This window comes from Ruegeria sp. BB9 (assembly GCF_056539345.1).
The window spans coordinates 57672-114638 of sequence record NZ_JBQFUU010000002.1; the positions used below are offsets into that span (position 1 = coordinate 57672).

At 59.6% G+C, this 56967-nt stretch carries 54 protein-coding genes and 2 pseudogenes (2 of these 56 running past the window's edge); 34 read left to right on the top strand and 22 right to left on the bottom strand.

Annotated features, from left to right (window positions below):
* Nucleotides 1-1276, top strand: the 3' portion of a protein-coding gene (xylA, locus tag ACR0FC_RS07700) for a xylose isomerase (RefSeq protein ID WP_170339580.1). The gene continues 32 nt to the left of window position 1, outside the view; 1276 of the gene's 1308 nt are visible here — the last part of the coding sequence; the start codon falls outside the window, past its left edge; the stop codon is at nt 1274-1276.
* Nucleotides 1277-1448: 172 nt separating this feature from the next.
* Here xylA and ACR0FC_RS07705 read toward each other — a convergent pair whose 3' ends face one another.
* A complete protein-coding gene (locus ACR0FC_RS07705; protein WP_170339582.1) occupies nt 1449-2258 on the bottom strand; it encodes a glutathione S-transferase family protein in 810 nt (269 codons plus the stop codon).
* A 5-nt stretch (nt 2259-2263) separates the two neighbouring features.
* The gene (locus tag ACR0FC_RS07710) at nt 2264-2707 is read right to left on the bottom strand and encodes a cupin domain-containing protein (protein ID WP_170339584.1); all 444 of its coding nucleotides are present in this window, start codon (nt 2705-2707) and stop codon (nt 2264-2266) included.
* 111 nt (nt 2708-2818) lie between these two features.
* On the opposite strand from ACR0FC_RS07710, the gene ACR0FC_RS07715 reads away from it, so the two are divergent.
* Nucleotides 2819-3748: a LysR family transcriptional regulator gene (locus tag ACR0FC_RS07715; protein WP_170339587.1), complete on the top strand. Its 930-nt coding sequence runs from the start codon at nt 2819-2821 to the stop codon at nt 3746-3748.
* A gap of 23 nt (nt 3749-3771) precedes the next feature.
* Here ACR0FC_RS07715 and ACR0FC_RS07720 read toward each other — a convergent pair whose 3' ends face one another.
* Genes ACR0FC_RS07720 through ACR0FC_RS07745 form a run of 6 tightly spaced genes read right to left on the bottom strand, consistent with a single transcriptional unit; the run spans nt 3772 to nt 8348 of the window.
* Complete coding sequence (locus ACR0FC_RS07720) at nt 3772-4512, bottom strand: TonB family protein (protein ID WP_170339589.1); 741 nt, start codon at nt 4510-4512, stop codon at nt 3772-3774.
* Nucleotides 4509-4904, bottom strand: a complete 396-nt coding sequence (locus tag ACR0FC_RS07725) for an ExbD/TolR family protein (protein WP_170339591.1) — start codon at nt 4902-4904, stop codon at nt 4509-4511. Before ACR0FC_RS07725 ends, ACR0FC_RS07720 begins: the two co-directional genes overlap by 4 nt.
* The gene (locus ACR0FC_RS07730) at nt 4901-5230 is read right to left on the bottom strand and encodes a biopolymer transporter ExbD (protein ID WP_170339593.1); all 330 of its coding nucleotides are present in this window, start codon (nt 5228-5230) and stop codon (nt 4901-4903) included. The genes ACR0FC_RS07725 and ACR0FC_RS07730 overlap by 4 nt, the downstream gene beginning before the upstream one ends.
* A gap of 31 nt (nt 5231-5261) precedes the next feature.
* Nucleotides 5262-5927: a MotA/TolQ/ExbB proton channel family protein gene (locus ACR0FC_RS07735; protein ID WP_170339595.1), complete on the bottom strand. Its 666-nt coding sequence runs from the start codon at nt 5925-5927 to the stop codon at nt 5262-5264.
* Nucleotides 5928-5931: 4 nt separating this feature from the next.
* Entirely contained in the window at nt 5932-6378 is a 447-nt protein-coding gene (locus tag ACR0FC_RS07740) for a hypothetical protein (protein ID WP_170339597.1), read from the bottom strand.
* Nucleotides 6379-6401: 23 nt separating this feature from the next.
* A complete protein-coding gene (locus ACR0FC_RS07745; protein ID WP_480656805.1) occupies nt 6402-8348 on the bottom strand; it encodes a TonB-dependent receptor domain-containing protein in 1947 nt (648 codons plus the stop codon).
* Between the two features lie 308 nt (nt 8349-8656).
* Between ACR0FC_RS07745 and ACR0FC_RS07750 the strand changes: the two genes are divergently transcribed.
* The 8 genes from ACR0FC_RS07750 to ACR0FC_RS07785 all read left to right on the top strand — a co-directional run bounded on the left by ACR0FC_RS07750 (nt 8657) and on the right by ACR0FC_RS07785 (nt 17447).
* Complete coding sequence (locus ACR0FC_RS07750; RefSeq protein ID WP_170339601.1) at nt 8657-9709, top strand: hemin-degrading factor; 1053 nt, start codon at nt 8657-8659, stop codon at nt 9707-9709.
* Nucleotides 9709-10557 (top strand): heme/hemin ABC transporter substrate-binding protein, encoded by an 849-nt coding sequence (locus tag ACR0FC_RS07755; RefSeq protein ID WP_254437787.1) that lies wholly within the window; start codon nt 9709-9711, stop codon nt 10555-10557. The genes ACR0FC_RS07750 and ACR0FC_RS07755 overlap by 1 nt, the downstream gene beginning before the upstream one ends.
* A complete protein-coding gene (locus ACR0FC_RS07760) occupies nt 10554-11627 on the top strand; it encodes a FecCD family ABC transporter permease (protein WP_170339605.1) in 1074 nt (357 codons plus the stop codon). Before ACR0FC_RS07755 ends, ACR0FC_RS07760 begins: the two co-directional genes overlap by 4 nt.
* Nucleotides 11628-12404, top strand: coding sequence for a heme ABC transporter ATP-binding protein (locus ACR0FC_RS07765; RefSeq protein ID WP_170339607.1), 777 nt, complete (start codon nt 11628-11630; stop codon nt 12402-12404).
* Between the two features lie 347 nt (nt 12405-12751).
* Complete coding sequence (locus tag ACR0FC_RS07770) at nt 12752-13702, top strand: ABC transporter substrate-binding protein (RefSeq protein WP_170339609.1); 951 nt, start codon at nt 12752-12754, stop codon at nt 13700-13702.
* 84 nt (nt 13703-13786) lie between these two features.
* Nucleotides 13787-14824 (top strand): quaternary amine ABC transporter ATP-binding protein, encoded by a 1038-nt coding sequence (locus tag ACR0FC_RS07775; protein ID WP_170339611.1) that lies wholly within the window; start codon nt 13787-13789, stop codon nt 14822-14824.
* Entirely contained in the window at nt 14817-16406 is a 1590-nt protein-coding gene (locus tag ACR0FC_RS07780; protein WP_170339613.1) for an ABC transporter permease, read from the top strand. The genes ACR0FC_RS07775 and ACR0FC_RS07780 overlap by 8 nt, the downstream gene beginning before the upstream one ends.
* A 60-nt stretch (nt 16407-16466) precedes the next feature.
* Nucleotides 16467-17447 (top strand): arginase family protein, encoded by a 981-nt coding sequence (locus tag ACR0FC_RS07785; RefSeq protein ID WP_170339615.1) that lies wholly within the window; start codon nt 16467-16469, stop codon nt 17445-17447.
* Here the strand turns inward: ACR0FC_RS07785 and ACR0FC_RS07790 are convergent.
* Both ACR0FC_RS07790 and ACR0FC_RS07795 read right to left on the bottom strand, forming a co-directional pair.
* Nucleotides 17444-18412, bottom strand: coding sequence for an agmatinase (locus ACR0FC_RS07790; RefSeq protein WP_170339617.1), 969 nt, complete (start codon nt 18410-18412; stop codon nt 17444-17446). The genes ACR0FC_RS07785 and ACR0FC_RS07790 overlap by 4 nt on opposite strands.
* Nucleotides 18413-18495: 83 nt before the next feature.
* On the bottom strand, nt 18496-20013 hold the full coding sequence (locus ACR0FC_RS07795) for a trimethylamine methyltransferase family protein (protein ID WP_170339619.1): 1518 nt from the start codon (nt 20011-20013) through the stop codon (nt 18496-18498).
* Between the two features lie 185 nt (nt 20014-20198).
* On the opposite strand from ACR0FC_RS07795, the gene ACR0FC_RS07800 reads away from it, so the two are divergent.
* Both ACR0FC_RS07800 and ACR0FC_RS07805 read left to right on the top strand, forming a co-directional pair.
* Nucleotides 20199-22634, top strand: a complete 2436-nt coding sequence (locus tag ACR0FC_RS07800) for a GcvT family protein (RefSeq protein WP_170339621.1) — start codon at nt 20199-20201, stop codon at nt 22632-22634.
* A 90-nt stretch (nt 22635-22724) separates the two neighbouring features.
* On the top strand, nt 22725-23696 hold the full coding sequence (locus ACR0FC_RS07805; RefSeq protein WP_170339623.1) for a LysR family transcriptional regulator: 972 nt from the start codon (nt 22725-22727) through the stop codon (nt 23694-23696).
* Nucleotides 23697-23710: 14 nt separating this feature from the next.
* Here ACR0FC_RS07805 and ACR0FC_RS07810 read toward each other — a convergent pair whose 3' ends face one another.
* A complete protein-coding gene (locus tag ACR0FC_RS07810; protein ID WP_170339625.1) occupies nt 23711-24736 on the bottom strand; it encodes a LacI family DNA-binding transcriptional regulator in 1026 nt (341 codons plus the stop codon).
* A gap of 135 nt (nt 24737-24871) precedes the next feature.
* Between ACR0FC_RS07810 and ACR0FC_RS07815 the strand changes: the two genes are divergently transcribed.
* The 11 genes from ACR0FC_RS07815 to ACR0FC_RS07865 all read left to right on the top strand — a co-directional run bounded on the left by ACR0FC_RS07815 (nt 24872) and on the right by ACR0FC_RS07865 (nt 33876).
* Nucleotides 24872-25054 carry a hypothetical protein gene (locus tag ACR0FC_RS07815; protein ID WP_170339627.1) on the top strand — a complete coding sequence of 61 codons (183 nt, stop codon included), beginning with the start codon at nt 24872-24874 and terminating at the stop codon, nt 25052-25054.
* A 24-nt stretch (nt 25055-25078) separates the two neighbouring features.
* Entirely contained in the window at nt 25079-26224 is a 1146-nt protein-coding gene (locus ACR0FC_RS07820) for a TRAP transporter substrate-binding protein (protein ID WP_170339629.1), read from the top strand.
* Nucleotides 26225-26320: 96 nt separating this feature from the next.
* Entirely contained in the window at nt 26321-26833 is a 513-nt protein-coding gene (locus tag ACR0FC_RS07825; protein WP_093964490.1) for a TRAP transporter small permease, read from the top strand.
* Nucleotides 26834-26844: 11 nt separating this feature from the next.
* Nucleotides 26845-28173, top strand: a complete 1329-nt coding sequence (locus ACR0FC_RS07830) for a TRAP transporter large permease (protein ID WP_170339631.1) — start codon at nt 26845-26847, stop codon at nt 28171-28173.
* Nucleotides 28174-28185: 12 nt separating this feature from the next.
* Nucleotides 28186-29493 (top strand): histidinol dehydrogenase, encoded by a 1308-nt coding sequence (gene hisD, locus ACR0FC_RS07835; RefSeq protein ID WP_170339633.1) that lies wholly within the window; start codon nt 28186-28188, stop codon nt 29491-29493.
* Nucleotides 29486-30247 carry an SDR family NAD(P)-dependent oxidoreductase gene (locus ACR0FC_RS07840; RefSeq protein WP_170339635.1) on the top strand — a complete coding sequence of 254 codons (762 nt, stop codon included), beginning with the start codon at nt 29486-29488 and terminating at the stop codon, nt 30245-30247. Before hisD ends, ACR0FC_RS07840 begins: the two co-directional genes overlap by 8 nt.
* Nucleotides 30244-31224 carry a zinc-dependent alcohol dehydrogenase gene (locus tag ACR0FC_RS07845; RefSeq protein WP_170339637.1) on the top strand — a complete coding sequence of 327 codons (981 nt, stop codon included), beginning with the start codon at nt 30244-30246 and terminating at the stop codon, nt 31222-31224. The genes ACR0FC_RS07840 and ACR0FC_RS07845 overlap by 4 nt, the downstream gene beginning before the upstream one ends.
* Before the next feature lie 22 nt (nt 31225-31246).
* Nucleotides 31247-31657 (top strand): universal stress protein, encoded by a 411-nt coding sequence (locus ACR0FC_RS07850; protein ID WP_093964495.1) that lies wholly within the window; start codon nt 31247-31249, stop codon nt 31655-31657.
* A 49-nt stretch (nt 31658-31706) separates the two neighbouring features.
* Nucleotides 31707-32213 carry a sulfopyruvate decarboxylase subunit alpha gene (gene comD, locus ACR0FC_RS07855; protein ID WP_170339639.1) on the top strand — a complete coding sequence of 169 codons (507 nt, stop codon included), beginning with the start codon at nt 31707-31709 and terminating at the stop codon, nt 32211-32213.
* Complete coding sequence (comE, locus tag ACR0FC_RS07860; protein WP_170339641.1) at nt 32210-32764, top strand: sulfopyruvate decarboxylase subunit beta; 555 nt, start codon at nt 32210-32212, stop codon at nt 32762-32764. The genes comD and comE overlap by 4 nt, the downstream gene beginning before the upstream one ends.
* Nucleotides 32764-33876: an alpha-hydroxy acid oxidase gene (locus ACR0FC_RS07865; protein WP_170339643.1), complete on the top strand. Its 1113-nt coding sequence runs from the start codon at nt 32764-32766 to the stop codon at nt 33874-33876. Before comE ends, ACR0FC_RS07865 begins: the two co-directional genes overlap by 1 nt.
* Here ACR0FC_RS07865 and ACR0FC_RS07870 read toward each other — a convergent pair.
* The 4 genes from ACR0FC_RS07870 to ACR0FC_RS07885 form a co-directional block, all read right to left on the bottom strand.
* Nucleotides 33873-35102, bottom strand: coding sequence for a dipeptidase (locus ACR0FC_RS07870; protein WP_170339644.1), 1230 nt, complete (start codon nt 35100-35102; stop codon nt 33873-33875). The genes ACR0FC_RS07865 and ACR0FC_RS07870 overlap by 4 nt on opposite strands.
* Before the next feature lie 64 nt (nt 35103-35166).
* Nucleotides 35167-36348 carry a carbohydrate porin gene (locus tag ACR0FC_RS07875; protein ID WP_170339645.1) on the bottom strand — a complete coding sequence of 394 codons (1182 nt, stop codon included), beginning with the start codon at nt 36346-36348 and terminating at the stop codon, nt 35167-35169.
* Nucleotides 36345-37148, bottom strand: coding sequence for a DUF3299 domain-containing protein (locus ACR0FC_RS07880; protein WP_170339648.1), 804 nt, complete (start codon nt 37146-37148; stop codon nt 36345-36347). Before ACR0FC_RS07880 ends, ACR0FC_RS07875 begins: the two co-directional genes overlap by 4 nt.
* Nucleotides 37149-37155: 7 nt before the next feature.
* On the bottom strand, nt 37156-38535 hold the full coding sequence (locus ACR0FC_RS07885; protein WP_170339651.1) for an amidohydrolase family protein: 1380 nt from the start codon (nt 38533-38535) through the stop codon (nt 37156-37158).
* 490 nt (nt 38536-39025) lie between these two features.
* On the opposite strand from ACR0FC_RS07885, the gene ACR0FC_RS07890 reads away from it, so the two are divergent.
* Nucleotides 39026-40564 carry an integrase family protein gene (locus tag ACR0FC_RS07890; protein ID WP_170339653.1) on the top strand — a complete coding sequence of 513 codons (1539 nt, stop codon included), beginning with the start codon at nt 39026-39028 and terminating at the stop codon, nt 40562-40564.
* Between the two features lie 358 nt (nt 40565-40922).
* Nucleotides 40923-41243 (top strand): annotated as a pseudogene (locus ACR0FC_RS07895) (transposase domain-containing protein); the annotation flags it as partial.
* Between the two features lie 165 nt (nt 41244-41408).
* Here ACR0FC_RS07895 and ACR0FC_RS07900 read toward each other — a convergent pair.
* From ACR0FC_RS07900 to ACR0FC_RS07925, 6 genes are all read right to left on the bottom strand, one after another.
* The gene (locus tag ACR0FC_RS07900; RefSeq protein WP_170339655.1) at nt 41409-42167 is read right to left on the bottom strand and encodes a hypothetical protein; all 759 of its coding nucleotides are present in this window, start codon (nt 42165-42167) and stop codon (nt 41409-41411) included.
* Nucleotides 42168-42284: 117 nt separating this feature from the next.
* Nucleotides 42285-43115 carry a hypothetical protein gene (locus ACR0FC_RS07905; protein WP_170339657.1) on the bottom strand — a complete coding sequence of 277 codons (831 nt, stop codon included), beginning with the start codon at nt 43113-43115 and terminating at the stop codon, nt 42285-42287.
* 4 nt (nt 43116-43119) lie between these two features.
* Nucleotides 43120-43413 (bottom strand): hypothetical protein, encoded by a 294-nt coding sequence (locus tag ACR0FC_RS07910; protein ID WP_170339659.1) that lies wholly within the window; start codon nt 43411-43413, stop codon nt 43120-43122.
* A 3-nt stretch (nt 43414-43416) separates the two neighbouring features.
* Nucleotides 43417-43869 carry a hypothetical protein gene (locus ACR0FC_RS07915; protein ID WP_170339661.1) on the bottom strand — a complete coding sequence of 151 codons (453 nt, stop codon included), beginning with the start codon at nt 43867-43869 and terminating at the stop codon, nt 43417-43419.
* Nucleotides 43870-43880: 11 nt separating this feature from the next.
* The gene (locus ACR0FC_RS07920; protein WP_170339663.1) at nt 43881-44489 is read right to left on the bottom strand and encodes a thermonuclease family protein; all 609 of its coding nucleotides are present in this window, start codon (nt 44487-44489) and stop codon (nt 43881-43883) included.
* 851 nt (nt 44490-45340) lie between these two features.
* Nucleotides 45341-45649 (bottom strand): transposase, encoded by a 309-nt coding sequence (locus ACR0FC_RS07925; protein ID WP_217358605.1) that lies wholly within the window; start codon nt 45647-45649, stop codon nt 45341-45343.
* On the opposite strand from ACR0FC_RS07925, the pseudogene ACR0FC_RS07930 reads away from it, so the two are divergent.
* Nucleotides 45632-45967, top strand: a pseudogene (locus ACR0FC_RS07930) (transposase); the annotation flags it as partial. The gene ACR0FC_RS07925 and the pseudogene ACR0FC_RS07930 overlap by 18 nt on opposite strands.
* A 176-nt stretch (nt 45968-46143) precedes the next feature.
* Here the strand turns inward: ACR0FC_RS07930 and ACR0FC_RS07935 are convergent.
* Nucleotides 46144-49488, bottom strand: a complete 3345-nt coding sequence (locus ACR0FC_RS07935; protein ID WP_170339664.1) for a hypothetical protein — start codon at nt 49486-49488, stop codon at nt 46144-46146.
* Nucleotides 49489-50362: 874 nt separating this feature from the next.
* Between ACR0FC_RS07935 and ACR0FC_RS07940 the strand changes: the two genes are divergently transcribed.
* The 8 genes from ACR0FC_RS07940 to ACR0FC_RS07975 form a co-directional block, all read left to right on the top strand.
* A complete protein-coding gene (locus ACR0FC_RS07940; RefSeq protein ID WP_170339666.1) occupies nt 50363-50629 on the top strand; it encodes a hypothetical protein in 267 nt (88 codons plus the stop codon).
* The gene (locus tag ACR0FC_RS07945) at nt 50626-50862 is read left to right on the top strand and encodes a hypothetical protein (RefSeq protein WP_170339668.1); all 237 of its coding nucleotides are present in this window, start codon (nt 50626-50628) and stop codon (nt 50860-50862) included. Before ACR0FC_RS07940 ends, ACR0FC_RS07945 begins: the two co-directional genes overlap by 4 nt.
* Complete coding sequence (locus tag ACR0FC_RS07950) at nt 50840-51202, top strand: hypothetical protein (protein ID WP_170339670.1); 363 nt, start codon at nt 50840-50842, stop codon at nt 51200-51202. Before ACR0FC_RS07945 ends, ACR0FC_RS07950 begins: the two co-directional genes overlap by 23 nt.
* Before the next feature lie 206 nt (nt 51203-51408).
* Nucleotides 51409-52092: a nucleotide-binding protein gene (locus ACR0FC_RS07955; protein WP_170339672.1), complete on the top strand. Its 684-nt coding sequence runs from the start codon at nt 51409-51411 to the stop codon at nt 52090-52092.
* 10 nt (nt 52093-52102) lie between these two features.
* Entirely contained in the window at nt 52103-52396 is a 294-nt protein-coding gene (locus tag ACR0FC_RS07960; protein WP_170339674.1) for a hypothetical protein, read from the top strand.
* 597 nt (nt 52397-52993) lie between these two features.
* On the top strand, nt 52994-54061 hold the full coding sequence (locus ACR0FC_RS07965) for a hypothetical protein (protein ID WP_170339676.1): 1068 nt from the start codon (nt 52994-52996) through the stop codon (nt 54059-54061).
* 74 nt (nt 54062-54135) lie between these two features.
* Nucleotides 54136-55788: an AAA family ATPase gene (locus tag ACR0FC_RS07970; protein ID WP_217358606.1), complete on the top strand. Its 1653-nt coding sequence runs from the start codon at nt 54136-54138 to the stop codon at nt 55786-55788.
* A protein-coding gene (locus ACR0FC_RS07975) for a VWA domain-containing protein (protein ID WP_170339678.1) crosses the window boundary here: on the top strand, nt 55779-56967 show its 5' portion. It continues 293 nt past the right edge of the window; only the first 1189 of its 1482 coding nucleotides appear in the window; it begins with the start codon at nt 55779-55781; its stop codon lies off the right edge, out of view. The genes ACR0FC_RS07970 and ACR0FC_RS07975 overlap by 10 nt, the downstream gene beginning before the upstream one ends.

Consider the following 56967-nt stretch of genomic DNA (forward strand, 5'->3'; position numbering starts at 1 on the left):
GGTCCGGTACGAAGGCGTAGACAGTCGGAACCCGCTGGCGTTCCGTCACTATGACCCGGACGAAGTGGTGTTGGGCAAGCGCATGGAGGACCATCTGCGCTTTGCCGTCGCCTGGTGGCACTCTTTCGCATGGGAGGGCGGAGACCCGTTCGGCGGTCCGACCCTTGTTCGCCCGTGGCACCCGCAAGACGACATGGGACGCGCCCGGATGAAGGCCGATGTCGCCTTTGAGATGTTTGAAATACTGGGACAGCCCTATTTCTGCTGGCACGACGCGGATATTCGCCCCGAACAGGGCAACTTTGCCGAAAACTTGCGCACGCTCGAGGAAATCACCGACTATATCGGTGAAAAGATGCAGGCGTCGGGAACCAAGCTGCTTTGGGGGACCGCCAACATGTTCAGCCATCGCCGCTGGATGGGGGGTGCCAGCACGAACCCTGATCCGGACGTCTTTGCCTTTGCCGCAGCAACCGTGAAATCCTGTATGGATGCGACCCACAAGCTGGGCGGCGAGAACTATGTGTTGTGGGGCGGGCGCGAAGGCTACGAGACGTTGCTGAACACCGATCTGGGGCTGGAACTGGACCATATGGGACGGTTCCTGAACATGGTGGTCGACTACAAGCACAAGATCGGGTTCAAGGGCACCATCCTGGTCGAGCCGAAGCCACAGGAACCCTCCAAGCACCAGTACGACTACGACGCCGCAACCTGCATCGGGTTTCTCAGGAAATACGGGCTGGAAGACGAAGTGAAGCTGAACCTGGAACAGGGCCACGCGATCCTGGCTGGCCACAGCTTTGAACATGAGATCGCCGTGGCGGCGGCCGAGGGTATGCTGGGTTCGATCGACATGAACCGGAACGATTATCAATCTGGATGGGACACCGACCAGTTTCCCAACAACGTGCCCGAAGTCGCGTTGGCCTACTACTACATCCTCAAGGCCGGAGGGTTTTCGACCGGGGGCACGAATTTCGACGCCAAGATCCGCCGCCAGTCGATCGACCCCGAGGATCTTGTCGCGGCGCATGTGGGCGGCATGGACGTCTGTGCCCGCGGGTTGAAGGCCGCCGCCGCGATGATCGAGGATGGCGGGCTTGATGCCGCGTTGACCGACAGATACTCCGGATGGGGCAGCCCGGAGGCGCAATCCATGCTTGCCTCATCGCTGGATGAAATCGCGGCTCGAGTGTTGGCCGAAGGTATCAATCCCGAGCCTCGATCCGGAAGGCAGGAGCGCTTGGAGAACTACGTCAACAGGTTTGTCTGACGGCTAAAGGTTCAACGGTTCCGCGCCCGGAAGCCTAAGACTGGTTCGGTTTAATCAGCCGGTATTCATGACTTAAGACCGACTGTGCACCACCGGGCCATATTCGAATGCGTGTTGTGGGCGCCGGTCCTCCGCGGCGGGTGCCCCCGATCGACCCGCGTGCCTTCTGGCTTCAATCAGATGCCGGGACTACCAGCCCAAGTTCTTTGTCCGATGCCGTCCCGGCATATTTGTCCCGCGGTGGCATTGGCCTCGACTTCCAATGTGGCTCGAACGCAAAGCTCGACACTTTGCGGCCGCCCACCAACGCTCCGTTTCCGGCACCCAATGCATAGTCGTAGTAGAGTTTCACGATTTCGTCTTGTGTCACCTGCCCCGTGGCCTCATGGGCCATGCAGGCGGCTTTCCAGTTTCGGACTCTGTCGTACTCGCCGTTTTGCGGGAGTTCAAAGTCTTCGTAGTATTCCAGAAACCAGAAGCGCTGGAACATCGGTGTGAATACCGCCTCGGCCAACCCGAACTGATCGAACAGAAAAACACCGTTCGGGTTGTGGGTCAGAAGAAAGTCATTGAGGTCACGATAAAGCGCGAGCAGTTTTTCGTTGTGGGCATCTTTCTGCGCGGGGTCCTGGTTCATCACATAGACGTAGCCGGTCATCGTGAAGGCGCCCTCTTTGGCAATCAGCATCGACTCGACCGCATGCTCGGCCGGGTCGCTGCGCCGCAGCTTTGGCCCTTCGAGCATTTCATCGAGATAGCGCAGGATCACGAGGCTTTCCTTGATGATCTGCCCGTCCGGAGTCTCGAGAACCGGCAGAGCGGTCGTTCCGCGCGTTTTCTTCAGCAGCTCTGGATCGCGGGGTTTGGTGATGTCCACGACGCGGAACTCCACCCGGTCCCTCATCCCCCGCAACGCCAGCAGAATTTCAAGCCGCTGTGAAAAGGGACACACAGGAATATGATAGACGATGTGCTGGGTCATGACGTTCAATCCAATGGAGGGCCAGTAAATGACAGGTTGTACTTGGCGGCTACGGCCTCGATGTCCGGCATGTCTTCCGGAATTTTGTACTGGGCCGTTGCCATGGCGTGGAAAAAGCCCTCGAAACCTCCCGGTGTGAGAATGACAAGGTGACGGCTGGGCTCATCACCGATGACCTTGAACGTGTGTTCTTTTCCGCGGGGTATGAAGATACTTTCGCCCGGGCCGACACGCGTTTCGACACCTTCGACCCAGACTTTGCAGACACCGGTCAAAATCACGAAGACTTCGTCTTCTGCCTGATGGATGTGCCGTGGCGGACCGCTTCCGACCGGCGAAAGGCTGTCTACAATCGACATGGCGCCCCCGGTTTCAGCGGGGTCCAGAATTGTTTTGTAACGAACGCCCTGCCATTCGAGCGTGGCGTCATCAACCAGATGATCATGCATCGCTTCTGTCCTTTGATCCGACATGAAACGAAAGCGCTTTCGGTACCTTACTTGTAGGCGCAAAAAACGGTATCAATCTAACGAAAGTTCATAATACACGGTATTACCAACATGAATTTCGTAACGCTTGATCTGAACCTACTCCGTGTTCTTGATGCGATTCTGACGGCGGGGTCCACCACCAAGGCAGGGGAAAGACTTGGGGTCTCGCAATCCGCAGTGTCGAATGCGTTGAACCGCCTGCGGCACGCCTTGGGTGACGATCTGTTTGTGCGGCGGGGAAATCAGCTTGTCCCAACGGATTTTGCGGTTTCGATCAAGGACGGGCTGCGTGAGGAACTCAATCGACTGGAAAGTTTGCTGAGCCACAATGACGATTTCGACCCCAGGCAGGCATCCGAAACTTTCAAGATCGCGGCCAGCGACTTTTTCGCCGAGCTGCTGATGCCCGGTCTTGGGGGTGTTCTGAACCGCAAGGCTCCGAAGATGGTCGCGCAATTGGTGGATCTTGTTCCCGAGAACTATGTCGAGAGTATTGAGCGCTACAATGCTGATCTCGCGTTGATCCCGGATACAGATGCACCGGATTGGATCAGCAGAGAAGTGCTGTTCCGGTCGTCCTTCATGGTCGTCGGCCGCGTTGACAACCCATTCCTTGCACAGATCGAAGACGGCACCGAACTTCCGATGGAAACGTTCTGCGCCTTGTCGCATGTGCTGTTTTCACCCGAGGGCAAACTGGCGGCGATGGGTGATGCGGCTCTGGCGAAAGTTGGTCGGAAAAGGCACGTCGCGATGACCCTTCCGGTGTTTTCAGGGGTGTGCCGAGTGGTCAGTGCAAGCGATCTTGTGGCCTTGGTGCCTTCTCAGCTGGCCAGGAAGTTGGCGCCGGAGTTCGGCCTGAAGGTACTTGCCCCGCCGTTCGAAATCGAACCCGTCAACATCATAGCTATCTGGCACAGACGATCGGATGCAAATCCGATGGCAAAATGGATGCGGCAACAAGTGTTCGATCTGTTGAAGCCGCTGGACACCAGGTAGCCGGACAAGCGCGGGTTGAGTTTCTATTTGCTGACGATTTCCACGGTATAGGCGCGCCGGGCCGAGGCCGGCGGCGGCGGGAAGGGCGCGGCGGCCCGGACCTGCGCCAGTGCGACCTGATCCAGCCGGGCCGAACCCGAGCTGCGGGCGACGCTGACCGACGCCAGCGCACCGTTGTCGGCGATACGAAGGGCCACCAGAACCGAGCCTTGGATATTCACGCTTTTTCGACGGGCGCGCAAAATCTTGCGCTTGACCAGACCGGCATAGGTGCTGGCCTCGGCATTTCCCTGTTCCTGCGCGGCGCGGTTCGTCCGTTTCGCCGAGGCCGCCCCGGTCGCCGCCTTGCCGGTGGCGCTGCCCTTTTTGCGGCTGTCCGCGGCATTGCCTGTCGGGGTGGGTGGTTTTGGAGGCCGGGCCTGCTGCGGCTGGGGTTTTTGCAAGGTCGGTGTATGGGCGTTCTGCCGCTGGGCCGGGGCCTGCGCCCGCACCCTAGTGGCCGGCTGCGCGCGCGCACGGTCCGCCGGGGCCTCTGGCGAGGTCTGTGCTGGGGCAACGGGTGAGTGACGGGTGGTGGCGGGGGGCGGGGACACGGTTCCGGCCGCATAGTCCCGGAACGAGGACCCCAGCGCCACAGGGGCAACTGCGCCACCGCCTTCGATGAGAACTGCCTCGTCCGTGTCGAATTCGAACAGGGCGGCGGCGTGGGTCGCGGCGGCCAGCACGACCAGCACGGTGGCCATAGTGCGGGATTGCGGGATCATGGCAGGCCCCGTTCGGTCACGACGAAGACCCTATTGGCGCCCAGGGCCCGCAGGGCGTCGCTGACCTGTTTCAACCGCACCGCCGGCAAGGCCCGGTCGGGCACCAGCCGCACGGCATCCAATGGCAGGTCGATCGAGGCGCGCTCGACATAGGCCGCCACATCCGTCAGCTCGGCCCCGCGATATTCCAGCACGCCGTCGGCGCGGATGACCAGCGCATCCGGGGGCTCGCGCCCTTCAAGATCCGCCGTCCGCACCAGTTGCACCGACTGGCCCAAGGGCGGCGCCAGCGTGCCCGCGATCATGAAGAAGACCAGCATCAGAAAGACCACGTTGATCAGGGCGATCGTCGGTTCGCGGCCGGGTTTCGTTTTGGGGGTCAGCCGGATCATCCGATGACCTGCGTGCTGAGGCGGGATACGGGTTCAAGGGCGGTCAGCAAGTCGATCAACTGCTGCGAGGTCGCCCCGCCGCCGAGGCTGATCAAGGCCAGCTGGTCGGTTCGGCCGTCGAACCGTGCGGCGACCGCGTCGGGCGCGACTTCGGTGCCGTCGATCAGGATGCGGTCGCGTTCAAGCTTGATGAAGCGGATAGATCGCTGGGCCTGCGACCCGCCCGCCGCGGCGGTGGTCAGCTCGATCTCGGCGTATTTCGAGAAGGTCGAGGTGAGCATGAAGAACAGCAACAGCAGAAAGATGACATCGATCAGGGATGTCATGGACAGGCGCCGGCGCCGAATTTTGCGGGTATCAAGCGCCATGGGCCAGCGCCTCGGACGGCGGGGTGGCCGGGCGTGGCGCGGCGGCGTGGCCGGGGGCAAACACCGTGCGCAGGGCGCGGTTGGCAAAGACCCGTTCGCGGGTCATGCGCGCCTCGAACCAGGTCAGGACCAGCGCGGTGGGCATGGCCACGGCCAGCCCTGCGGCGGTCGTCATCAACGCAACCCAGATGCCGCCGGCAAGCAGCGCCGGATCCACCGCGTTGCCGGCCGCCTGAAGAGTGCGGAAGGCCTCGATCATGCCCAGCACGGTGCCGAACAGCCCCAGCAGCGGCGCAAGCTGCGAGACCATGTCCAGCACGTTCAGCCCGCGTTCCAGCCCGGCAAAGCGCGCCTCGGCCTCGGCATCGGCGCGGTCCATCAGTTCCGGCCCGTGCCCCTCCAGCGCCATGGCGACTACCGGCGCCAGATAGCTGCGGCTTCGGTCCAGATGCGCGCGCGCGGTGGCCCGATCGTTGCGGTCCCAGGCTTCGATGGCCTGCGACAGCTCGACATGCCGCCCGACTCCGGCGGCCTTGTACTGCCACAGCTTGTAGAGGATCAGCGCCATGGTCGCGACCGAAGTCGCGATCAGCACCGCCACGACCGGGCCGCCCAGGTCCAGAATCGCGGTCAATCTTTGCAGAAACGCATCCATCGGGTCATCCAATCAATTCGGTTTCAAGGCGGCTGCGCAGCGTCAGGCCGGACAGGCAGGCATCGGCCAGATCGCCGGGATAGGCGCATTCCTGCACCCCGTTGATCAGGATCCGGCTGATCTGATTGCAGGCCAGGCCGTCGAATTTGAACTGGCGCACGCGGGGCCGCCCGGCGGGCAGGTCCTGGAAATCCAGCAGCGTCAGCAGGGCCACTTCGCCTTGCGCGCCGAACAGCACCGTTTCATAGACGGCGCCGCCGATATCGGCGGGGTGGGCGTTTTCGACCACGAAGCTCAGCAGGCAGCCCTGATCCTGGTCCACGGCCGAGCTGAGCTCGATCGTGACGCCGCCCGCGCCCTGCGTGTCTTCGGCACTGGCCAACTCCGCCCCCGCGATGGGGGGCAGGGCCAGCAGGACCGCCCGAACAAGATTTTGCACAGCTTTTCTCATGACGGGTCCTTTCCCTGAGGGGTTCAGAAGGTCTTGGCCACGGTCAGCTTGAAATTCCGGCCCGGCGAATTGCGGGTCGACAGGTTCGGCTGATAGGCCTTGTCAAAGATGTTCTCGATCCCCGCGCGCAGCTCGAACCCGGCCAGCGCGGCCTCTTGCGGCAGATAGGTCGCGCGTAGGGTGTTCACCCCATATCCGGCAACCGGATCGCCCGAGGAATCGAGACCCGACTTGGCGCCGAAGATCTCCCAGCTGACATCCAGGGTTTCGCCAAACCGCTTGCCCAGGGTGATCCGCGCCGAATCCGTGGGTTCGTTGCGCCACGGCGATCCGATGCCCGCCGCGCTGAACTCGGTGGCGCTGACGATGTTGGCGTTGAAATCGACGTAGAAGCCCGTGGCATGGGCATAGGAGGCTTCAATCTCGACGCCCTCGGTTTCGACCTTGGACAGGGGCAGGGACGGAGTGCCCGACACGTACGAGGTGATGTCCCACAGATCGGTGCTGTAGACATTGATCTTGGCGCGCACAACGTCGCCGCTGTCATAGGAAATGCCGGCCTCCCAGGTGCGGGATTTCTCGGGCTGGGTCATGTAGAGCGGTGTGCCCAGATCGTCGATGATCGGCAGGCTTTCGGTATAGGCCCCGCCCGCGAACACCGCGAAGCCGCTGGCGAATTCATAACGGGCCGACAGGCCGCCCATCAGCGCGTCGTTGTCATAGCTGCCGTTGAAGGGCGCGGCCGCGTCGCCGTTGCCCTTGATGTCCTGCGTTTCGTACCGCAGCGCGGGCGTGGCGGTCAGCTGGTCGCCGAACTGGATGTCGTCAACTGCAAACAGCGCGACGCGACGGTCGGTGCCGCCCGGTGCCGATGGGGCATCCAGCCGCTCGCGCTCGATGAATTCCACCCCGAACCGCAGATCATGCGACGCCGCCCCGGTCTGGAAATACGCGCTGTTCTTGATCGTCAGCTTGGTGGTTTCGTAATTGTGCGTGGCATCGGCCAGCGCCCGGATGCCGGGGAAGAAGGGCGTTCCCTCCAGGCTGGACGAACCGGGCACATAGCTGCTGTCGATGGACTGCTCGGAATAGCTGAGATTGACGTCCAGATCGACCAGATCGTTGCCGGCCGGCCGGTACTGATAGCGCAGAACGGCGATCCGGGTTTCGATGTCGCGGTCCACGTTGCCGAAGGCGTCCGCCGTCGTGCCGAAGGAATCATAGGGCACGTCGCGCTCTTCCGAGGTGGACTGGTTCCAGGACGCGGTGATCGAATGCTCAAGGTTGTCGCCAAAGCTGTATTTCCCCTTGGCCAGCAGCGAAGGCAGGGTAAAGGCGCTGTTGCCGATCGTGTCGCCGTTCCCGTCCTTCTGATCGTCTTGGTCGCGATAGGTATAGTTGAACAGGAATTCGGTCTGCCGGTTGGGTTGCCACGCCAGGATCGACGACGAGGCAAAGCCGTTGCCGTTGGAATACCCCTCGAGCGTCTGGCGGAAGCGGAACCCCGGCTCGCCGCCGGTAAAGTCGGACGCGTCCTTGGTTTCCAGCTGAACCACGCCACCGACGACGCCCGAGCCGTATTCGAAGGACCCGACCGTGCCGCGTATGACCGAGACGCTTTTGTACAGCTGCGGATCGGTGAACAGCTGGTTGCCGATCCGGTACAGCTCTTCCGCGCCGGTGGTTGCGCCGTCGACCAGGATCAGAACCTTCTGGTCGGTGCCGAAGGTGCCGTTGGCCCCGTATCCGCGGATATTGATGCCCGATCCTTGCGGGGTCGAGCCGTTCACCAGGGTGACACCGGGAACCGAATCGATCAGCTCGGCCACCGTGTTGGCCTGACGGTCGTTGATCTCTTCCTGGTCGATATTCGTGACCGGAACCGCGGTGCCGGTCTGGATCTCGCGTTTGCTTTCGCCCAGTTCCAGGGTCCCGAGGAACCCGTCATCCTGTTCCTGCGCCCAAACCATGGACGCCATCAAACCAAGGCAAGAGGCAGTCCCAAGCAGGCCTGCAATATGAGTACGCGCACGCATTTCTGTCCCTTCGAAACAAGTGTGAGGACCGGAGATGCTTGCAGTTCGCTGGCGCTGGTCAGTTTTTTTTTCTGTTTTTTGGAATCGCCTGTTCGCGGCGACTTGTGCTCGTTAATAAAGGTGACTAAAACAGTCAACATAATTTCGTGCCTGTAATTTCGGCACTGCCAGCAGGTCTCTGATTGCGATCAGCGCCCGGGCCAGCACCCCCTTGGAACCACGAAGAAGACGGGAAACCCGCTATGGAACAGGTGCTTATGGCTCCTCAGGATATTCGTGCCGCCTATGCGCAGAAGACAGGCCAGCGAGACCGCGATTTCGCGGAATCGCTGGGGTTGAGCGAGGGCCAGCTGGTCGCGGCCTTTGCCGGGCAGGGCGTAACGCGGCTGAACCCCGGCCTTGACGGGCTGTTCGGCCAGTTGGCTGGTTTGGGCGAGGTCATGGCGCTGACGCGCAACCCGTCCTGCGTGATCGAAAAGATCGGGCGATACGACAATTACCACAGCGGCCAGCATGCCGCGATGGTGCTGACCGAAGAGGTCGACCTGCGCATGTTCCCCGCGCAATGGCACCATGTCTTTGCCGTCGAGCGGGAAACCGAGGCCGGTCTGCGCCGCTCGATCCAGGTGTTCGATGCGGCCGGGGACGCGGTTCACAAGATCATCCTGCGCGATGGCTCGGACCTGGGCCACTGGGGCAGCTTGGTTCGGACACTGGCCGCCGAGGATCAAGGCCAGACGATGGCGGTCGCGCCGCGCAAACCGGCCGAAGGACCCAAGGCCAATGCCGACAAGGCCGACGCCCTGCGCCACGAATGGGCAAAGATGACGGACACGCACCAGTTCCTGCGCCTGACCTCCAAGCTCAAAATGAACCGGCTGGGCGCCTATCGCATCGCGGGCGAACCGCTGGCCCGCGCGGTTGATCCCGCGGCGGTCACCGGCCTGTTCGAACAGGTGAGGGATCAGCAGATCGAGGTGATGATCTTCGTCGGCAACCGCGGCTGCATCGAGATCCACGGCGGGCGGGTGCGGAATCTTCAGCAGATGGGGCCGTGGTTCAACGTGCTGGATCCGGGCTTCAACCTGCATCTGCGCAGCGATCACATCGCCGAGGTCTGGGCCGTCGACAAGCCGACCCAGCGCGGCCCGGCAATCTCGGTCGAAGCCTTCGACGCGGACGGCGCCCTGATCCTGCAGATCTTCGGGCGCCGCACCGGCGAGGCCGATCATCGCCCCGCCTGGGATGCGCTGGTGGCCGCGCTGCCCGGCCCGGCCGATACCGGAGCGGCATGATGCGGGGCCTGGTGACACTCTGTGCGGCATTGCTGGTTTCGGCCGCGGCCGCGCAGGCCGAGAGCAAACGCGTGATCGCCATCGGCAGCTCGCTGACCGAGATCGTCCATGCCCTGGGCCAGCAGCACCGGCTGGTCGGCCGTGACCGCAGTTCGATCTATCCGCCCGAGGCGGCGGATCTGCCCGATGTCGGGTATCGCCGGGCCCTGTCGCCCGAGGGCGTGCTGTCGGTTGCCCCCGACCTGATCCTGGCGCTCGAAGGGTCGGGCCCGCCCGAGACCATCGCGGTGCTGCAAGAGGCCGGCGTGGATTACGTCACCATTGCCGACGAATTCTCGCGTGATGGCGTCATCGACAAGATCCGCGCCGTGGGTGTCGCGCTGGGGGTCGAGGCCGAGGCCGAAGCCCTGGCGGCCGAAACCGCACGCCGGCTGGACCGGGCGCTGGCCCAGGCGCCCGACGCGCAGGACGCGCCGGTGAACGTGCTGTTCCTGCTTTCGGCTCGGGGCAGCGAATTTGTCGTCGGCGGGGCCGAGACCCAGGCAGACACCATCATCCGGATGGCCGGAGGCAAAAACGGGGCCGCGGATGTGACGGGTTTCAAGACGATGACGCCCGAAGCCATGGCCGCCACCGCGCCGGACGTGATCCTGATGATGGAGCGCCAAGGCGAGCCGACCATCTCGGATGAAGAGCTGTTCGCGCTGCCCGCGGTCCGGCTGACTCCGGCGGGGCGGAACCGGGCGCTGATCCGGATGCCCGGCGCCTATCTGCTGGGCTTCGGCCCGCGCACCGCCGACGCGGTCATGGATCTGTCGGCCGCATTGCGGAGCGTCAGGGGCTCATGACGCTGCCACTGGACAACGGCGCGCCCCCGACCGCCGCGGCCCGCAGGTCGCGGGCTGCATGGGTGACGCTGGCCTTGATCGGCCTTCTGGCCGTGACCAGCGTGGCCAGCATCTCGGTCGGCGCGTCCGAGGCCTCGTTGAAGATGGCCGTTTCAGATCTGCTGCATGGCCGGGGCCTGTCGGATCTGAACCGGATCGTGCTGTGGGACATCCGCCTGCCGCGGCTGGCGATGGGCATCCTGGTCGGCGCGGCGCTGGCGGTGTCGGGCGTGGTGATGCAGGGGCTGTTCCGCAACCCGCTGGCGGATCCGGGCATTGTCGGCGTCAGCGCGGGGGCAGGGCTGGGCGCGATCACCGCCATCGTCTTCGGCAACCTTCTGCCCGCCGCCGTTCTGGCCTGGGTCGGCAGTGGCCTGGTCGCGGTTGCCGCCTTTCTGGGCGGCTGGGCGTCGGTCCTGATCCTCTATCGCGTTTCGACGCGTCAAGGGCAGACCTCGGTGGCCACGATGCTGCTGGCCGGAATCGCCCTGGCGGCCCTGTCGGGCGCGGTGTCGGGGGTCATGGTGTACATCGCCGACGATCAGCAGCTGCGCGATCTGACATTCTGGGGCATGGGGTCTCTGGCCGGCGCGACCTGGACCAAGGTGGCGACCGCCGCGCCTCTGATACTGGCGTCGATCCTGTGCGCGCAGCGTCTGGCCCGCGCCTTGAATGGCCTGGCCATGGGCGAAGCGGTGGCGCATCACATCGGTATTCCGGTGCAACGCAGCAAGAGCATCGCGATCCTGACTGTGGCCGCCGCCACCGGCGCGGCCGTGGCCGTGTCGGGTGGGATCGGGTTCATCGGCATCGTCGTGCCGCATCTGCTGCGGCTGGGCACCGGCCCCGATCACCACCGGTTGCTGGTGAATGCGGCCTTGCTGGGCGCCGCCCTGCTGCTGGCCGCCGACATGATCAGCCGGGTGATCGTGGCCCCGGCCGAGCTGCCGATCGGCATCGTCACGGCCATTCTGGGCGCGCCGGTGTTCTTCTGGATCCTGCTGCGCCGCCACGGATCGATGGGTATGTGAATGATGAAAGCTGAAAATGTCAGCGTCCGCATCGGGCGCAAGCAGATCCTGCGCGATGTGGATTTCCTGGCCGAACCCGGACAGGTCACCGCGATCATCGGGCCCAACGGCTCGGGCAAATCCACCTTGCTTAGGGCGCTGTCGGGCGACATCCTGTACACCGGCCGTATCACCTTGAACGGCCAGGACATCGCGGCTCTGCAGCCCTGGGAACTGGCGGCGATGCGGGGCGTTCTTCCGCAATCCTCGGCCGTCGCCTTTCCCTTCACCGCGCTGGAAGTCGTACGCCTGGGCCTGCCCGGCGGCCTGGCCAACGGCGACGACGCCCTGCCGTCGCGCGCGATGGCGCATGTCGATCTTGCGGGGTTCGAGCCGCGCTCGTACCAGAACCTGTCCGGCGGCGAGCAGCAACGCGTGCAGCTTGCGCGCGTTCTGACCCAGGTCTGGAGCTCGGTGCGGCGCGACCGGCCGCGCTGGCTGTTACTGGACGAGCCCGTCGCCAGCCTGGACATCGCGCATCAGTTCACGGTTCTGCGCATCGCGCGCGAATTCGCCGATCAGGGCGGGGGCGTCGTGGTCGTGATGCATGACCTGAACCTGACCGCGTTGTTCGCCGACAAGGTCTGCGTTCTGTCGAACGGAGAGGTCTGGCGCACCGGGGCGGTTTCGGACGTCATGACCGACGAGGTGATGCGGCAGGTCTACGGCATCGATCTGCCGGTCAGCACGCTGCCGGCAACTGACGTTCCGTTTGTCTTGCCGCAGGCTCTGGTTTGAGGCCCAATCCCCACTGAGCCAAACTGCATGGCAGCCAGATTTCATGCAGCGGGCGTACCAATCCAACGCACGGTCTCACGGGTTTCACCATGACGCGTGGGACCGCTATTCGGAATTTAGCGAAACCACTCTGCGAGAATTTCGAAACCGTGACCCCGGTTCGAAGTTGCGCTTGATGGGTCAAACGGCAGGTGCTTCACTTTTTTCAGTGCGGGGCGTGTTCACATGCGAAACGCGCTCAATACACCCGAGACGCTGACCCGATCTCGACGATCAGGCCCGTCCGCCTGATCGCTTTCGATCAACGAGAATCAGCGCCGAAGACGACCAACATGGAGAGATGCAACATGAACAAACTTGCTACGTTACTGGGGGGCGCATCGATGGCGGTCGCTGCCCCGGTTTTTGCTGCCGATATCGTGATCGGTGTCCCGAACTGGGCGTCGGTGAACGCCACCGCGCACATTCTTGAAGTCGTTATCGAAGAAAACCTGGGCCTTGATGTCGAATTGCAGAACGGGACCAACCCCATCGTGTTCGAAGCGATGGATTCCGGCGCGATGCACGTCCACCCGGAAGTCTGGATGCCGAACCAGCAGAACCTGCACGACACCTATGTCAAACAGAACGGCACAGTCGTGATGAACGAGAACCCGGTTCAGGCCGAGCAGGGTATGTGCGTTCCGACCTACATTGCCGAGGAATATGACATCAAATCCATCGACGACCTGAGCGATCCGGACAAGATGGCCATCTTCGACACTGACGGAAACGGTACCCCCGAGGTTTGGATCGGCGCACCCGGCTGGGCGTCGACCGTGGTCGAGAAGATCCGCGCCAAGTCCTATGGCTATGACCAGATCTTCGAGCTGACCGAGTACGAAGAAACCATCGCCTACGCCAATTTGGCAAACGCGACCAAGGCCGGCGATCCGTGGATCGGGTTCTGCTACAGCCCGCACTACATCTTCGTGACCCAAGAACTGACCGTGCTGGAAGAGCCGCCGCATGATCCGGCCACTTGGACGATCGTTCAGCCCACCGATGACCCGGACTGGCTGGACAAATCCGAGGCCTCGACCGCGTGGAACGGGGCAACTCTGCACCTGCACTACGCCAAAGAGCTTGAGGAAAACCATCCCGAGGTCGCGGCCCTGTTCCGCAACTACCAGATGCAGGGTGATGATCTGAGCGCGATGGGCAAGGCGCTGGCTGTGGACAACATGGAAGCAGCCGATTTCGCCCGCCAGTGGGTGGCTGAAAACGAAGACACCGTTATCGGCTGGCTGACGAACTAAATCACAAACGCATGGGGCCGTCGCGACTGATCGCGGCGGCCCTTTGCTTGTTTGCCGGGATGCAACCCCGTAGATGAGGGGCAAATGGACGAACCTGTCGTAAAACTAGAAAATGTCTGGAAAATTTTCGGTGCACGGGCCGAAGAAGCCATGGCTGCGGTCCGGAATGAAGGTATTGGAAAACCTGAAGTTCTTGAAAGATTCAATTGCGTGGTCGGCGTTCAAGGCGCCACGTTCGAAGTGCCGCGTGGCGAGATTTTTTGCATCATGGGCCTGTCGGGTTCAGGCAAGTCGACCCTTGTGCGCCATGTCAATCGCCTGATCGAGCCCACGGCCGGAAAGATCGAGATCATGGGGCAGGACGTGTCCAAGATCTCCGAGTCCGAGCTGCGCCGCATCCGCGCCCAGCAGATCGGGATGGTGTTCCAGCACATGGCGCTGATGCCGCACCGCTCGGTGCGCGACAACGTGGCCTATCCGCTTGAGATCCGCAAAGTCTCGAAATCCAAGCGCTGGGCGGTGTCCGATCACGCGCTGGGCCTGGTGGACCTGACCGGGTACGAGGACCGGTTGCCCAAGGAACTGTCGGGCGGGATGCAGCAGCGCGTGGGCATTGCGCGCGCGCTGGCTTCGGACCCGGAAATCCTGTTGATGGACGAACCGTTCTCGGCGCTGGACCCGCTGATCCGGCTGCAGTTGCAGGATCAGTTCAAGGCTCTGGTTGCGCAGCTGAAAAAGACCACGCTGTTCATCACCCATGACCTGGACGAGGCCATTCGCATCGGCCACCGCATCGCCATCATGAAAGACGGTGTGATCGTCCAGATCGGCACGCCCGAGGACATCGTGATGAACCCGGCGGACGACTATGTGCGCGAGTTCGTGCAGGGCATATCCAAACTCAAACTGGTCAAGGCACATTCGATCATGGAGCCGTTGGACAGTTATTCCGGCCCGCTGGATGGCGCGCCGCGTGCCGATGAGGGCGCAGACCTCGACCAGCTGATCGATCTGGCCGTGAACACCGAGCTTCCGGTGGTGATTACCGATGGCGGTCAGGATGTCGGCGTCGTGACCAAACCACGCCTGTTGCGCGGAATTCAGGGGGGCAAAAATGACTGATGCAACCACGGAATTGAAAGTCACGGCCGCCTCCGACATCGAGGTGGACCGCGAGGCGCTGGATCGGTCGATCCACGAATTCGCAGGCCCCAATGGTGATTATTACGTCAACGCCTTTCACAAGATCCACGATGCAACCAGTCCGATCCCGAACACGTTCAACCTGTGGGCGGCGGTTTTGGGGCCGTTCTGGTCCGCCTCGCGGGCGATCTGGGGGATGTTCTGGACCTTCCTGATCCTTGAGATCATCGCTTGGGTGCAGATCGGTCGCGGCGCCTGGGGTAACCCGGGGGCCGATCTGGCCGAACGCGCGGCCCGTCAGCAGGAACGCGCAAACGAGCTGCTGGCCCGCGCGGCGGATTCAACCGAGAAGGCAGACATTGACCGGTTCAACAAACTGGCCGCGAATATCCAGAAAGCGGCGGACAGCAGCCTTGAGAAAGCGCAGCTGGCACAGTCCGAAGCCCTTGGGATCATGGTCACCGGGCTTCTGATGCTGTTGGTTTTCAAACTGGTTCAGGGGTTCTACGCTGACCGGGTGTACGAAAAACAGTACTCGAACTGGCGGATCAACCCCGACAGCACCGAAAGCGGCCGCTCGGCGCGGAACACGGTTCTGGGGGCGGTTCTGATCGCTGCGATCGGACCGCTGATCGTTTACAAGTTCACAGTGAATGCCTCGCTTCCGCTGCTGGATGCCTTCCCCGAAAAACAAGTGTCCGAGATGATACTCGGGCCTGATCAGGGAACATTGTTCTCGGTCGTGGCCAGCTGGATGGAGGCCCGGATCGACGCCGCCGCCGCCGCGGGCGGAGACATTTTCGACGGGATCGTTGCCGGTGTACGCTCGGTCCTGGACGGGCTGACCGTGGCCCTGATCGGGTCGCCCTGGCCCGTGGTCATGCTGGTGATCTGCGTGACCGCGTGGCGCGCAGCGGGTCCGCGCGTGGCGATCTTCACCGCCGCATCGCTGGCCTATATCGCGCTGCTGGGCTATTGGGACGTTGCGATGGAAACGGTGGCACTGGTGGGCGCGGCCGTGCTGCTGTGCGTCACCTTCGGCATTCCGCTGGGCATCTGGTTCGGCAAATCCAAACGCGCCTATCGCGCGGCCGAGCCGGTGTTGGACCTGATGCAGACTCTGCCGGCCTTCGTGTATCTGATCCCGATCATCGCCTTCTTTGGCACCGGCAACCCGCCGGGCATCCTGGCCACGATCATCTTCGGCATGCCGCCGGTGATCCGCCTGACGGCGCTGGGCATGCGCGGGGTGCCTGAAAGCATCAAAGAGGCCGCCGTGGCCTTTGGTGCCTCGAAATGGCAGTTGCTGAAGGACGTGGAAATCCCGCTGGCGCTGCCGTCGATCATGACCGGCGTGAACCAGACCATCCTGATGTGCCTGTCGATGGTCGTGATCATCTCGCTGATCGGCGGCGGGGGCCTGGGCAAGGAAATCCTTGAGGCGCTGCAATACGCGGCCAAGGGGCCGGGCTTGCTGGGCGGTTTTGCGATCCTGTTCCTGGCCATGGTCATGGACCGCATCGTTCAGGGCGCCTTCCGACGCGAAGACGAAAAGATCTGACGCGACAGCCGCCCCCGGGTCACCCGTGGGGGCGGTTTCATTTCAGGGCGGGGAGACACGATGGCGGACCGCTACGAACAATCCATGATGGACAACCTTTACTGGTGGGGCGTGCCCACCCTGTTCCGGTGCCCCCATGTGGGGCCGCAGGATCAGGATATCGCCCTTGTGGGCGTGCCGCATTCCGCCGGCAACGGCACCACCGAACGCGACCAGCATCTGGGCCCGCGTGCGCTGCGTCATGTCTCGGCCGTGCAGCGCCGGGTGCATTCGCTGTTCCAGATCGACCCGTGGTCGAGCGCGCGCATCGCCGATGTGGGCGACGTGCCGTTTCCGCGCGCCAATGACAACGAAGACTGCATCGAGCGTATCACTGCCTTCTACCGTGACATCGACGCGGCCGGTGCGCGGCCCGTGTCGATCGGTGGCGATCATTCGATCACGGGCGGGATCGTGCAGGCGTTGGGCCGAGGCGAACTGGCGGGCGGGCAACCGGTCAGCTTTCTGCATCTGGACGCGCACACGGATGTGTTCACCAAGGTCGATCATTTCCTGGGGGCCAAAAAGTCGGCCGCGCATTGGGGGGCCTACCTGGCCGATCAGGGGCAGGTGGACCCGACCCGATCGATGCAGATCGGGTTGCGGGGGCATCCGCGCAGCCTGGACTGGCTGCAGCCTTCATATGACTATGGCTACAACATCGTCACCATGCGCGAGTTCCGCCAGCGTGGCTTGGCCGATGTGGTGGCCCAAACACGCGAGGTTCTGGGCGACCGGCCAGTCTACATCACCTTCGATCTCGACTGCCTTGATCCGACCATCGCGCCGGGCGTGTCGAACCTGGAACCCGGCGAAAAGGGTTTTGACATCGACGAGGCCGTGGGCATCCTGCATGCCGCGCGGGGGCTGAACATCGTCGGCGGCGATGTGGTCTGCATGATGCCGACCAAGGACAGCCCCAACAATATCACCGCGCTGACGGCGGCGGCGGTCATGTTCGAGATGATCGCGATGATCGCCGAGAACGTCGCGCGGGCCTAGCGCCGCGCGTCGATCGCCTGGGCCAGCACGCACAGCAGCTCGAACATCAGCGAAATGCCCAGCCAAGCGGTACCGCCCGATGGGTCGAAGGGAGGCGAGACCTCGACCAGATCCGCGCCCACAAGGTTCAGACCTTCCAGCTTGCGGATGACCTGCTGGGCCTGAAAGCTGTTGGGGCCGCCGATCTCGGGCGTGCCGGTGCCAGGGGCATGGGTGGGGTCCACGAAATCGATGTCATAGGTGCAATAGCAGGGCGCGTCGCCGACGATGGAGCGGACCTCGGTCATGACATCGTCGATGCCGCGGTCGAACAGCTCTTCGATGCGGATGATGCGGATGCCCTGCGCCTCGCCCCATTCGATATCCTCGGTGTTGTAGGCCGTGCCGCGAATGCCCACCTGCACGAAACGTTCGGGATCGACCAGCCCCTCCTCGACCGCGCGGCGGAACGGGGTGCCATGGGTATATTTGTGCCCGCCGAAATAGCTGTCGAACAGGTCGGTATGGCTATCGAACTGGATCAACCCAAGCGGGCCGTCGCTGGCCAGCGCCCGCAGGACGGGCAGGGTGGTCAGGTGATCGCCGCCCGCCGTCAGGGGCACTATGCCGCGCAGCATCAGGTCGGTGTAGAAGCGGGTGACGCGATCCAGCGTATCCTCGATATCCACCGGGTTGGGCGGCACGTCACCCAGGTCGGCACAGTTGACCAGTTCGAACGGGGCAACCCCGGTCACCGGGTTCATGGCGCGGATCATGGTGGACTGGTCGCGCAACTGCCGCGGCCCGTGCCGCGCGCCGGGCCGGTTGGTGGTGCCCCCGTCCCAGGGGATGCCGACCAGCCCAAGCTCGACCAGATCCATCCGGTCGTCGTCCGCGGTCAGGGCCGGCAGACGCATGAAGGTAGGGACACCGGCGAAGCGCGCCAGCTCCATCGCCGAGACGGGTTGAAAGAACGCATTTGCCATGAGGCCCCCTGTGTCGTCATTTGCCCGAGCCTAGCGCCAAGCCCGCGTCAAAAACACCCAGTCCGCGACACAGCAACGTCGGATCAGGACAGAACCCGGAAAATGGCGCGGATCTCGGCCTCCTGTTCGGGGCTGAGGTATTGCGGGTGATGCGTGCGCAGGATTTCACGCGCGCGGTCGCGGGCGGTGGACCAGGCATCGCGGGCGCCGCTGTCCTGCCAGCTGCGCGGCTCGGCCCGGTCGGCAAGGGCGGGGTAGAAATAGTCACGCTCCATCGCCGCATGGGTGTGGGCGCTGCCCAGAAAATGGCCCTCGCCCAGAACTGATTGGCAGATCGCGTCAAAACCCAGGTTTTCTTCGGTCACCTCGATCCCGCGCAGGGCGCGATAGGTGTGCGAGTGCATTTCGTCATCCAGCACGAACCCCTCGAAGCTGACCCCCAGCAGCGAGGCCGTCATGCCCGAGCTTTCATAGATCAGGTTGCCCCCGGCCAGCGCGGCGGCCAGCGAGGTGATGCCTTTTTCGGCGCCGTATTGCGCGTCGATGGCCTTGGCATCGGTCATCGAACAGGCCACGCCCGAGGGCAGCCCCAGCCAGTTGGTGATCTGGGCCGAGGCCGCGTTCAGCACGGCGGTTTCGCCACTGCCGCCCGAAAACGCGCCGGTGCGCAGATCGATGATGAAGGGCCAGTTGGAAAACACCATGGAAAAGCCCGGCCGGATCGCGTTGACCATGACCAGGCTGGCCAGAGTTTCGGCCAGAGACTGGGTCAGAAACCCGGCCATGGTGGCGGGCGCGGTCGCCCCGGCCTGGGCTGCTGTGATGCAGGACATCGGGATGTTGTGCGCGATGCATTCATAGACCACGTCCACCGCATCTTCGCCGTACCGCAAGGGCGAGATCACCGGGCTGATATGCGCCTTCAGGAACGGGCGTTCCGCAAAGGCGCCTTGGCCTCCGGCGGCGATATCCAGCATCCGCACGATGGGCGCGACATGTTCGGCCAGCGTGAACGAGGTCGCCACCGGTTTGGTGGTATTCCGGATCAGCGCATAGGCGGTATTCACGTCCAGATCGAAATTGTCCGGCACGTCGGTGGCGACGCAGCATCGGGTGAACCAGCTGACATTGGCCAGCGTGTCCTGAAGGCGGGTGAAATCATGCAGATCGGCCAGGGTCGACGGGCGATAGAGCCCGCTGTCCAGGTCCAGCGTCTGGACCGCTGCTCCGCCGGTGCCGAAATGCACGCGGTCGCCGCCCACTTCGATTGACCGGGCCGGGTCGCGCCCGTGCAGGGTAAACCGCTTGGCGGCCCGCCGGACCGCGCCTTCGACCATCGCTCGTGGAAAGACCAGCCGTCCCGGCGGGCCTGGCCGCGCACCTGCGGCGATCAGGTCTTGTGCCAGGCGGTCGGGCACCTCGCCCATGCCCAGCGTTTCCAGCAGGCGCAGGGCGGTGTCGTGGATCGCCGCGATCTCGGGCAAGGTCAGGGGTTTGTACTGCCCGCCGATCTGGCCGGGCGGGCAGGGGTCAAATGCCGGTTTGGCCGCCCGTTGCGCCAGCCTGGCCCGCCGCCCGCCGCGTTTGCCCTGTTCTGGCATCTCCGAAGGCTCCTGATCCGATCCTGCCCTGCAGGGTATGCGGCAACGCGGGGTGCAGCCAAAGCGGAAATGCCGTTTTGAGAAATCTCAATTCCCGTTTCGATTTTTCGGGACCGGCCACTGCGCCATTGCCCGCCCGCTGCGCCGTTCGGCAGGGTTCGGAGAACCTCAGAAGGAGCACACCCATGAAATCGCGCACCAAAGTCGTGGTGATCGGCGGCGGAATCGCCGGCTGTTCAACCCTGTATCACCTGACGCAGGAAGGCTGGAGCGACGTGGTTCTGGTAGAGCGCAACGAGCTGACATCCGGCACCACATGGCATTCGGCCGCGCAGGTGACGAATTTCGGAATGAACCAGACGATGGTGGGGCTCAAGTCGCATTCGATCCGCCTGTATAAGGAACTGGCCGAGGACCCGGACTATCCGATCAACTACCATCATGGCGACGGCGGCATCCGGTTGGCCAATACCGAAGCGCAGATGCAGGGCTATCGCCATTTCGCGTCGATGGCGCGAGGGATGGACGTGCATTTCGAGGTGATCGACGCGCAGGAATGCGCCCGCCGCCACCCGCTGATTTCCACCGAGAGCCTGCTGGGTGGCCTGTGGGATCCGCTGGACGGGGACATCGACCCGGCACAGCTGTGCCAGGCGCTGGCGCGGCGGGCGCGCAAGGCCGGGGCCGAGGTCTATCGCAACACGCCGGTCATTGCTCTGAGCCAGCATGGGGACGACACTTGGACCGTTCATACCGAGCACGGCGACATCGACTGCGACATCGTGGTGAATGCCTGTGGCTACCGCGTGAACGAGGTGGGCGCGATGATGGGCGTGCACCATCCGGTGGCCTCGATGGAGCACCAGTATTTCCTGACCGAGGAAATCCCCGCGATCCGCGACGCTGGCCACCGCATGCCGCTGCTGCGCTGCCCGATCAGCGATTATTACTGCCGGCAGGAAAAGAACGGCCTGCTGTTGGGCTTCTACGAACAGGACTGCAAGACCTGGGGCATGGACGGGATCGACCCGAACTTCGTCAACGCGCTGTGTCCCGACGATCTGGATCGGGTGACCGATGTGCTGGAAGGCGCGTTTGCCCGCATGCCCGCGCTGATGGAGGCAGGGATCCACACGGTCGTCAACGGCCCGATCACCTACACGATCGACGGCGCGCCTCTGGTCGGGCCGATCCCCGGCAAGCGCAACGCATTCTGCATCATCGGGCTGCGGGCCGGGCTGGGCGAGGGGGGCGGCCACGGCTGGCTGCTGGCCCAGCAGATCGTGCATGGCGAGGCCTGTTATGACACTTGGTGCCTCGACCCGCGCCGGTTCGCCGGGCACGCCAATGTCGAGCTGACCGCGCTGAAGGCGATCGAGGATTATCAGAACGAGTTCCGCTTTCATTTTCCGCACGAGCACCGCCCCGCCGGGCGGCCCGCCAAGACCACGCCGCTGACCCCGGTTCTGGCCGCCGAGGGCGCGGAGTTTACCGTGGTGAATGGGTGGGAGCGGGTCGAGTACATCAAGCCCACGCCCGATTTCACGCCGACGCTCAGTTTCGATTTTGACGAAACCTTCGACGTGATCGCCGCCGAGGTCGCCAACGTGCAGCAGAATGTCGGGCTGGCCGAGGTCAACGGGTTCAACCGGATCGAGATCACCGGCGCCGACCGGCATGCGTTCCTTGACCGGATGATCTGCGGCGCGCTGCCCCGTCGCCCGGGTCGGGTGGGGTTGGCCTATCTGCTGAACCATCAGGGCATGGTCAAGGCCGAGGCGACCATCGCCAATCTGCCCGCCAGCGACCGGGGGCCGGATCGCGTCTGGTACGGCTCGGCCGCCGCGGCCGAGCTGCACGACATGGATTGGCTGTCCCGATACATCGCTCCCGACGAGGACGTGCAATTGCGCAGCCTGACCAACGACCAGACCATCCTGGTTCTGGCCGGACCACGGGCGCGTGACGTGTTGTCGGCCTGCTCGCGCGGGGATTGGTCGCGGGACGCCTTCCCATGGCTCAGCGCACGCGAGTGCTTTGTCGGGATCGCGCCCGCTACCGTGATGGGCGTCAGTTTCTCGGGCGAGTTGGCCTATGAGATCCATGTGCCCAACGCCTCGCTCCATGCGGCCTATCTTGCGCTGCGGCAGGCCGGACAGGCCTTTGGCCTGCAACTGTTCGGCGCGCGGGCAGTCGAGTCGATGCGGATGGAGAAAACCTTCCTGCATTGGAAGGCGGACCTGATCACCGAGTTCGACCCGTTCGAAACCGGGTTGGGCCGCTTTGTTCGGCTGGACAAACCGGAGTTCATCGGGCGCGCGGCGCTGATCGAACGGCAGGCCAAGGGGCCGTCACGCAAGTTGGTTGCCCTGCAGGTGCAGGCCGCGCACGCGCCCGCGCATCCCGGTGCGTCGCTGATGGCAGGGGATCGGGTGGTGGGAACGGTGACCTCGGGCGACTGGGGGCATCGTACCGGGCTGAACCTTGCGCATGCCTTTGTCGAGCCACACCAGTCGCCCGAGGGCAGCGAGATGATGCTGGACCTGTGCGGTGACAGGGTTCCGGCGCGGGTGATTCCTGCCTGCCCCTACGATCCCGACTTCATCCACATGCGCAGCTAATTGGGGTGACCAACATTCACCATTGCCCGAAAGCCAAAACTCTGTTTCGCTAGTTTCGATGAAATCGAAATTGCGGGAGGGTTTTGCCCCGTGTCCAAAACACTGAGCTTGCGCTGGTTGGAAGTATTTCGCCTGATCGCCAAGTCCGGTTCGATTCAACAGGTGGCCTCGGAAACGGGTTTGTCGATCAGCACCGTGTCCAACCATCTTCGCAGTCTGGAAGACGCCCTTGGCATCGCATTGGTGGATCACGGCCGTCGTCCGATGAGCCTGACACCGGCTGGCGAAGTATTTTCGCGTTATGTACGGGATGGCCTGACCGTGTTGAAGCGGGGCGAGGCCGAGATCCGGTCTGGCAACTGGCGCCACGCCACCGATCTGCGGCTGGCCCTGGTGGACGATTTCGACAACCAGATCGCGCCCGAACTGATCCGGTTCCTGGCCCATGCGCTGCCGCGCTGCAATTTCCGGCATTTCACGCGGCCCAGCCACGAAATCATCGAGAAATTGCAGGAGCACAAGCTGGACGCAGGTGTGGCGACCCGACCGCCCGGCGGCACACAGGGGCTGATCGAATATCCTTTGATGCGCGATCCGTTCATCGTGATCGTGCCCGAAAAGTTCAAGGGCGAGGTGCAGGACCTGTTCTCGCCCCATTCCGACCTGCCGCTGCTGCGGTATTCGCGAGACTACACGATCGGCAAGCAGATCGAGATCCAGCTGACGCGCAACAAGTACAACCTGCCCAACCGGTTCGAGCTGGAATGCAACCAGTCGATCATGGGGTTGGTGGCCGAAGGCAGCGGATGGGCGATCACTACTGCCGGGTGTTTCCACCGGGCGCATCGCTATCATGACTCGGTTCGGGCAACGCCTTTTCCGGGGCGGAACTTTGTCAGGATCGTTTCCCTGTTCACGACCGAGGTCTATCCTGACACCACTTCTAAACTGATCCACAAGGCCCTCAGCAGCTTGATCCGGCAGTATTTCACCGAGCCGATGTGCAAACGGCATTTGTGGCTGAAGGGTGATTTCCGGACGATGGAAGATCAGGCCGCCTGACCCGGGCACGCGGATTACCGCGAGTTGGCAGGACCCAGGGACTGCCGTTCGACGATATGCGTGTACAGGTGTTCACCGGCCGCCGGGGTCCTTTTTTCAACCATTTCGATCAATGCCTTCGCGGCTTTTCCGCCCATTTCCCGATGCGGCACATGCACAGTTGTCAAAGCCGGGCGCAGGATCCGGGCCAGTTCGATGTCATCGAACCCGGTGATCGAGACATCCTGCGGCACTTTCAGCCCCATGTCCTGAGCCTTGAGCAAAGCGCCGGCGGCCAGGACATCGTTACCGCACATGACGGCCGTCGGCGGCGTGTCCTGCGACATGAGACGCGCGAAGGCTTCAGCGCCGTTTTCGATCTCGTACGGGGTCTCGATGACCTGAAGCACCTGCGGGTCAAGCCCTTGCTGCCGAACAGCGCCGCGCACCCCGTCCAATCGAAGGCGCGCGCGGTCGTTGCCGTGGGTGATGCCCGATATCACCGCAAGCCGTCTGTGCCCGAGGTCGATGACCCTTTTCGCCAACTCGTACATGGCCGCCCGGTTGTCGAAGCCGATGGAGGGCAGGCGCCCGTCCGGGGAAAATGACCACGCGACCAGCGCCGGAATTTCACGGTGTTCAAGAAATTCGTAGATGCGCGACGCCCGGTCGTGTCCGATCAGCAGCAGGCCATCGGCGCCGCGGGCGACCAGAGTCCGGATCTGCTCTTCTTCGGTTGCCGGTTTGTAGGCCGAACTGGACACCAGTAGCGTATAGCCATGTTGGTGCAGCTCTTCCTGAAAGGCCTGCAAGCCGCGCGCAAAGATGGCGTTCTCCATCGTCGGGATGATCGCGCCGATGGTAAACGTGCGTTTGGCCGCCATGACCCGAGCCGCGAAATTTGGTGTATAGCCCAAGGCTTCGATCGCCGACTGCACGCGTTCGCGGGTCGCTTCTACAACCCGATCCGGCGTATTGATGCAGCGCGAGACCGTAGCCGTGGAAACGCCCGCCTTTCTGGCAACGTCATCCAGTGTCGGGGCGGGCTTCAGCTTCGACATTTCCAAACCTAATCTTTGCTCTTCGCAATTCTAACCGGATCGGATTGGCAATGAAAGTTGAAATGCAAGCGCTTGCATTTTCCATGTAAGCGCTTACAAATGGCATCAGTGCCGATTCTACCCGGAGTCCCGAACATGTTTCTTGCCGCATCCGCCGTCGTCTTCGTCGTCTATTTCGCGAACGTGGCGCTGGGTGCGTTCGCAGGCCGCGCGTTTCTTGGGGACGTGGGCGAGATGCTGGTTCTGTTCGCGGCGTCGATCCTGTTCGTTGTCGCAATTCTGAAAAAAGAGGCCGAACGCGAGGAGAACGGCGGCTGAATTTTTCCAATGGGAGGGCAATCAATGAACAAAGATCAAATGGAACTGGCGTCAGCTGAACGCCGCAATTTCCTGAAACTCAGCGCCAGTGGCGCGTTCACGGCCGCACTGGTGGCGGGCGCAAGCGGCGTGTTGTGGTCATCCGAGGCCGCGGCGCAGACCGCGAAGGAGGAAAAGGAACGCGAACAAGCTGCCGAGCATGTGATGACGGTCGCTACGGCCTATGTGCTGGGCGCCTCGCGCAGCTATCCGATCATGCAGCTGGACCTGAAGGAAAACATCCAGAACGCAACCAACGGCAAGGTCTATGTCAAGCTGGCCCCGGGCGGGCAGCTGGGCGCGGGCGGCGCATTGGTGCAGAAGGTGCAGGGTGGAACCATCCAGGCCGCGCAGCATTCGCTGTCGAACTTCGCACCCTTTGCCTCGACCGTGGACCTGATCAACATGCCGTATCTGTGCGGCTCGAACCAGCGGTTCACCAACCTGGTGCATTCCGACACCTGGAAGAACGAAGTGCATCCCAAGGTCGAGGCCGCAGGCTTCAAGGCGCTGTTCTATGTCGTGATCGACCCGCGCGTCGTGGCCGTGCGCCAGGGCGGAAATGCCATTATCACCCCCTCGGACATGAGCGGGATCAAATTCCGCGTGCCCGGGTCCAAGATGCTGCAGCAATACTACCGCATGGTCGGCGCCAACCCGACCCCGGTTGCTTGGGGTGAGACCCCCTCGGCCATCAAGCAGGGCGTGGCGGATGCGCTCGACCCGTCGGTCGGCGCGCTGTATGTGTTTGGCTTCAAGGACATTCTGTCTCACGTCACCTTCACTCAGGCGGTGCCGGACAGCCAAGTCTATTCCTGCAACCTGGAATGGTTCAACTCGATGCCGGCCGACGTGCAAGAGGGCATCATGTGGGGCGCGGAGATGACCGGACACCAGAACCTCGCCAAGGTTCCCTCGGCTCGCGCCTATGCAATGGCCGAACTGAACAAGGCCGGGGTTCAGTTCCACTCGCTGACCGACGACCAACTGGCCGAGTGGCAGGAGGCCGGCGGTTATCAGCGCTCGGAATGGGACCCATTCAAGACCGAGCTGGCCGGGTCGATGGACGCCTTCGAAAAGCTGGTCGAGGCGGCCGGCACCCAAGGCAAATACTACGTCCACGACGCCTGATACGGACCGGGCGGGCGCCGGACGCGTGCCCGCCTTTTCCAGACCTGCACGGCCTGATCCTTCAGGCCCATCCCCCCAGCCTTGCCGAGGGAACCGATGTCCTTACTCAAAACCATAGACCGCAACGCCGAACGCTGGCTGCTGCTGGTGTTCTACGTGATGCTGGTTATCACGATGGCAATCGAGGTGCTGCGGCGCGAGATCTTCGCCTATTCCTCGATCTGGGGCGAGGAGATCGTCCGCTATTCCTTCATCTATCTGGCCTGGATCGGCGCAGCGGCGGCGGTCAAGGAACGCGCCCATATCCGGATAGACGTGATCATGCATTACCTCGGCCCGCGGCCCAAGGCGGTGCTGTATATCTTTGGTGATCTGGTGATGTTCGCGGTGGCGGTCATCGCGCTCTACTGGTCCTACGAGGCGGTGCATGTCTCGGCCAAGTTCGGGTCGGTCACTGACGGGCTGCGGGTATCGAAGGTGTGGTTCCTGATGGCGGTGCCCACGGGCTTTGCCCTGATGATCTGGCGCCTGATCCAATCGTTGATGAATGACATCAAAAGTCTTCGTGACGGCACGCCCGTCTTCGAAGGCGACAAGCTGTTTGACTGAGGAGAAACCGGATGCTTTGGAGTTCTCTCAATCAAACGGTCGAACTGGGCTGGGATTTCTACCTGCCCGTGATCCTGTTCGTCGGCCTGATCGCGTTGGCGGTTCCGGTCTGGGCCGCGATCGGCTCGGCCGCGATCGTGATGCTGATCATGTCGGGTGACCTGCCGCTGAGCCTTGTGGGCGAAAGCCTGTTCACCGGCATCGACGCCTTTGCCCTGACCGCGGTGCCGCTGTTCATCCTGACCGGTGACGTGCTGGTGCGAACCGGGCTGTCGCGCAAGTTTCTGGACGTGGCCGAGGCGCTGACCTGTTTCGCCAAGGGTGGGTTCGGCTCGGCCACGGTTCTGGTTTGCGGCATGTTCGCGGCCATTTCCGGGTCTGACGCGGCAGGCGCGGCGGCGGTGGGTCGGATGACGATCAACCGACTGGTCGAAAGCGGCTATCCGCGCCCCTATGCCTGTGCGCTGGTGGCGGCGGGGGCCTGTACCGGCATCCTGATTCCGCCTTCGATCGCCTATATCATCATCGGGCTCGTGCTGGGCATCTCGGCCTCGACCCTGTTTCTTGCCGCTCTGATCCCGGGGCTTGCGATCCTGATCTCGATCCTGCTGACCAATATCATCATGAACCGTCTCTATGCCTATGAGGGCGGCGGCATGATGACCATGGGCGAATGGCTGGCCAATCTGGGCAAGGCGCTGAAGTCGGGCTGGTACGCCTTCATCGTGCCGGGCATCATCTTCTATGGCATCTTCTCCGGTCGCCTGACCCCGACCGAGGCCGGCGCGACCGCCGTTGTCGTCACCATCATCATGGGGTTCATCCTGCGCACGCTGACGCTGGCGGACTTCCCGTCGATGCTGGTCAGCTCGGCCAAGGTGAACGGGGTGATCCTGCCGATCATCGCCTTCTCGGCCCCGCTGGCCGAGGCGCTGGCGATCATGGGCGTGCCGCAGGGCTTCGTGGCCTCGGTGACCTCGCTGACCGAGGATCCGTTCCTGCTGATCCTGCTGATGATCGGCATTCTGATCGCGGCCGGTTGCGTCATGGAGACGACACCGAATATCGTCATCCTGGCCCCGATCCTGAAACCGCTGGCGGACAATATCGGCATGAACGAGATCCAGTTCTGCATCATGATGATCACCGCCTTGGGCGTTGGCTTCATCACGCCGCCACTGGGGCTGAACCTGTTCGTGGTTTCGGGGATCACGGGTGAATCCATCCTCAAGATCGCGGCCCGCGCCGTGCCCTTCGTGCTGACCATGCTGATCGTCGTCATCCTGATCGCCTACGTTCCGGCGCTGTCGACCACTTTGCTTCCTGAAATCTACCAATAGGATCTTCTGAATATGTCGCGTGAATACCTCAAGAAGGCCACCCTGACCGCACAATCCCACGCGTCCGAGGTGCATGACACGGTCAAGACCATTCTGGCCGACATCGAGGCCGGCGGCGACGCCAAGGCGATGGAATACGCGGCCAAGTTCGACAAGTTCGAGGGCAACGTACTGATGACCCCCGCGGAAATCGACGCCGCCTGCGCCCGGGTGCCGGAAAAGCTCAAGGCCGACATCCGCTTTGCCCAAGACAACGTGCGCCGCTTTGCCGAGGCGCAGAAGGCCACCGTGTCGGATGTGCAGCTGGAAATCGTGCCGGGCTTCATCGCGGGGCAGAAGGCCATCCCGGTCGATGCGGCGGGCTGCTATGTGCCCGGCGGGCGGTATAGCCACATCGCCAGCGCCATCATGACCGTGACCACCGCCAAAGTGGCGGGGTGCCGTCACATCACCGCCTGTTCGCCGCCCCGCCCGGGCGAGGGCGTGGCCCCGGCGATCGTCTACGCCGCCCATATCAGCGGCGCTGACAGCATCCTGGCCATGGGGGGCGTGCAAGGCGTGGCCGCCATGACCTATGGCTTGTTCGGGCTGCCGCGCGCCAACATCCTTGTGGGGCCGGGCAACCAGTTCGTGGCCGAGGCCAAGCGCATTCTTTACGGTAAGGTCGGCATCGACATGATCGCGGGTCCGACCGACAGCCTGATTTTGGCGGATTCCACGGCCGACCCCTTCGTCGTGGCCACCGACCTGGTCAGCCAGGCGGAGCATGGCTACAACTCGCCCGTCTGGCTGGTGACCGATGACCGCGATCTGGCGACCCGGGTGATGGAGCTGGTTCCGACCCTGATCGCCGATCTGCCCGAGCTGAACCGGGAGAACGCCGCCGCCGCCTGGCGCGACTATGCCGAGGTGATCCTGTGCGCGGACCGCGAAGAGATGGCCGCGTGTTCCGACGACTACGCCCCCGAGCATCTGACCGTGCAGGCCGCGGATCTGGATTGGTGGCTGGATCGGCTGACTTGCTATGGCTCTTTGTTCCTGGGCGAAGAAACGACCGTGTCCTATGGCGACAAGGCCACCGGTACGAACCACGTCCTGCCCACCTCGGGCGCGGCCAGCTATACCGGCGGGCTGAGCGTGCACAAATACATGAAAATCGTCACCTGGCAGCGGGCCACGCGCGAGGGTTCGAAACCCATCGCCGAGGCGACCGCGCGGATTTCGCGGCTGGAAGGGATGGAGGGCCACGCCCGCGCCGCCGACGTGCGTCTGGCCAAGTATTTCCCGGACGAAAACTTTGACCTGACCGCAGATGAATGACCCCCGCGACCTGTTCGATCTGACCGGCCGGGTGGCCTGCGTCACGGGCGCCAGTTCGGGGCTAGGCCGGCGCGTTGCGCAGGTGCTGGCGGCTGCAGGCGCGAAGGTGGTAGGCGTTGCCCGACGGGCCGAGGCACTGGCCGAGTTACAGGCCGAGATCGGTTCAAGCGCTGCGGTGGTCGCGGGTGACGTGGCCGACCGAAGTGGCTTGCCATCGCTGCTCGAACAAATCTCGGCCCCGTTCGGCGCACCGGATATCGTGGTTCATGCCGCTGGGGTGAATACGCGACAGGCCGCCGATGACGTCACGCCCGAAGGCTGGGACGCGACGCTGGGCCTGAACCTCGGTGCGCCGTTCTTCCTCAGCCAGGCCATGGTTCCCGCGATGAAGGCGCGTGGTTGGGGCCGGATCGTGAATTTCGCCTCGCTGCAGACGACGCGGGCCTTTCCCGGCGGGATCGCCTATGGGGCCAGCAAGGGCGGGATCGCACAGCTTACCCGCGCCATGGCCGAGGCCTGGTCGCCGCACGGGATTACCGCCAACGCCATCGGGCCGGGATTCTTTCCGACCGAGCTGACGCAGGCGGTGTTCGATGACCCCGCCCGCGCGGCCCGCAACGCGGCGCAGACCTGCATCGGTCGCAATGGCCGCATGGACGATATCGATGGGCCGATCCTTTTCCTGTGCTCGCAGGCATCCGACTATGTCACGGGGCAGATCCTGATGGTTGACGGGGGGTTCATGGCGAAATGAAAGCTCTGGTTTATGAAGGCGTCGAACACCTGGTCTACCGCGACGTACCGGACGCCGCGCCGCAACCGGGCGAGCACCTGATCCGGGTCGAGGCCGCTGGGATCTGCGGGTCCGACATGCATGCCTACTTGGGCCATGATGCGCGCCGCCCGGCGCCCTTGATCCTGGGGCACGAGGCGGCGGGCACGGTGATCGGCGGCCCCAAAGACGGAACGCGGGTCACGATCAATCCGCTTGTAAATTGCGGGCAGTGTCCGGCCTGCCAAGCGGGACGGGAAAACCTGTGCCCCGACCGTCAGATCATCTCGATGCCCCCGCGCGAAGGCGCCTTTGCTCAATATGTTTCGATGCCCTGGGACAATCTGGTCGAGGTGCCGGACCATGTACCCTTCGCCAAAGCCGCCTTGGCCGAGCCGCTGGCCGTCAGCTGGCACGCCGCACGCCTCGCGCTCGAGGCGCTGCACCCGGCGATGGAGCGTCGTGCGCTGGTGATCGGGGGTGGGGCGATTGGCCTTGCGGCGGCGCTGGCGCTGCGGGCGATGGATGTCGTGGATGTGACCGTGGTCGAACCCAACGACCTGCGGCGGACGTTCCTGCAAAGGCTGAATTGCGCCAAGGTCGTAGCTGAAGCGCAGGGCGACTTCCCGATCGTGGTCGATGCCGTGGGCTTTGCCGCCACCCGTGCGGTGGCCTCGGAACGGGCCCAACCCGGCGGGGTGATCGCGCATGTGGGCCTGGGCGAGGACGCCGGCGGGCTGGACGTACGGCGCATGACCCTGCAAGAGATCACCTTCATCGGAACCTACACTTATACCGCGCAGGATTTCCGTCAGACCGCCCAAGCCATCTTTGACGGCGCGCTGGGGCCTCTGGACTGGATCGAAGAACGCGATCTGGCCGATGGCGCCCGGGCCTTTGCCCAGCTACGCTCGGGCGAGGTCGCGGTTCCGAAAATCGTGCTGTCCCCGTGGGCCTGACCGCCCGGAACTGGAGGTAACCATGTATAAGAAAATTCTTGTCCCCATGGCGCTTGACCACGGCATTTCACCGCAAACGCTCGAGATCGCCCGTGCCTTGGGCGGCGGATCCGCCGAGATCGTGGCTCTGCATGTCTATGAGATGCCTCAGGGATCGGTCAGCGTCTATCTGGACAAGGATGCCGTGGCCGATGGCTTTGCCCGGGCCCGCGAAGTCCTGATGGAAAAGCTGAAAGGCCTGCCGGATGTAAAGCCCGAACTGGTCAAGGGCCACACCGCGCGCACGATCATCGACTATGCCAACGACCACGGGTTCGATTGCGTCGTCATTGGCTCGCACCGTCCCGGACTGACTGATTATTTCCTTGGCTCCACCGCGTCGCGCGTGGTGCGGCATGCAAAATGTGCCGTCCACGTCCACCGCAGGGCCTGACCCGTCCATCGCGCCCTCGGCGCCCCAACCCAGGAACAGAAGTTTCGACATGAACATAGACAAGAAGATCACCGAAGATCTGGTGGCCAACGACATCTCGTTCGTCACCACGGTGCCATGCAAGCAATTGGCCGGCGTCATCGCCGAGATCGACGCCCACGACTCCATCTACCACATCCCCTCGAACAAAGAGGACGAAGGCATGGGCCTGTGCGCCGGGGCCTGGATGGGCGGCAAGCGCCCCGCGATCATCATGCAGAACACCGCGATCGGGGTCACGATCAACACGCTGGCGACGCTGATTCAGTATTACCGAATGCCGCTGCCGATGCTGATCTCGTACCGGGGCGAACTGCGCGAGCCCATCGCCTGCCAGGTCGAGATGGCCGTTCACACCAAGGCCCTGCTGGCGCAGATGCACATTCCGACCTACCATTTCCATCATCAGGAAGACGTGGCCGAACTGGACGCGATCCTGAAATACACCTTCATGTGCAACAAGCCCGTCGCGATCCTGACCGACGCCAATTTCTGGGGAGGCTATGGCGACCAATGATCCGTTCTGAAATCCTGAAGGAAATCGCCCCGATCCTGCGCGACCAACTGGTGGTGTGCAACATCGGCATCCCCAGCCAGGAACTGCATGCCATCGACGATCAGCCCACCAATTTCTATATGCTGGGCACGATGGGGCTGGCCTCGAGCATCGGTTTGGGGCTGGCGCTGGCCCAGCCGAAACCGGTGATCGTGATCGACGGCGACGGCTCGATCCTGACCAACCTGGGGACGCTGCCGACCATCGCCAACAACGTGGCCGACAACTATATCCTGCTGATCATCGACAACGGCTCCTACGGCTCGACCGGCGATCAGCCGACCTATGCGGGGCAGAAGACCTCGCTGGCCAAGATGGCCGAGGCGGCGGGATGCGAGCGCGTGATCGAATGCCGGGCCGAAGAGACCGGCCGCGTGCTGCAAGAGGCGCTGGACGCCCGCCAGATGACCATCATCGTCAGCAAATGTGAAAGCGGAAACGCCAAGATGCCGCCGATCACGATGGACCCGGTCGTCATCCGCGACCGCTTCATGAAGGCCGTTCAGGCCTGATGGGCGCAAGCGCCATCCACAGCGCCGAAGACGCCCGCCGGCTGGCCCGGCGGCGTCTGCCATGGATGGTGTTTGACTATATCGACGGGGCCGCCGGGTCCGAGGCCGGGGCCCGGCGCTCCCGCGCGGCGCTGGACGCGATGACCCTGCGGCCCCGGATCCTGCGCGATGTCAGTAGCCGGTCACTGGCAACCCGCGTGTTCGGGCAACCGGCCGACAGGCCCTTCGGCATCGCGCCCATGGGCATGTGCAACCTGTCCGCACCGGGCGCCGACCTGATGCTGGCGCGGCTGGCGGCGCAATACGGGGTGCCGCTGGGCGTTTCCACGGTGGCCTCGACACCGATGGAGGCGCTGATCGAAGAGGCCCGGGGCCATGCCTGGTTTCAGCTGTATTTCAGCGGCGATGGCAGCGGCACGTTCAAGCTGGTCGATCGGGCAAAGGCCGCGGGCTACAAGACCCTGATCCTGACGGTTGACGTGCCCGAAGTTGGCCGCCGCCCGCGCGAACTGCGCCGCGGCTTCCGCATGCCGTTCCGGATCGGGCCGCGGCAGTTTCTGGATTTCGCGCTGCATCCGCGCTGGTCGATCTCGACCTTGCTGAAGGGCAAACCGCAGATGGCGAATTTCCTGATGGAGGGGTTCGAGTTCGACCGCACCGAAAGCCGTGCAAAGGCCGATTGGGACACGCTGGCAAGGTTGCGCGACCGGTGGCCGGGCAAGCTGGTGGTCAAGGGCGTGCTGGACGTCGAAGACGCGGTTGCGCTGAAGGCGGCCGGTGTCGACGCTATCCAGGTCTCTAGCCACGGCGCCCGCCAGTTGGAAAGCGCACCCGCACCGATCTCGGTCTTGCCGCAGATCCGCGCAGCGGTCGGCGACGACTATCCGCTGTTCTACGACAGCGGCCTGCGGTCCGGAGAAGATGCGCTCAAGGCTCTGATGGCCGGCGCCGATTTCCTGTTCTTCGGGCGGATCCTGCAGTTCGCCATCGCGGCGGGCGGCGAGGCCGGTTTGCACAGGTTGTGGGCGGTGCTGTCCGAGGAGATGGACATCGCCATGGCCCAGATCGGTGTCAGCACCTTGTCAGAGATTCAACGACCGGACGGAGACTAGCGCGAGTGGAACAGGTTCTGGAACTCCTGCCTCATCCGCAGGCGTTCTGGGTATTCCTGCAAAAACCGTTCGGGCGGCTTGCCCTCCCAGACCTGGGCGTAGACGCGCATTTTGTTGCCACCGTAGATTTTGGCGAGGTCCTCGTTTGAATAGCCCCGCGCCCATAGATCGTCGGTTATCGCGGCAAGGATCTTGGCCAATTCACCATTCCCGGTTGCGCCTTTGTTGAACGCATCAATCATGTAGCCGCCGTCGTCATACATGCTGGCATTCGCGGTCGCGAACTGAACGACAAGCTCGGTTGAAAACATGTCGTCCGTCGCGATCCCGACATGGTCGACGCCGACAAGTTGGACATAATAGTCGATCATATCGGCGGCTTGTTTGGGTGAGATATCTTCGGGCCATACCCCGTCCATCATCCATTCTGTGAATGTGGGCGATATGTATCCTCCGGACTTGGCTGCCCGCAGTGCCTCGTCGTCCGGGATGGCTCGGTAACAGCCCTTGGTCGTGGCGTTGGGCTCATTCGCGTAGAGCCCCGCCGGAACCGAGTGGGTGTAGACATAGGGCACGCCGGGATAGTTCTCATCCATGTAGTCCATCGCGTCGTTGGCCGTTTTCGACCCGGTGTGGCTAAGGTCCAGCAGGATGCCAAAGCGCACCATCTCATCGATCACGGATTTGCCCCATGGGGTCAGACCGATGTCCCGTCCGTTGTAAGCTGCCAACTGCCCTGATCCGGTTCGGAAAATGTCGTTGTAGGCCAGGATCATGCTTTTGATGCCCATGTCCTTGAGCAGGGCCATCTTCTTGAGGTCGCCATCCAGAACCGTTGCCGTTTGGCTGTTCCAGATCACAGCCGTCTTGCCCTGAGCATGCGCGGCCTCGATATCGCGTGTTTCATTCACGATCAGATAACTCTCGGGCTGCTGCGCCATGGCGGCGCGGAAGTGATAGTGCTGTTCAAGCAACGTGTCGAACGACATGTCAGCGGCGGCCAATGTCATTTCATGGCCGGTGATGCCGTTGTCCCGGGCGCGTTGGAAGTAGGTGTGCAGTTGTTCGTCTTCGGTCCAGCCGGTTCCGTAGGGGCTGGCCAGCATGCCCAATACGATCGTGTCCTGCACGAACTGCCTGGCTTCCTCCGATGCGTCCCAGGTCTTGCTTTCTTCGCTGGCGTGAAGGGGTGCGGCGATTGTCAGGACAGTTGCGGCTGCAGTCATCAGTGGCTTTATCGAGTGTCCTTCCATGGGTTGCATTACCTCAAGTGGGCAGACCCGGCCAGCGTCAGAACACGAGCCTTGTCCGAAGGCCGAACAGGGCCACATTGTCCTGGCCGGGGTTCAGCAGTGGGTTCGAGATGAACTGCACCGACGGCGTGATCTGCAAGCCGGGCGAAATCGAAAAACGGTAGAAAGCTTCGAGGGTGAACTGATCGCCGTCGATGCCACGGGCTTCGGCCCAGTTCAGCCCCAGCCCAGCCAGATCGGTGTTCCGGCCGTAGTACCCGATGCCGGCTGACAGGGACCGATCATACAGCGCCGCCGTTCCCTTTGCCGCGCCGGCGCGCAGGAACGGCATCCATTGGTTGCCCACGAACCACGCGGCGGAGAAGGCCGCGCCATAGTCTTCGGCCCGGCTGCCGTCATCGGCTGCATCCGCGTGCCAAAGTGTCAGATGGATGTTGTCGAAATAGATCCGATCAAAGCCCGACGTGTACCCCAGTTCGAGCGATTTGAAGAGGTTGCCGTCGCTGAAAACGTCGAAGTTCGGATCGGACGGATCGGCGTTTGCGTCAGCGACACTGGCCACAGCATAGAAATTGCTGCCCAGCCGCACGCCCCCGGCAAGACCCAGCCCGGGGTTGGGGGCGTTTATCGTCGGATTGGTGTTGAACGACAGGTTCTGGAAACCGCTATAGGGACTGACAAGGCCATAGATGTCGACGAAGTCGGTCACGTCGATCTGACCGAATTGCAGCGTCCACGACCCGTCCGCGGCCCGCTGCGACCAGAACAGGTTGGTCAGCAGCAAACCCGTGTCGTTGAAGGCGGTTCCTGTGATCGAAAGCGCGCCTCCGTCCAGGCCCAGAAACTGCGGAGCGACATCGGTATAGCTGTGCCGGTGTTCGACCTTGAAGGTCAACGAACCCTGTTCGGTTGCCTGCCAGCTGCCATAGAAACGGGCAATTCCGCTGGCGGCTTCGCCGGTGCCCAGGTCGGCATCCGTCGTTTGCCCAAGGGCGAGATAGTCAATGTTGAAACGGAACCCGTCTTCGGCCAGACGATCCTTCCAGGCAAACCATCCAGGCGCGATATTGCGCGGAAAATCCGACCGGAATTGCGGATCGGTCAAGCCGTCTCCGGGCTCAAGCTCGGCATTCACCGACGAGGGACCTGACAATCCCTGAGCGACCGCACCCGAAGCCCAGACAAGGGCCGCCAGCACCAGCGCAATCCGCCGGATCATTCCGAGGCCGCCTGACCACCGGTTTTGCGCCGCCCCGCGGCCCGAAGAATGTCTGTCGCGTCCTCGCTCCACTCCAGCCCGTCGGTGCGGTTCTGGAGCGTCTCGACCTTGTCTGCCTCCAATTGGAACGTGGCGCGCATCGGCATCAGCCCGTCGACCACGACCATCTGGTGATCGGTCGGCGAAATCGTCAGACGCCCCGTCAGGCGGACGGGTTCGTGGACATAGCTGGGAACCCAGTCGGCATCCAGCATCACACGGATCATCTGGTTCGGCGGCGGTGGCGGCATATGGCTGCACATGCCCCGCTCGGGCACCAGATAGACAACGGATCGCCCGTCCGCGTCCGCAGGAGCCGGAATGGCGAAACCGGACAGCGTGACCTCTTGCCCGTCATACAAGGGGTTGCCAAGCGTGGCTGCTTTTTCCCTGCGTTCGGTCACGACCTGGCGTTGACCCAGCAGCCAGTCCACGTCGACACCGCCCGCGGCTAGCGCATCCTCGGTCTCGTGCAGAAGCTCCTGCCACTTCTGGCGGTCCTCGTCCGTGCCGACATCCTGCTGCAGCCGGCCACGCAGCCGAACGACGAACAGGACGTCGTCGAACTGTTCGGGGCTGAGATCGCGATAGGGGTCTTCGAAGGTCTGAACGGTCGGGTCGGGCAGATCGTCCCAACCAACCGAGAGGCCAGCCCAGGACGGCGCGCCCGCACCCAAGCTGAGCGTCGCCGCAATCAGCAGAGTTCGGACGGAGTTCAGAAAAGCGGGCTTGTCATGGCGGTCCCGACCGCGAATCCTCATCATGGCCCTAGTTGAGCGTATTTTTGTAGATCACGCCATCCTTCATGATCAGGCGGATGGTCTCGGGGCTGTCAGGCCGCGGGTCCGCACCGAACCACTGATCGCCTGTACCCACGACCGAGAAATCTTCGAGCGGGTTGCCGTCGATCAGCAGAATGTCCGCATAAGCGCCTTCCTCGATCACTCCGAGCTTCCCGGCGGTGTAGGGATTGGTGAAATCGCCGGACAACTGGGCGATCTCGCCTCCGATCGAGGTCAGTGTGACCATTGATTGATAGGGGCCGAAGAATTCGTTGTTCAGGTGTTTTTCGTACGCGATCTGGATGTTGCAGGCTTCGACTGTGCCCACGCAATCGGTCTGGAACCCGCGCTTGACCGGGCATTCCTTCATGTTCGGGATGTAGTTCTCGAAGGTCGCCGAAGCCGAGATTGCCTTGGCAAGGCTCGATGGTTGGTTCTTGACCGCCGGAATATCCAGAAGGCCGGGATCGAACGCCGTGAGATTGGTCGTGATATATGCGCCCATTTCGTTCATCTTTTCTGCGATTTCGCAGTCGAAGGAAAATCCGTGTTCGATGGACATCACGCCCGCGTCGAGCGCACCCAGAATTGCTTCCTTCCGATAGGAATGCGCCATGACATAGCTGCCATATTCATTCGCGACCTGCACGGCGGCTTTGATCTCTTCTGGCGATCCGGCCAGCAACTGCCAGGGGTCGAAGGCCGAAACGACACCGCCCGATTGCATGAATTTGAGCTGCGTCGCACCCATCCGGAAGTTGTTGCGTCCGAATTTGTAAACGTCGTCAACGCCGCTGATTTCCTGTGCCATATTCAGGCGGCTGAAATTGGTGTCCGTCCCCGGAGGTGCGGTGAAGTTGCCAAAGTCGGCGTGGCCTCCACGAGTGCTTAGAAAAGCGCCCGACGGATAATAGCGTGGCCCGGGAATCTGACCCGAGTCGATAGCCCGGCGAAGTCCACCGTTGGCCCCGCCTGCATCCCTGACCGTCGTGAATCCCTGCATCAGATACATTTCGGCCATCCGCGTCGCATGGATTCCGAAATCCTCCCATGTCGAATTGGCTTCCATGGCGCTGAGACTGGGCCCCATCAACATGAGATGCGCATGGTTCTCGATGAACCCGGGTGTCAGTGTGCGCCCCTCGCCGTCGATCACCGTGGCGTCTGGGGCGTCGATCGCTTCGGTCGAAACCGTTTTGATCAGGTTCCCTTCGACCAGAACACTGGCGTTTTCGATGCGTTGTTCGCTTGTGCCGTCGAAGACATGCACGTTGGTGAACAGTGTTTGAGGTGGTTTTTCATCCTGGGCCGCCGCCGGCCAAGCGAAACTGAGGGCACAGACCACTCCAAGGTATAGACGTTTCATCACTGTTCCTCCCGCTTGTGCCTGTTTGGCTATCATTATCCTAGATTTGAATATGATAGGGCCGGCGATCCAAAGTCAAACCTGCGGGGTTGATCATTGGAGGGGAACAGGCCGTTTGGCCAAATCGCTTGATGCAGACAGATGGCATGAGGGCATAAGCGGCAGTCGATGATAACCGCGACTGGCCAAGCGGACGCGGCCCAAGGCCAAACTCGAGGATTTCAGGGAAGTGGTAGCGGAGGAGGGACTTGAACCCCCGACACGCGGATTATGATTCCGCTGCATGTTTATGGGCGACCAGCTTCAGGTTTACCGGCTAAGCCCTTAGAAACACGGGTTCGAAGCATCTATCATATTGCTCTTTAAAGAGCTTTTAACAACAGCTCCTCTCTTTTCTGCGATGTTCGCCACAGAAAGCAACGGCCTTCTAGGATCACGTCAACTTTTTTGAAGGTGGTACAGAAATGGTACAAAATTTGAGGTGAACAACATGCCGACAGAAGCATGCGAAATTGACAGAAGAATTGTGGCGAAAGCCGAAAGAATGGCTGAGAAAGGTACAACCCAGCTTCATGTGTTCAAAGACTATGGTGGACAAGGGTTGCATCTACGCGTTCGAGGAAAGCGTGCTGTCTGGTTGGTTAGATTCCAGCAAAAGACGAAGACAATCGGGCAACTTTACCCAGATCCTTCGGATATGCCTTTGAGAAGCACTCGGGACGCAAGACAACTAGCCGCTGACGTTCGATCTGTATTGAAAGCGCAGCCGGAGCAGGTCGACAAATATGTAAAGCTGAGACACCAGAATTTTGGCCATCTGGATGCCCTTGAGCGCTTGGTCGAACCCAAGAAAAGCTGGACGTTAGCCGAGTGTTTTGAGGTCGCTATTGCCGACAAATGGTCACTCCATGCTGAACGGCGTATCTCTGCAAAATCCAAGAAAGACATGGAATACGTCTTGTCGCGGGATGCATGGGGCAAGGTAATCAATATGCCGGTGACGGAACTCGAACAAGGTGACATCGAATCTGTTCGCAATAGAGTAAGAAAAGAAAATGGCCTTTCGACATCCAACAAGGTCATTGCATATACGAGATCGGTGCTTAATTGGTGTGCCAAAAATCACTCGGGTGCCAGCGGTCTTTCAGGACAAATCCCTTGGTGGCGAGCGCTTTCGTCGCCTGAGGTTGTGAAGCCAAAGGTTAGAAAGCCGCAGATTGAAGACATCGTGAAATCTCTGCTCATTGCGGAGGAGTATTTAGATAAACCCCTTCCGGGGCGGCGTATTGGAGCCAAAGGCGTCAATCCGTTGACGCTCGGCGGACTCTGGTGGGTGGTTCTGACTTGCCAAAGATCAAGCGCTGCCCTGTCGTTATCAAAAGATGACCTGAAAAAGGAACCTAAACCGGATGAATGCGGTCGCGACTGGCTTCTAGCATCCTGGGAAGATGACCAGGTCAAGGGTAAACAACGTTTTGTTTTGCCGATTCCATACAGAGCTTGGCAGCATGTGCACAGGCTTTTGTCGCAGAGTGCTCGGTATGAAAATACTGATCTCCTACTCCCCTCCGAACGTGACATTGAAAAAAGCGTAACAGGGTCTGGAGCATACAGGGTGCTCTACCGGTTGTCTGGGCGGGATAAAATTAATGTGCAGAAGCTTCGTAAGGCATCTCGAAATTCAGCCAAGAACGACCTCGAAAAAAAGAAACCGGATCTGCTGGCCAAGGCTGGGATTCCGTGGTGGTCATTGCACGATGTTCGGCGGACTCTTACAGATTTCTTAAGCTGCTCCGGCTATCCTGGTGGGGCATCAGCGGTACTGTCTCACAAGATCGACGATAAGATTATCGGTGGTTTCAATTTGCAAGATCAAGCTCTCTATGACCGACTCAAGCAAAGCCCGGCTAGGATTACTTCTAACTCTTATCACGCGCATTCGCCTTATATGAAGTTAAAGCGGGAAGCGATGCAGCTATGGGTGGATGAAGTATTGAACGAGTATGAACGGCAAAAAGGGATTTTGTGAAGTCGCGCAACTCGCGGGCATTCTACCAGACATCTAAGCGACTCAGGTGGGGCTGATCAGAACTGATCCTCCCCCAATGAATTGGTTCGCCGTTATGCTCAGGAAAACGGAGGATCAGAATGGCAACGGAGAAACCAAACCGGATCAGCAGGAGCAGAAAGTATCTTAAGTTACGCCAAGTCCTGTCCAAGCGTTGGAGAGTAGCTCAAAGGAGGCCGGCTGAATAGTAGCCTGGCATTCGAGTTGGTAGCTCCAAACGTGCTCAATGCATATCTTGACCGCATTCTCCGTTTCGAATCTGAGAATCGCATCAGGAATCTCTGCAACGGCTACAAAAACCGGTTTGACGCGAACTTCTCGTATCTCGGGCAAGTTGCCATTGGCACAGGCAAACCCCTATGCCCTTGGTCGGATGCCGAAAGCGCGAGCCTATCTCGACAACGCTTCATCCGAGCGGGCGATGCAGCCTTTGGCCATTGGCAGGAAGAACTGGATGTTTGCCGGTTCCAAAGGCGGCGGAAAAGCCATGGCCATCGCCTTCACGCTGATCGAGACCTCCAAGCTGAACAACGTAGATCCGCTGGCTTGGCTGACTTAGGTGCTCGGGCGCATCGCCGATCACAAGATCAATCGTCTCGACGAGCTGATGCCCTGGAGTTACGCTGCGCAAGCAGCATAACTGGGGACGCTTCGTCCGCGCCAGAGCGCCCTCGTCTGACGGTTACTCCGAAGGTAGCCAGAAAGTAGACACAGGCACGCCCAATCCGAGCGCACCACCTTGGAGGATCAATTTGACTGCGTAAAATCGCCTGACTGAGGCGACCCCGTTACCGAAGTCCTGAGGCTAGGGGCTACCTTGTTCATCGGTGAGCTGGCTCAATCGTTCGATTTCAATCACGCGTATGAGAAATGCTTTGGCTTCATCCCAGTCGCCGAGCAGTTGGTGCAGTTCAGGCAGCAGGCTGGACATCTCAATTGCAAATTCCAGTTCGCTAGATTTGGAATAAAACTTCTTGTCATTAGAATAATTGTAAATTGACATCGCCTGTTTTGCTATTTGCTCGTCGGACAAGTCGGATTTTCCTGCAAGCTGCTTACGTAAGGTGACGAAAATTGCGCGCGCCCTATCAATGCCGGAAAGACTTGGCGGAAGCTGATAGTCCACTTCATGGGGCGGTGGCGGCGGCATCGGAAATTCCATACTGCTGTTATGATCCAAAGCGACCATCGTGAGACCATCGCTGTCGTCTGATACCATTGGGAACGCGCCGTATTCGCTGCGCGCAAGCAACGTCGCGAACCATCCGACGTATGCATAGTCATTCAACTTTGATTTTTCCATTAATTCAGGAAAAGTCTTGATAAACTGAATCGCCAGTTTGTGGGCGGAAAGCCCTTTGCCTTCAATTTTGCCAAAGTAGTGTTCGCTTTCGCTATTGCTGTGACCTACTAATAGGCGATTGGGCGTATCGTCTTTGTAGAAAAGCCCGGAACTGACGGCATAGCGACTGGGAAAGAGATAGAACCTATACGCACCGGCACCGGTGAAACGGGGAAATAACCGTAACCCATGGAAACCCTTCCCATGAAGAATCGAAATCATGCGCAACAACCTAAGCGCCCTGCGATGTTCAGGCTTTTCAAAGGGTCTGGGTGGTTCTGAAAGCATTGCGTCCAGCTTTTCGTTCACGGGGGAAATCGAAGGAGGGGTGCGAATTTTCTAACCAAGGAAATAGAGTACGGCTATCCCAACAATCAACCAAATAACCCATCCAAAACCGCTGTCGCTCGACCCGGATATAGAACGGCTCGGCTTGCGAATACTGCCTTTTGAGATACCCTCATGTTCTTTTTCAAATTCCAGCCGGATCGCATGGTTTCCTACCTTGAATTCTTGAGTCGCAGACTTTGTGTGCTGCCCCTCGATTGAGCTCAAGTGTTCCTGCATCTTGGGCACCTGAAGACGTACACCTTGGAGCACGAGCTGACGCTCCAAATTCTGCATATGGTTCAGTAGTTGCTGTCGAATTCCAACATCCCCGGCAGAAATCCATTTGAACCTGTTTTCTAGGTTTTCCGGAATTACAAAACTCTTTATGACTTCATCGGTGTGGGTCGTAATCGCATCTACCACGTGATCAGTAGGCGTGTCATATCCAACGGTGAACACAACATTGGACTTGGGTCCAAGATTTTTCCAAAGGTTTCCAACAAGTTCATATTTTTTGTTGAGCGGCATCCTCGGCGGCAATAGCTTGAACAACCGCTCCGCCACGGTACCACTCATTTGGGTGTAACCTGAGCGCCATTTTGGGATCGTTTTTTCTGCATAGTTCTTGGCTGACGAACCGTAAATTCGCCCGTACTCGGCAAGGAGCGGAGTCAATTGGTTCTGGGGTAAAGAGAAGAAATACTCTTTTACGTCCCTATCCGTCCCGCCAAGCTCTTTTGACAGAACCCTCGCGTCTTCAATGTGTTGAAGAGCAGCTTCAAGACTGGCGCTTCTGGATCGGTGACCATAGCCCCGACCATAGTATTGTCTGCGAGCCAAACCATTAACCTCCCAAGGCCGCCTTCAATTTGCCAAGAAGACCACGTTTCGTGGAATCAAACGTGACTTGGACTTCGCCGCTGTCAGAGAGCAACGTTTTAGAATACTTTGCATTACTCCCTCCGGCAAGCAGGGCGAGAGTCCGTTCGACACTGGGTAATGCGTCTTCTTTAAATGAGTTGAGCAGCTTCCTGCGTTCTGGCTCGTCGATGGGCAATCCATCTGCGAAGCGTTGAAAGCTATCGGCAATTTGCTCAGAACTCTGGCCGATGGGTACTATGAACTCAAAACTTGGCAACCGTCACGCTCCAGCAAAAGCCGCGACGATGATCACCAGGGCAACGAGGCCACCAAAGATGTAGTAAGGCGTCCAATTTGTTTCACCTGTTTGAGAACGTGAGAGTTTCCCACGCTGCGCTTCGTCTGTGTTACCCATGATTATTTCGGTACGACCAATGTTCGTATCTTGTGTATGAGTGATCGTAACCGATGTGCCGTCTTTAGCTGCTTGACTCGTTGCGTTTCCTAGGTGGCTTAGCGTCGCGTGCAGCGCGTCTAAGTCGACCTTCATTTCATGAGCGGTCTTACTAACGTCCAGTATTCCCTTGTTGTAGTCAGCGAGCATTTGCTTGCGCTGTTCCTCGTCCAAACCCGCAAGGTCAATTTCATTTGAGGGGCCAAAGCTCAACTTGGTGGGCGTGTGGTCCACACGAACAGCAACTTCACTACCGCTTTTGGCATCTTTTTCAGACATGTTTTACCTTTCTAAAGTCTCTCGCCTGCTCGCCAATCATGCGGGCGAACGAATTGCCCTGCCCAAATTCCACGTCGAGCTTGTTTCGCTTGATCTTCGAGCGGCACATAGGCAAGATCGTACTTGCGATAAGCCAACGCCCAGCCGTTGGCGACCATTGTCGCTCCCACATCCGCCTCGCCGATAGCGCACCTCGCAACTATGCGCCCGTATCGGTCTAGCTTCAATGGATAGCATACCACTTCAAAGTTTGCAGTTTGCTGTCTCAAGAAACTGGCAGCTTTCTGACCGCAGCTATATAGTTGTCCATTTTTTCTGCAATTTTGCCCTTTTTCCGGTGCATCTATCCCGTGCAGACGAATTCGTGCTCCCCCAACGTCAATAGTATCACCATCCACAACCTGAACTCGGCCGACAATCAAGCCATCTGCATTGGCAACCGCAGATGAACCGACCAAGGCCGGCACTTTCAACTGATCAGAATTTGGCTCTTCGAAAGCCACTCTTGAAACGCTCTGACGTTGACCTGCATCACGAGTCGCCTCATCAAAGATAAAAAAAAGAGCTACTGCTGCAGGCGCGGCGATGGCCAACACCCCGACAGCAGTTGAACTCGTCATCCTATGAATTTTCAAGCGTCGTTCTCTACTTCAAGTCGATGCAGTACATTGTCTGAGGTACTGAGTAATCATCACTTTGTGATTTTTCTTGTTCCAAGTTGCCATTTTCTTTTGAAATCCTGCTCCTGACAATTGTGACATACGATTTTGAAGAACAGGCCCTCAGTTCTGTTGGTTGCGATAGGGCAAGGCTAGGTCGCGCTTATTGAGGCCCAAGTTTGCTCAAGGTATAGAAGATCTTCTTCCCACTGCCGAACCGCGACCTCTCTGTTCGGGAAGTTCTTATTGCTTGACGCCAATACGCGAATGACGCGATGGAGTTTGCGATACCGTTCTCGCGAGTTTGGCTCACCCCATTCGGCCATGTATGCGGGCGACGATACTGGGGGTAGAATTCCTGACATTATGAAATCCAACTTCTGCCGACGATCCCTTTCGGAGCCTCCATCGTTTCCAACTTTATAGCCCACGACCGAGAGAACACCGTTCTCGGGTGTGGAAGCCTTGTAGTTCCCGCTCTTGAAAAGCTCCAATCGGCATGCCCACTCTGCCTGAACTGCGTCGATTACTTTCTTCGCGTCAGGGTTTTCTGGATTTCGTGCAAGAAGCGCATGGGCATTGGCTACAAGGCGCGCCAAGCCGTTGTCGTCCATAGACGGTATTCGTTCTAGAACCTTCATGCATTCTCTAGCCGAACATCGATTCCAAAATAGAAAGCACGGGTATTGTAGCGCGACAACCAGTAATCCAAGTAAATACACCAAAAAAAAACGATAAGTGTTGTGTAGAAACAAGGATATCTACTTTGGGCCCAAAGCAATCATCCGACGCTTTCCTAGCAACTGTATTTCTCAGGCGGCCTGATTGGACCATTTGAGACGAGACTTGCAAAGCGCGTTTGCGATTGTGACGAGCTTGCGGGCGACGGCTGTGATGACAACCTTGTGTGGTTTTCCGGCGGCACGAAGCCGGTCGGCGAAGGTTTTTAGGAGCGGGTTATGATGGCTGGCGACGAGCGCCGCCTGGAACATCACGTGCCGTAACAGTCGGCGGCCACCTCCGATGGCGCGCTTGCCGCGCATGGCGCCACTGTCGCGAGCGACCGGAGCCAGGCCCGCCAGCGTGGCGGCCTGCTCAACCTGTTTGTTGCCGCCGGGCAAGTCAGCGACTACATCGGTGCTCGGGCTCTGTTCAGCAGCATACCAAATGCGGACTGGCTGCTCGGTGATCGTGGCTATGACGCCGGCTGGTTCCGAGACGCCTTGAAAGACAAAGGGACACGCGCCTGCATCCCCGATAGAAAGCAACGCAAGACGCCGGTCAAATACGACAAGCGCAGATACAAGTGGCGAAACCGCATCGAGATGATGTTTGGCAGGTTCAGGGATTGGAGGCGTGTGGCGACCCGCTAAGATCGCTGCCCCAAGGTCTTCTTCTCAGCCATCGCACTCGCAGCAACCGTCATCTACTGGTTATGAAGCCTGACCCTAAGAGACCCCCGGCGAGACCGAAGAAACTTGAGAACATTTCATTCAAAAGCGGCTCATAAGGGCGGCCAGCCGCTTGCGTCCGAGTTCGCAATGGCTCTGCATACACTCGCAAAGAGCTAACAGTGAACTCAAATTGAGTGACTTTGCAATAAAACGGGACAACTTCAGACTTGATCTGACGGACACCATGAAAGAAAGGTTCTAAAAACCTGAAACTTTGCCAGCGGCCCCGTTAGCGCTTCCAAACGATCCCACACATCGGCTTCCTCGCCGAACACCAAGGCTGTTTTCCTGCGGGGTTTGCGACCAGATTGTGTCTCTGGCCAGAACGCCACATGAAGCGGGCACTTTCCGTCAAATCCCCCTTCGTAGATAAATCTACATGGGTCTTTTGACATTTCTTTCGCGGGGGGGAGGTCGGTGGCGGCCAGCTGTTTGGATGCCCAGATGTCCGGCATGTATTTGGCGCAGTCGGTTGGCGAGAGAAACACGATGGCGTGCCTTGCAATGGCTTGTGCAACCCGGCTCCCTCCCTTTTTGAACGTGCGCCATGGTTCAATTCTGTCGACTGTGACATCCACAACCACGGGTGAAAGCAAGATCACCTGCTTCGGTTTTGGATTGTGAATGAGCCTGACCCGATCCATCGCTTGCTCGATCTCTGCTTCTCGGATCTGGCGCAAAACTCGATCTCCCCAGGGATCTCTGTGTGCTTTCACCTCAGTTGGCAAAACCCCCTTCTTCGTCCGGATTCCCCGCACGGTGGTCACGAAATCTCCTGATGAAAAATCATCACCTGCGGCGGCGGCATAGGCTCGCGCGGTCGCTTCCACGTCGACCAGAGGCGGTTGCTCCCTACCGATGATGATGGCGGCCTCATGTTGTTCCCATTTGTTCTGACCACGCAGAGCCCCGAAGTGACCGGCGCGCTCTGGATCCGAGATCGACAGCGACTTGATGACACTGCGGTTGCCAAAAACGGCGGCCTTCGGATAGCGCGCGATCACTTCCTCCAACCAAGCTTTCAGCCTTTGGTTTTCGCCCTGGATCTTCGGAGTCAGCGCCTGCTTTCCTTGGGTTTCATCACACAGGCGTCGCTTGGCGAAATTGCATCCCAAGACCTGCGTTATCACGGCATGGCGTTCCACGGGATATCGATGACAATCCAAGTCTGCACCAAATGCAATCCGTGCCATGTCAGGATCGGTCGTGCCATCGAGATAAAGAAAAGGGACCTCTCGCCCATGTTTCAACTCCTTGACCCTGACTGCGGAAATACAAGGTTCCCAAGCATGGTCGTCCGGGTATGGGCCACGTATGAAGACGGAAACAGCCATTTCATGCTCCCGTTCGATTTCCTGCCGCAGGCATTCAAATAGGAACTGGAGTCGATGGACTGGGCTTACTGCGGAACTTTTCAATCGCGCCGTCAAAAGCGAGAGATCCGCATGCGTCGCCTCTGCGGATCTGCCCCCTAAAGTTCTGCCTAGTATCCCCAGAATATTGTTCGGCTTGAGGGTCTCCAAATCCGCGATAGCTTGATCCAGCATCTCCCGTGTCACACCCGCGCTCCGAAGCATCTTGAGAGACAGGCCTGTTGATGCACCCGCTGCTCCAAGAAGAGCTCGCTTGACCGGTTGGATGGCTCTTTCCTGAACGAACAACGATTCGCAGACCTCTTCATCGCGAGCCTCTCGCGACCGCGTGAATCCGCGCTGAGGCGGAAGGATGACCTCCTCCAGCTCCTTAAGACTTACGTGGACTTCCTCGACCGCGAAGTCCCTCGGCCGCTCGTCAAAGACCGCAAGATCCGGCTTGGCTTCCCCCGGCAGCGGCAGATAGGCGAACTCGTGGGGGGCAAAGATCACCAAGCCAGCCTTTGCCTTAAGGTGGTGTTTGATGTCCGCTTCCTGCCGCAGGTATCCGCAATCGGTTTGAAACGGGCACTTCTTGCAAAGCGTCGAGCGAACCGACACCCCGTGTTCAGACAAGTGTTGCGCGGTTACGATTGCTCGGCACATGGTGGTTGAGCTGTCATTTGCAGCCGGATCCAGCCTACTACGCCCCCTCAAGACTACCGCTGGTGGCGAACCAGAGGGTGCGTATGCTAGGTAGTCCGCCAAGGCCTCTTCAGCTTTTTGGTGGTTTGGCAGAAGCATGAGTGAAATCAACCCGTGCGTGCTGTGCAGAAAGCCCGGATTATCACTTCGCCCCACCAGGAAGGCCGTTTTGCCGATGCCTTGGGCACCGGCGAGCAAGGCACGGGGCGCCGTTTCATTATGTGGGCGATCCGAGCCTTTCCATGCTTTTCCATGGAAAGCCATAGCTTGTATTCCCCAGGTTTCTAGGATCTTGGCGTGCCTTGAAATGGAATCTTCCCTGGGAAGCGTTGGCGCCGGATGGAATGGCTCCGTGACCATTGCAGGAGCAACCGCGCTGATGGGGCGGCCCATGCCAGTTTTCAGGCCATTTTCGACCACCTCGTCGGCTCTGGCGTAACCCGTCGATTGGGCGGCACTCAGAAGTGCGCTTTGGGCATCGCTCAAGGCAATCTCGCCGCCTGCTACATAGCCACCGATCAGTTGTGCTTGATTGAATATCGCGGGGTTGGAGGCCCCATTGTTGCGGATCTGCTCGCAAGCTTTGGACAGCAGTTCCTGCCCTAGCCTGGACGTCAATTTCTGACTTTCGGCTGGCTGTTTTCGGCAATCCTTTGCTTTTGCAGAGCTCGCTGGCCGTGGATTGGCAAGCTTTTCCTTGCCCTGGCTTGGGAAGGCAATCCCTGACGTGTCCAGCCTTTCCTTTGTTCCCTCGATCTTCCCTGACCGCGGGAGGCCCTTCAAAGGATCTTCAAAACCATCAAAAATCGGATTGGCCGTGTAATTTGGCTGGGCGATTGCAGCGAGAGATGTGTCGCTGCCGACAAGCTGGAATAGGTGTCTGCGTTCAAATGCATGAAGCGGGCGGTCTGCAAGGCACCAGAAATGAAACTTGGCCAGGTGCTCTTTGCCAAGGATCGCTGCACTGGACGACGCTTGCCAGACTACGGACACCTCATTTAGAGTGGGGAGGCGCTGGCAGATCTGATCCCAAGCCCACTTCGCCAAGACCGCCGGGTCTGCCCATCCGAGGTGATCCGGTTTCACGAGATCGTCGACGTCGAAGTGCAACAAGATGCTGCCTGAATCTTCCAGGGTTGCCGCACAATCCTCTTTTGGATGCGCCAGTCTGCGGATGCTCGTTTGGTCGCGAAATGCCGCTCTGACGGCGCCCATCACGATGACTTTGCATGGTTCTGTAGCAAGGCTCTGGATGAGTTTAGCCAGGTCGTCGGAGCCCTGGATTTCGACTTCGTCCGGTCGGAAGAATTTTGCTCTTCTGCTTCTTTCGACTCCGCTTGGGTGGAACCTCTTAGTCTGCGGTCTGTTGCTTGGGGCCTCCATAATCGTGATCCTGATTGGATCGGTCAGGTCGGTTGACCCGGCTGCTGTTTCGGCTGTCTTTGCCATCTTCTTTCTCCCGGAACCGCGAGGTCGGGGAGAGATCAATTCTTCGGTTCGCGAATATCATTTGCTTCAAAGTCACTGCTCGGTTCCGGCCGTTGCGGCTCTCAATATTGGCCAGCGAAATTGCTGACGGGGGCAGTGTCCGGGGAACGGGTTTCGCTGAGATTTAACGAGCGAGCTCCACCATCGAGTGTTCAGAGTTCGTTAACCATTGACCATGGCGAGGCCAGTCCTGGGCAACTCTTTGTTTGGATAACTTTGCGAGGCTTTTGACGCCTTTCCATTTGCGTGGCAACGCGAGAACATCGGGAGAGCTGCGTCGAAAGGAGAGCCGCCCTGACGATCTTGCGGCAGCGCTCAATCCATTTTCCGAAGCGATTGGTTCGATTGGCCTGGAAGCTGGCCCCATGTCTTCGTTTTTTGCGGCTGGTCTGAAGCGGCATGGTCTTGTTCCTGTCCTAATGGAGACGCGACGCGTTCATGCGGCGTTGTCTGTCATCCCGGCCAAAACGGATCAGCTGGATAACCAAAGCTGGGGATGCCAGTGTAAGGACCGCGCTCTTCGAAGCGGCGCATGTGTAAGCGGCGGTGCGAAAGTCTGCCACGGTAGCGGCGGGATGATCCTGCTGCGGGCGGTGTAGTAACTGGCCAGTTTTGGCCCTTTCTGGTTTCAGGGAGGGCCGGAGCATATTCACCGTCGAACTTTATCAGAAGGTTCGCCATGCGTATTGGCCGCCTGCCAGAAGGGCCTGCCTGAGCATGGGCTGGGGCGAATTGCCCGACAGCTTGTCCGCAGAGTTCACCTCGAAACTGGACAGCGCCGCTTGAAACTGGCGCAAATTCAAGGTTTCGTGCCCTCAACAAAAGGAGATACGGCATGAACCGATCACTCAGGCTCATGGTCGCATTCACTGTGATCGGCTTCGTGACCGGCTTGTTGTGGCCTATTGGCATCCTCATTGAGGCAGCCCTCACCGGGCCAGCGACACTGCCCGAACTCTTCTGGAGAGAAATGCGGAACCCCAAAGGCTTGACCTTCGTCTTCTTTATGTTGGCGACCATTGGGACAGTGGCTGGATTTCTCGCCGGAACTGTCGTCGCTGCATTTGAGCGATTACTCAGATGGGCTTGGAGCGGAAGATGATAGTCAGAACAGCGACGATCCTGAAGCGGATCGGAAATGAGCACCTCTCGTTGCATTGCGGTGCGGGGTATTGGTTTTTCAACTTTGATGACGGCGACATATTCGAGACCGATTCGGTTTACACCATGCGCCTGAACGACCTGAGCCTTGATCAATGGATGGCGGAAGGCCGCGTCTTCATCAAGCAAATCGAAGAAGTGAGGAGGACGCATGGCAGCACCCAAACCACATAGAGTTGGCCCGCGCCAGCGGGGGCAATGGACGGCCCCCGTTTATCTCTTCAATGCGAAGAAACCTATGGAATTACCTGTTTTTCATTGGCAGTTCTACGACGGAAAGAATCAGCACTATCACCACGAGGCATGGCGCGTCGGCGCTGACTTCGAGAAGCAGATCGAAGCGATGGAAGGTAGTTGGCTCGTTGTTTTTCAGATCGACCAGCCTGACGGGTCTTTCGAAAAATATGTCGGCCAGACTAGCGACACCCGGAAAGCGACGGTGTTTCAGATCGATGATTTCAAATACGACAGCATCACCGGAGATATCTCGTTCAAGGTAACTGGGCGTATCTAACAACCACCCAACCTCGATAAGGACCCCGCGATTGTGCGGGGTCTCGTCGTTTTGGCTACGCAAGTCTTTCCATGACAAGGCTGGCCCATCCATTCCAACACGTGGTTTCTCAAGACTTGCCAACCGAAGCCTGCGCAAGGATTTCTTAAATCTTTCCGAAAGGTCGATCTGCAAGAATGAATTCAGGCAAAATAAGGAGTCACCAAGTGCCTGTTATTTCATTTCTTTCGCCAAAAGGTGGGTGTGGCAAGTCGACCGCATGCGCGTTGATTTCACAAGAGTTTTCGCGGCTGAATTTGTCTTCGATCATCCTGGACACCGACCCAAAACAATGGCTGTTCAGTTGGGCAAACCTGAAGCCGCTAGATCCGAAGGTCGAAGTTCGACAAGTCGACCAGGAAGACCTCACCGAGGAAGTGTTCAAGGCTGCTCAGGAAGCCAGCTTTGTGTTGGTCGACGTTGAGGGCTCAAGTGACGCCAGCCTCATTGATGCCGTGTTGGTTTCCGATTTCGTAGTCGTTCCCTGCCGCGCAAGCCGGATGGACGCGCTGGGTGCGGTGCAGGTTCTCAAGCAAGTGCGCCAGAAAAGCCAGGTCCTCCGTCGAAATATTCCCGCCAGCGTTTTGCTCAATCAAACGGAGCCAGGCGCGGTTGAGTTCAGAATTACAGGGGCCATCAAGTCGATTCTTGAGGAAGCTGGTGCGCCGGTACTGAAAACACAGTTGGCGGCACGGCCAATTTTTCAGGCAATGATGAGCCTGGGAGGGGACTACCTCGATTTGCCCCGAGAGTTTCAAGGGTCATCTCCGAAGACAGCCCAAGCCAACGCATCGGCTTTGGCGAATGAGTTGCTTCTGACAACGCTCAACAACAATCACGAAGCGGCATGAGGGGACGCAAATGACCGCAGAACCAAGAATTCCGGCTTTAGGTAGCATTCTAGAGGATGCCGCCCAGGACATGCTGTTTGAGCGCAAAACAGCGGTGTCGCCGTCGCAGTTAAAGCTGGCACAGATGAGTCCTAGCCGGCGAAGGGCTGCGCTCAGGACAAAGACGTTCACAGCAGATGTGAACCCGGAGCTCTATGCAGCTTGGGATGACCTGCGTGAAGGCAAGGAACTGACGGTCGTCCGGGCTCTGGAGCTGTCCTTGATTGCCTTCTTGAAAGCAAATGGGAGAGATTTTGAACTGTGAATCCATCTTCCGGCGCTTTTCTGCGCCGGGGGAAACAGCGTTCTCTCGATGTTTGTTCGAGGTCAGTTTTCTCAGCCAAACCAACGAACAAACTTTGCTCATGGTGAGGCAATCAGAATAGCACCAGAACAAAAAAACAGAAGTGAACTGCTGCCGGAAATATCGGCCATTCAAGTGGGACTGATCAGCTTCAGTGAACCTCCCCCAACTTGGCATTTGGAGGTGACCCTAGATTTGTAGTCGCTTCGCCTAACCGAACTTTGGCGCGAGGCAGCCGATATTGAGAGAAGCAAATTCAGTGATGAGTCCAAGGGGGATGCGGTGCACCAGATCACGATGGTGGGTATTCAGTAGGGGAGTTCGTCGATTTGGCTCTGCTCGGGGCCTCGGATGATGGCGGTGACGGTTTTTCTCAACCCGCTGCAAGTAGCCAAACGAGAAACCGTGAGTTTGGTGTGAGACGTCGGTTTTTTTCAGCGGTCACAGCCATCTAACGAAAATTTTTGGTTTATTCGCAACCGTAAACCGGGCCAAAATCTGCCGCAATATTGACAAGTTTCGAAGTGAGATAATTTGCTGGATTGGCTAGGTGGCGGCGTGACCCAAAATCTTTCTCTGCGTGAGCTTTCGATTCTGGTTTGTTCATTGCCTATCGAACACGAAGAGGTTTCTTGTGTCGAGCAAGCAATGCAAGTTGGTTCTGAATACGGACGTGCTTGGTACGCCAACCAGAAAGAGCACTGGATCGGCTGGCTGGCGGATTACGAGGGGCCCGGAGCCTATGTGAAAGTACCCAACGGAAATGTTGCGGCTGAAAACGTCTATCGTCGGATGGTTTGTACGCCGGCGATATTTTGGCTGGTCGTTCAGTCTGCGTCTATTGGGCGAACCGCTACACAAGCCCTTGTCACATCCATCCTGGCAGATCCGAACGCTGCGATGGCAAGGCATAGCGCATGGATACGGCGTACAGTCCCGTGGGACTCGGTTCAATCGGCCTTGCTCAATCGCGCGCCGATTTCAAAAGAGGAGTTTAGCGGCGCCTGCGCAACGCTCCGAAAGACGCAGGAGAAGCTACGCATCCATTGTTATTCACAAAAAGCTTGGGCAGCGACACAAGAGTTCGAACAGACAGTAGACGAGGTTGAGATGGATATCAAAAAAATCATCCTGAGTTTACCAAGTAGAAGCATTGCTCAGCGGCAAATCATGCGCAAAAACGCTGAGAAACTCATTGGTGATGGTAGTAATGAAAAGCGCAGTGCCGCTAGGCAGTTGATTTCCGCGCTGGATGAGCTGGAGGAGCGGGAGCGCGAAGCCTTGAATCGCAAACTTTCGGGAATGAAGCCGGCCGAAAGGGTTATCCATGCGTTCATCCGCGTACCTCCCAGTGAGACCGAGACTCGACTAATCCGTGTCTTGATGGACCACCCTGGATCGACATCGACGGAACTCAGCCGCGCTCTAGGCTGGGACGCACAAACCTGGCATCTGCATTTTGGAACGATGTGCAAAAGCCGTGAGGCAGATTTGTGGCCTGCGGACCCTTCGGACATTCGTGATGCAAGCTTCTACAGCGGCATTCTCGCAAACTTCGATAAAAGAACCGCTTCATGGGAACTAAAACCTGAAGTTGAGGCAGCATTTCGAGATCTGGGTATTTGATTGCTCCGAAGCACCGAGCTCTGGAGGGCCGCACAGAAGATGACCGCTCTTTCAAGGCAAGAAGGACAAAAGAATTGAACAAAGAAGTTTCGACACCAAGCGGAACACCCGTTTTCAACAATACGAATGCTGAGGGTCGAAAGTGCCAAATAGTCAGCGAGGGCAGACTCCCCCAATGCGGGCACCAAGCGCGTGTGCGGTCTCTTATCGATGTACTTTGCGAAGGCATGTTCGAGCGCGAAGAGATAATTTCGGTCGCTCTTCTCGGGGCCATGTGTGGCCAGAACATCTTTCTATTCGGTCCTCCAGGGACCGCCAAAAGCCTGATTTCCCGTCGAATTGCGAGCGCGTTCGAGCGCCCTGATTACTTCGAATACTTGATGAACAGATTCAGTACACCGGAAGAAGTCTTCGGGCCCGTTTCTATCAAGGACCTTAAGGCGGATAGGTACACGCGCAAAACGGAAAACTATCTGCCCACTGCCGAATTCGCTTTTCTCGACGAAATCTGGAAGTCCAGCCCAGCAATCCTGAATACACTTCTGACGCTTGTGAACGAACATATTTTCAGAAACGGCACAAAGGTCGAGTCGGCTCCCCTTAAGGCGTTGATCGCTGCATCCAACGAAACGCCCGAGCCTAACCAAGGACTGGAAGCACTTTTTGATCGCTTCATTGTCCGACTGTTGGTAGGGCCAATTGAAGACTCAGGAAACTTCGAATGCCTTTTGAACAGTAAACCAACCGAAGCGGAAGTCGATGTTCCCGAGGGATTGGCCATTACAAAGGAGGAATGGGCCGATTGGCGCAATCGCATTCACAATGTGTCGCTGTCCAAAGAGACCTTTCTTATCATTGGTCTGATACGGGCCGAACTGGCTAAGCGGTACGACGAACTGAAAGTCTATGTTTCAGATCGCAGATGGCAGCGGGCGGCAACGCTGATGAAAGCGTCCGCGTTTTTTAATGACCGTGCGGAAACGAACCATAGCGATGCGATACTACTGCAACATTGCCTTTGGACGCACGCGGATAACCGCGATGAAGTCATGGATATCGTCGCCCAAGCGATCAAGGAAGCTGGTTTTGACAGCGGGTTCAATCTTGCTGACTTGGATCGGCAAAAGGACAGCTTGGACAAAGAAATTGGGACAGAACTTTATCATACCGAAGATGTCTATGACACTGTCGACATTGGGTCTGAGACCTACTGCAAAGTTCAGGCTGTGGCGCTACTCCGGCAAGAGAAAAAGCACGAAAAGACTTTTTATATTCCGTTCTCGAAAATGAAGACCAATGATAAGTTTCATCCAGTTGATGGCAGGGGAAACGAGATACAAGAAATAACCTGTGATTTTGATGGTCAAGGAACCTGCAAATTCAAGTATGATAAGTACAATCTCTTCCCTAGTGGCTACTACAATAGCTTCGACATCATTCCGAAGCAGTTTCAGCCCCGTATTCTTTTCAAGAAGGGCGACAAGAAAGTAGACATAAACGCTCGACTCGTAAAAGATCTCAAGGCAAGCGGTGCTGAACTGAGAAGAGCTTACAAAGCCGCTCTTCTGGGTGTGAAGAAGCGGTTTGAAGGGTACGATGCGGAACTGGCCTCTCCGTTTGTCCCTAAGGCAAAATCCCAAATAGCACTGGCTGGAATTCGCGATCAAATCGAGAGCATCGAACAGCGGATTGCAGACTGCCACAGGCTTGAAGCTCTATGCGAGTGAATGCGGCCCTCGAAGAGGCGGGCGATATCTGGTCTGCGTTAGCGCGCTACGCTGATATTCTAGATGATGCGCAAAGCCTCAAGACTCATATTCAGGAAAAAATCAGGGTCTGGAAACAAGAAGCGGGCGACATCGTGGAAGCGGAGTCGCCATTCGGCGATCACGAACGCGCTTTCGATGAATGGAGACAACTACCTTCAAAGAAGCGAAAGCTCAGATCGGTACGCAAATCCGCCGTGCGGGATTACCTAGAACTGTGCAAGGCTGTTGGGCAACCGGGCAACGAGGCATACTGGAAATTGCTTTACACGGCAAGAAAACCAAAAGGCGCTTTGGGTGAAGCTCTCGGTAAACAGCTTGTTTCAACTCAACAGTTGACATTTGAGTGGCAAAAAACGCTCGACAGAGCGCGAAGCGATTGGGAACTGGCGAGAATTGCAGAGCTCCGCTCAGAGCTGATCCGAAGGATTGCTGAACTCCTAGAGATGTTTCAAAAGCTGAAAACTTCGCTTGAGGTGCTTGGTCTCGACAGTGGGGTTTTGTTCAACTTGTCGGGTGGGAGCCTATCTCCGCAAGACATCGAAGAGTTTCGTCGCTGGGCTCAATATTTTGCTGAAGATGAAGGTGTTCGATCACTTTGTGACCTATTGGGCAAAATGCGGCAACTGGAGTCTTCCGAGCGGATTGAGCGCGCCAAGGTATCGATAACGGTCGAAGTTCAACAGCCAGACGTCAACTCGAAAGAGGAAATAGTCGGCGTTCGGCTTGGTCGCGACTTGGAGCATGCGCTGCCTAGCGAACTGGCTCTACTTGCTGACTCGGAAACTGAGTTACTATTTGATATTAAATACTTGGAGGCGAGGCTGATGTGTTTTGACATGCAGGGTATCCAAACCAGCAGTCAAACCGTTGAAACCGAGCAGGACATCCAGACGATTGAAAAAGAACAGCTGGGGCCGATGATCCTTTGTGTGGATACCAGCGGATCCATGTCCGGAACCCCAGAAACAATAGCCAAAGCCGTAACTCTGTTCATGGCCACCAGGGCAAGAGAGCAAAAGCGCCCATGCTATATCGTCAACTTTTCTACCGGGATCGAAGTTTTTAACATGTCCGAGGGTCTTCAGTTGGACCGTCTGATGGATTTTTTGAAGATGTCCTTTCATGGAGGAACTGATG

Excerpts from the sequence above, each read along its gene's own strand:
- ACR0FC_RS07705 (WP_170339582.1), bottom strand. The coding sequence starts at position 2,258 with ATGACCCAGCACATCGTCTATCATATTCCTGTGTGTCCCTTTTCACAG.
- ACR0FC_RS07710 (WP_170339584.1), bottom strand. The coding sequence starts at position 2,707 with ATGCATGATCATCTGGTTGATGACGCCACGCTCGAATGGCAGGGCGTT.
- ACR0FC_RS07715 (WP_170339587.1), top strand. The coding sequence starts at position 2,819 with ATGAATTTCGTAACGCTTGATCTGAACCTACTCCGTGTTCTTGATGCG.
- ACR0FC_RS07720 (WP_170339589.1), bottom strand. The coding sequence starts at position 4,512 with ATGATCCCGCAATCCCGCACTATGGCCACCGTGCTGGTCGTGCTGGCC.
- ACR0FC_RS07725 (WP_170339591.1), bottom strand. The coding sequence starts at position 4,904 with ATGATCCGGCTGACCCCCAAAACGAAACCCGGCCGCGAACCGACGATC.
- ACR0FC_RS07730 (WP_170339593.1), bottom strand. The coding sequence starts at position 5,230 with ATGACATCCCTGATCGATGTCATCTTTCTGCTGTTGCTGTTCTTCATG.
- ACR0FC_RS07735 (WP_170339595.1), bottom strand. The coding sequence starts at position 5,927 with ATGGATGCGTTTCTGCAAAGATTGACCGCGATTCTGGACCTGGGCGGC.
- ACR0FC_RS07740 (WP_170339597.1), bottom strand. The coding sequence starts at position 6,378 with ATGAGAAAAGCTGTGCAAAATCTTGTTCGGGCGGTCCTGCTGGCCCTG.
- ACR0FC_RS07745 (WP_480656805.1), bottom strand. The coding sequence starts at position 8,348 with ATGGTTTGGGCGCAGGAACAGGATGACGGGTTCCTCGGGACCCTGGAA.
- ACR0FC_RS07750 (WP_170339601.1), top strand. The coding sequence starts at position 8,657 with ATGGAACAGGTGCTTATGGCTCCTCAGGATATTCGTGCCGCCTATGCG.
- ACR0FC_RS07755 (WP_254437787.1), top strand. The coding sequence starts at position 9,709 with ATGCGGGGCCTGGTGACACTCTGTGCGGCATTGCTGGTTTCGGCCGCG.
- ACR0FC_RS07760 (WP_170339605.1), top strand. The coding sequence starts at position 10,554 with ATGACGCTGCCACTGGACAACGGCGCGCCCCCGACCGCCGCGGCCCGC.
- ACR0FC_RS07765 (WP_170339607.1), top strand. The coding sequence starts at position 11,628 with ATGATGAAAGCTGAAAATGTCAGCGTCCGCATCGGGCGCAAGCAGATC.
- ACR0FC_RS07770 (WP_170339609.1), top strand. The coding sequence starts at position 12,752 with ATGAACAAACTTGCTACGTTACTGGGGGGCGCATCGATGGCGGTCGCT.
- ACR0FC_RS07775 (WP_170339611.1), top strand. The coding sequence starts at position 13,787 with ATGGACGAACCTGTCGTAAAACTAGAAAATGTCTGGAAAATTTTCGGT.
- ACR0FC_RS07780 (WP_170339613.1), top strand. The coding sequence starts at position 14,817 with ATGACTGATGCAACCACGGAATTGAAAGTCACGGCCGCCTCCGACATC.
- ACR0FC_RS07785 (WP_170339615.1), top strand. The coding sequence starts at position 16,467 with ATGGCGGACCGCTACGAACAATCCATGATGGACAACCTTTACTGGTGG.
- ACR0FC_RS07790 (WP_170339617.1), bottom strand. The coding sequence starts at position 18,412 with ATGGCAAATGCGTTCTTTCAACCCGTCTCGGCGATGGAGCTGGCGCGC.
- ACR0FC_RS07795 (WP_170339619.1), bottom strand. The coding sequence starts at position 20,013 with ATGCCAGAACAGGGCAAACGCGGCGGGCGGCGGGCCAGGCTGGCGCAA.
- ACR0FC_RS07800 (WP_170339621.1), top strand. The coding sequence starts at position 20,199 with ATGAAATCGCGCACCAAAGTCGTGGTGATCGGCGGCGGAATCGCCGGC.
- ACR0FC_RS07810 (WP_170339625.1), bottom strand. The coding sequence starts at position 24,736 with ATGTCGAAGCTGAAGCCCGCCCCGACACTGGATGACGTTGCCAGAAAG.
- ACR0FC_RS07815 (WP_170339627.1), top strand. The coding sequence starts at position 24,872 with ATGTTTCTTGCCGCATCCGCCGTCGTCTTCGTCGTCTATTTCGCGAAC.
- ACR0FC_RS07820 (WP_170339629.1), top strand. The coding sequence starts at position 25,079 with ATGAACAAAGATCAAATGGAACTGGCGTCAGCTGAACGCCGCAATTTC.
- ACR0FC_RS07825 (WP_093964490.1), top strand. The coding sequence starts at position 26,321 with ATGTCCTTACTCAAAACCATAGACCGCAACGCCGAACGCTGGCTGCTG.
- ACR0FC_RS07830 (WP_170339631.1), top strand. The coding sequence starts at position 26,845 with ATGCTTTGGAGTTCTCTCAATCAAACGGTCGAACTGGGCTGGGATTTC.
- hisD (WP_170339633.1), top strand. The coding sequence starts at position 28,186 with ATGTCGCGTGAATACCTCAAGAAGGCCACCCTGACCGCACAATCCCAC.
- ACR0FC_RS07840 (WP_170339635.1), top strand. The coding sequence starts at position 29,486 with ATGAATGACCCCCGCGACCTGTTCGATCTGACCGGCCGGGTGGCCTGC.
- ACR0FC_RS07845 (WP_170339637.1), top strand. The coding sequence starts at position 30,244 with ATGAAAGCTCTGGTTTATGAAGGCGTCGAACACCTGGTCTACCGCGAC.
- ACR0FC_RS07850 (WP_093964495.1), top strand. The coding sequence starts at position 31,247 with ATGTATAAGAAAATTCTTGTCCCCATGGCGCTTGACCACGGCATTTCA.
- comD (WP_170339639.1), top strand. The coding sequence starts at position 31,707 with ATGAACATAGACAAGAAGATCACCGAAGATCTGGTGGCCAACGACATC.
- comE (WP_170339641.1), top strand. The coding sequence starts at position 32,210 with ATGATCCGTTCTGAAATCCTGAAGGAAATCGCCCCGATCCTGCGCGAC.
- ACR0FC_RS07865 (WP_170339643.1), top strand. The coding sequence starts at position 32,764 with ATGGGCGCAAGCGCCATCCACAGCGCCGAAGACGCCCGCCGGCTGGCC.
- ACR0FC_RS07870 (WP_170339644.1), bottom strand. The coding sequence starts at position 35,102 with ATGACTGCAGCCGCAACTGTCCTGACAATCGCCGCACCCCTTCACGCC.
- ACR0FC_RS07875 (WP_170339645.1), bottom strand. The coding sequence starts at position 36,348 with ATGATCCGGCGGATTGCGCTGGTGCTGGCGGCCCTTGTCTGGGCTTCG.
- ACR0FC_RS07880 (WP_170339648.1), bottom strand. The coding sequence starts at position 37,148 with ATGAGGATTCGCGGTCGGGACCGCCATGACAAGCCCGCTTTTCTGAAC.
- ACR0FC_RS07885 (WP_170339651.1), bottom strand. The coding sequence starts at position 38,535 with ATGAAACGTCTATACCTTGGAGTGGTCTGTGCCCTCAGTTTCGCTTGG.
- ACR0FC_RS07890 (WP_170339653.1), top strand. The coding sequence starts at position 39,026 with ATGCCGACAGAAGCATGCGAAATTGACAGAAGAATTGTGGCGAAAGCC.
- ACR0FC_RS07900 (WP_170339655.1), bottom strand. The coding sequence starts at position 42,167 with ATGATTTCGATTCTTCATGGGAAGGGTTTCCATGGGTTACGGTTATTT.
- ACR0FC_RS07915 (WP_170339661.1), bottom strand. The coding sequence starts at position 43,869 with ATGTCTGAAAAAGATGCCAAAAGCGGTAGTGAAGTTGCTGTTCGTGTG.
- ACR0FC_RS07920 (WP_170339663.1), bottom strand. The coding sequence starts at position 44,489 with ATGACGAGTTCAACTGCTGTCGGGGTGTTGGCCATCGCCGCGCCTGCA.
- ACR0FC_RS07935 (WP_170339664.1), bottom strand. The coding sequence starts at position 49,488 with ATGGCAAAGACAGCCGAAACAGCAGCCGGGTCAACCGACCTGACCGAT.
- ACR0FC_RS07940 (WP_170339666.1), top strand. The coding sequence starts at position 50,363 with ATGAACCGATCACTCAGGCTCATGGTCGCATTCACTGTGATCGGCTTC.
- ACR0FC_RS07945 (WP_170339668.1), top strand. The coding sequence starts at position 50,626 with ATGATAGTCAGAACAGCGACGATCCTGAAGCGGATCGGAAATGAGCAC.
- ACR0FC_RS07950 (WP_170339670.1), top strand. The coding sequence starts at position 50,840 with ATGGCAGCACCCAAACCACATAGAGTTGGCCCGCGCCAGCGGGGGCAA.
- ACR0FC_RS07960 (WP_170339674.1), top strand. The coding sequence starts at position 52,103 with ATGACCGCAGAACCAAGAATTCCGGCTTTAGGTAGCATTCTAGAGGAT.